We start from the raw sequence: 57671 nt of genomic DNA, 5'->3' as shown, positions 1-57671 counted from the left end.
CGTCCCGATGATCCTTCAGGAGATCTACGAGGCGAACGTCGGCAAGTGGGTTCCGCAGTCGTGACCGCCGGAGGCAAGAAGAACGTCCTCGGTGTGCTGGTCGACGCGACCGACTACGACACTGCGACCGCTCAGATCATCGAGGCCGCCCGTGAACGCCGGCACTACGCGGTCACCGCGCTGGCCGTGCACGGCGTCATGACAGGCGTGCAGGACAAGGCGCACAACGCGCGGCTGAACTCCTTCGACCTCGTCACCCCCGACGGTCAGCCGGTTCGCGGCGCGCTCAACCTGCTGCACCACGCGGGTCTCACCGACCGCGTCTACGGCCCCGAGCTCACCCTGCGCGTCCTGCGCCAGGCCGCGGCCGAGGGCCTCCCCGTCTACCTGTACGGGTCCACGGAGCCCACCCTCGAAAAGCTGGTCCCGGCGCTGGAGCGGATGTTCCCCGCACTGAAGCTGGCCGGTGTCGAGGCGTCGAAGTTCCGCAAGAGCCACCCGGGTGAGCCGGCGGAGATCGCGGAACGCATCAAGGCCTCGGGTGCCCGGATCGTGCTGGTCGGCCTGGGCTGCCCCCGGCAGGAGATCTGGGCCTACGCCATGCGCCCGCTGCTCGACATGCCGCTGCTCGCCGTCGGTGCGGCCTTCGACTACCACGCCGGCCTGCTCAAGAACCCGCCCGCCTGGATGCAGAAGTACGCCCTCGAGTGGCTGTGGCGTCTCGGGCTGGAGCCCAAGCGGCTCTGGAAGCGGTACATCCTGCTGAACCCGGCGTACCTGTCCCGGCTGGCGTTGCAGAAGGCCGGCATCTGGAAGGCAACACCTCCGGCACCGACCTCGGAGCCGGTCACCGACTTCGCCGTCTGACCGGCGGTGTGGGTGCCGGGGACCCGGCCGCGTCGCCGCCGGGACCCCGGCCGACCTCCCCAGGTCGAGCCCTCGACGCCGAACGATGCATTTTCGACGTCTGGCACCCGACACTAGGACACGCGTCACCGTCACAACAGGGGCGATTGTCCACTTCGCCCATTGGGATGAGCGCCCTGCGTAATTAGTCCGATACGCGCAGTGGTGTTCCGACCCCTACGGGTACCCGGTCCGGGCATATCCCGGTTTTGCTCCTTGCGCCACGGGTGAAGTCTGTCGATGTGAACACCGTTACGGACCTCATCCTGATCGGCGCACTCGCCGCGGTCTGGCTCACGGCCGGACTGGTCGCCGACACGCTGCCGAGCGCCCGCACCGCCCGCGAGCTGCGCCGCCGTGCCCGTGCACTGTCCATGCTGGTCGGTGGTGGCGTTGCGGTGTTCATCGCCGTGCCCCTGCTCACCGGGATGCTGCCCGGTTCCTCCGCCGCACCGGCGGCTGCACTGCTCCCCGCCGTCCCCGCTCTGGTGGTGACGCTGGTGACCGCGCGGCGCCTCACCCAGATCCGGCACGGCGCGAGTGCGTTCGCCACCGCCCCGTTGACCCCCGCGCCGCCGGCCCTGCGTGCCGCGGCCGCTCACCCGCTCGTCGCGACGCCGCTGCAGGTGACCGGTCTGGCCGCCCTGGCCGGCGTACCGATCGCCGCCGGTGTGATCGAGCTGCCCGGAGCCGGGGTGGCCGGGATCGTGCTCACCGCGGTCGGCGTCGTGGTCCTGGTCCTGGGCATCAGGCACGCCATCCGGCACAGCCGGCTGAACGTCTCGGTGCTCGCCCCGATCGGCCGGGGCAGCCTCCGCGCCCTGCCGTCGATGCGCACGTCGACGCCGGCGGAGGCCTACACCGCACTGCCCGAGGAGCGTCACGTGGCGGTCACCGCCGCACCCGCGGGCCGCGCCGCCTGACACTGCCCTACTTGCGCTTGGCTTCCTGGACGTAGAGCAGCTCGAGGATCGAGCGGGCCGCCTCGAACCAGCGGTCCAGCCAGCCGGACTCCGGCATCGTGCCGCGGGCCGGGAGTTCCAGGAGCAGTCCGCGCAGCAGCGGGTGGTCCGCCATCGACTGGGAGCTGCTCGCGTCGACCCAGCCGTGCGAGGGGAAGACCGGCTCGGTGAGGCCCTGCAGGTCCAGGGACGGCAGCTTCGCCGCCCGGTCCAGGGCACTGGTCGGTTCGATGGGTGTCCGGGTGGGCAGGCCCGAGGACAGGCCGGCTCCGCTGTTGCCACGCGAGACGAGCTCGCCGTCGCCGTTCTCGGCGGCCAGCGCCGCGTCACGCCGGGTCTGCCTGTACGCGCTCACGCCACCGCTGAAACGGTCCTGCGCGGTCGAGGAACCGTTGCTGAGGTTGTCGGAACCAATCGTCATCTGCTCGCCTTGCCTCGCTCGTAATGATGGCCTGCCCGCACCGTCACGCGAGGGGGACGGTCAGCCGTACGGGCCGACGGCGGTTCGGGGCGCGCGGTCCGGTCCGCGCTTAGAGCGTTCAACGAGGCGATCCGCGCAGGGCGACGGTGCAAATGGGGCAAAATGCAACGACCGCCCCCACGCTCGCGGCGGGGGCGGCCCTCGGTGCCGTTCCTTACAGGTCGAACTCGCCGTCCTTGGCGCCCCCCACGAAGGCATCCCACTCGGCGGCGGTGAAGATCAGAGCGGGTCCGGCCGGGTTCTTGGAGTCCCGGACGGCAATGGCCTCGTCCACGAAGGCCACCTCCACACAGTTGTCACAGTTCGGGCCGCTGCGCGTGCTCTTGAACCACTGCGCACGGTTCAGATCGACCCGGAAACCCTTGGTCTCAACTTCCACAATGGCTCCTCTGCCAGCAAAACGATCATGTTTCTGGACTCCTCGGGAGAGAGGGCCGTCGCCCGGATGGTCTCGAAGATGGAGTTGTACTTACGAAGCTCATCGCTCTTCTCCAGAAACAGCCCGCCGGTCGCGTTCTCGGCGAACACCACATTGGGATCTTCGGCATCAGGGAAGTCGAGGATCGAAAATGTGCCGTCCATGCCGGCGTGGGCTCCTGCCGCGAACGGCAGGATCTGCAGAGTGACGTTCGGCAACAGGCTCATTTCGACCAATCGGAGCATTTGATCTCGCATGACCTCGTCGCCGCCGACGGGGCGACTCACCACCGCTTCATCGAGCACCACCTGAAGATCGATCGGATCGTCCTGAATCAATAACGCTTGGCGAGCCATCCGGACGCGTACCCGTTGCTCTATTTCTTGGTCGCTGTCACTCGGTCGGGCGGCACGGATCATCGCTATTGCGTACTTATCGGTCTGCAGCAAACCCGGCACGACCTGCTGTTCGTACGCCCTCACCGTCTTGGCGGCGGCCTCCATCCCGACAAAGGCGCCGGAGAGCACCGTGCTGAACGGATGCCACCATCCTTTTTGGCGGGCCTCGCGCGATATCTGAACCAATTCGTCCGATTCCACCCCGTCCACGCCGTAAATGTCCAACATGTCCTTTACGTCGCGCGGGGTGGCGCTCGTGTGGCCGGTCTCGATTCTGGACACCTTGGACGGTGAACAGCCGAGGCGCTCGGCCACCACGTCGATCGTCACGCCGGCGGCATCCCGGTATCTGCGGAGTTCAGCGCCGAGTCGGCGGCGGCGGATAGTGGGGCTGCGGCGCGGATTCACGCTCACCTCCGAGCTGCGTGGCATCGTGCGGCGAAGCGACAGCAGAAGTCCGCCGTACGGTGTTTGTCGGACTCAGTCTCTCTGTTGATCTCTTGATCCTTCAAGCGTCCACAGTGATCGTTAGGTCACTTTCGGCTGAACTGCAACTTGCATCGATTCCACTCGTGGTGCAATCTTTGCCTATGGCGCGCGTCACTCAGTGTTTTCACAAGATCGCCGAGAGACACCGCCGAGCCCGACGCACCACAGCAAAAGCGACACCCGAGTGTCCTTCGTGGACCTTTTGGGAGTCGCAATGCGTTACCGCACCGTTGTGATGATTGGCATCATCGCAACCTTGCAAACACGCACGAGCCGGGCACACTGGACCATCTGTGTTCACTATGCGGCAAAGTGATGTTTGCCCTCTGGGTTCAGGACAGGAGATGACGTGCTTCCTCGGTCCGGCGATGTCATACATGTGACGAAGGCGGCGAGTGTCCAATTCGCGGCGCCGATGCTTTTCCGGGTCATCCGGGTGCACGACTGGCCGACCTACGACGGCTGGATCTGGCTGGATGGCTACGAGCTCAACGGATCCGGTGACGCGGTCGAGCGCCGCTCGATCTTTGTGCAGGTCAACGGTCTGCGCCAGGTCGGCAAGGCACCGGACCCCCGGACCCGCAACGGCCGTCAGCCCGGGCTGACGACGGGCTCGATCCCGGCCCGCGCCATGCGCGCCAACCGCTGACCCGGCCGCTCACTCACCCTCGGGCTGCTCCCCGGGGTCCGTGGTCGCCGGTGTCTCCGTGGGTGTGGCCGGTGTGGTCGGCGCAGCCGCGATGATCAGTGCGACGACCGTGTCCGCCGGCACCTGCTGGCCCTCGGCCGGGTCGCTGTCGATCACGGTGCCGGCCGGGGATTCGCTGGTCACATAGCGCAGGCGATAACTCAGGCCCTTACGGTCGAGCGCACCCCGAGCCTCGTCGAGCGACAGGCCGCGCAGCGCCGGCACGGTCACATCCGTCGGCGACGGCGCCGGTGAACTCGTCGGCTCGGTGGTCGTCGGCGCCGTCGACGGCGGTGTGGTCGTGGGCTCGGTGGCCGCCGGTGGCGGCGCGGCCGGAGCGGTCACGGCCGGCGTGGTGTCCGTGGTGTCCCCGGAGGACTGTGCGATCAGGTAGATCCCCCAGCCCAGCAGGCCCAGCAGGATGAGACCCACGATGCCGACGACGATCGGCATCCACCACTTGCCCCGCGGCTCATCCGCCGGGACCGTGGCCCAGTCCGTCTCCTCGTCGCCGTACCCGGGGCGCTGCGGGCGTACGCCGGCACGACCGGACCACACCGGGTCGCCGTCGTCGGCCCAGTTGTCGGTGCTGCGATAGTCACTCAGCGTGCGCGTACCGTCATCGGTTGCGGGAGGGAGCACCGAGGTGGAGTCGTCGTCCGGGAAAGGGGCACGAGGCATCTGCTCGGTGCGGTCGCCGAACGTGTCCTCCTTTCGGGGACCATCGTTCGGGCGGTTTTCGCCCTCTTCGCCGAACGGAAAGTACTCGTTCGTCTCGTCCTGGCGGCGGGGTTCCCTGTCGTCGGACATCGCCGGTCCCTCTCCCCTCGTCCGCCTTCTGACGCCAACCTAACCAATCTTGAGGCATCACCTCATTGATTCGCAGGCATCGTCACCGACGGCTACAGTGCCCGGCATGGCCGACAAGGGCTGGACAGCGCAGGTGGCAGCCGCGGCCGGAGTGGCCGCGGGGACGGGCGCCGCCCAGCTCGGCCTGGGCTACGGACTGGGCGTGGTCGTGTGGCCCACGGTGGCGACCACGGACGACAGTGTGTGGCTGGGCAGCCTCGGCTGGGCGACCTGGATCGCCGCGAGCGCCACCGTCTTCGGCGCGGTGATCGCGGGGCGGCTCGGCCGTCAGGCCGGCGGTCCCTGGCGCTTCACCCTGGCGGCCTCGGCGGCGGTCGGCGCCCTGCTCACGGTCGCGCTCATCGCCCTCCCGGCCCGGGCAGCCGTACGCACGGACACGTTCTCCCCCCAGACGATCGCCGGCGGGTACGCGGTTGTCGGCGTGCTGCTGGGCTTGCTGATCGCCTACTGGGCAGTGGTGTCGAGGCCGGTCGCGGCCAACCTGATCGCCACCGCGGCCTGGCTCTGGTCCCTGGCCGTGGCCGCAGTCGTGGTCTCGATCTTCTGGCACCGCCCGTCCGCGACCTACCTGTCGAGCTGGCAGTTCGCCGCTCCCGACTCGCTCGACGACCGCTACGGCACCATCTACTGGCCGAGCACCCTGCTGACCCTGCTCGCCGCGTTTGTCATCGGCGTGATCGGCGCCCTGCCCGCCGTCCGCCGCGGTGACCTGGGCATCGGCGCCGCCGCCTCCGGAGCCGTCGGCCCCCTGCTGGTCGCGGGCGCCTTTTTTGTCCTGGCACCGCAGCTGACCGGCGCCCTGGGCCCCCTCGAATCGGCCTACCTGATCGCCCCCTACAGCGTCCTCACCGGCCTGGCCGGCTCCGCCTTGACCGTCGCGCTGGCCCAGCGCCGCGCCACCCGGCGCCCCTCGGCACCAGCCCGAAGCCCCCGAGCCATCAGCTCCACCCCAGAAAAGCGCGACGTCGCAGCGGTCCCGGCCCCCCGCCCCGCCCCCTCGAGCCGCCCCCCGCACTCCCCAAAAGCACCGAACACCCCCCAAGCGCCGAACACTGTGCAAGGGCCGAACACCGCGAAAACCGCGAACACCCAGCGGTCGTCGGCCTCACCGCAGACGCCGAGCAACCAGCAGCCGCAGGGATCCCCCCAGGCGGCGGGTGACTCTCAGGCGAGCGGGACCACGTCCGGCCGAGCGCGTCCCTCCCTGCTGGGCCGCCTTCGCCGAAGCAAAGCAGCCCATCCCGACCCGACCGACCGCCCGGCCGTGATCACCGGCCGAGCGAAGGCCCCCACCTCCGACGGTGACCAGACCACCGCCCCACGCCCCCGTGCAGCCGAGCAGGCCCCCACCGCCGGTAACGATGCGCGTCAGAGCCCAGCGGCAACACCACCGAGCGTGAGCCCGCCGACACCAACCCGCAGCAAGCCCACAGCCAAGCCCGCTGCCTCGGCCCGCCCGAGAGTGGCCTCAGTGGACGGCAGCGCCCGACCGACCGCCACCCCCACCCCAGGCAGGTCGGACAGCCGCTCAACGGTCGCCCCACCCCCGGCCGCCCCCCAGGTCGCAAAGATCAACCCGCCCCGATCGGATGAATCCCCCGCACCACGGAAATCCCCGAGCCCGCAGAAATCGGCCCCCAAACCGACGCCCGGCCGCGCGGATGCCGCCACTTCCGATAAACCGACCCCGTCACCCAAGACCCCCGCGAACCGCCCCAAGCAACCCGCAACCCCGACCACGCCGACAAAGGCCGCGCCAAAAACCGCAACTGAGGCGCCCACGTCAGGCACGCAAGCCTCCCCGTCTCCAGTGTGGGTAGAGGACACGGCTGAACTCCCAGCCCAAAAGCCCCAAAAAAGAAGCCCCCGCCGCCCCACCACCGACGACCCCGCAACCTAAATCCCCCAAGCCCCACCCCCAAAAACCTCACTCCCCAGGCCAAAGATGAACAGGACAGTTCAAAGCCTGAAGAGAGCGATATCGAAGCAACATCGCATGCAAAGCCGCATCCCGCGAAAGCCCCCGCCCCTCCCCCCGCCGAACAGCCCCGACCTGCCACCAAGCCCCATTCCGCCCACTGCCACACCGCCCCTCGATCACCCCGAGCAGCCGGTCCCGCAGCCCCGGATCAACCCCGAACCGATCGAGCCCCGCGTACGCCTTGGGCAGCAGCACGTCCAGCACGAGCCGTGTCACCGGAACGGTTCCGAGCCCTGGCCACGCGAGTGACGCTTCGATCCCGCGCCGTGCAGCAGCGTGGAAGTTGTCCTCCGCGTCCGTGAACGGCAGCGTCTCCCAGATCGGCCGGTCCTCTTCGGCGAGCTCCCGGATCATGCCGAAGTAGAACGCCGCGTTGGCGAGCATGTCGACGACGGTCGGCCCCGCCGGCAGCACCCGGTTTTCCACTCGCAGATGCGGCAGCCCGTTCATCACGTCGTAGACGGGGCGGTTCCAGCGGTAGACCGTGCCGTTGTGCAGCCGCAGCTCGCCCAGCCGCGGCACCCCACCGGCTTCGAGCACCGCGAGCGGGTCTTCGTCGTCGATGATCGGGAGCAGTGGCGGGAAGTACCGCGCGTTCTCCTCGAACAGGTCGGTCACCGAGGTGATCCAGCGTTCCCCGAACCACACCCTCGGGCGTACGCCCTGGGCTTTGAGCTCGTCCGTACGGGTGTCCGTGGCCTGCTCGAACAGCGCGATCCGCGTCTCGGCCCACAGCTCACGGCCGTGGAGGTACGGGGAGTTCGCCCCGATCGCCACCTGAACGCCGGCCACGGCCTGTGACGCGTTCCAGTACGCGGCGAACCGGTCCGGCGGCACCTGCAGGTGGCACTGCACGCTGGTGCACGCCGCCTCGGGCGCGATCGAGTCGTTGGTCGTCTGCAGCCGTTCGACGCCGTTGATGTCGACGCTGAACTGTTCGCCGCGGGCGCCGACGATTTGGTCGTTGAGGGCTCGGTACCGCTCGTTCGCGGAGAGGTTGGCCAGGACCAGGTGCGCCGGTCGCAGGGTGGGGAGGCTGCCGATCAGCACGATGGTGCTGTCCGATTTTTTCGCGCGGTCCTCGACCCGGGCGAGGCTGTCGAGGATGTCGTCCTCGTAGTCGGCGAACCCGTTTCCGCTGATCAGCCTGGGCCGGGCGTTCAGTTCGAGGTTGAACTGGCCGAGTTCGGGCTGGAAGGTCGGGTCGGCCAGGTTGGCCAGGATCTCGGCGTTCCGCATGGCCGGTTCGGCGTCCGCGTCCATCAGGTTGAGTTCGATCTCGAGCCCGGTCGTGGGGCTGTCGGCGTCGAAGGCGGAGTTGCCGAGCATCGAGGAGAGCACCTCGAGGCAGCGACGCACCTTGTGCCGATAGTGGACCCGATCGTCCTGAGCGATGACGACCCCTGAGAGGTCCTTACCCATCGTTCCTCCTGGCACGTTCGCGTGACGCTCTCACGTTATGTGGGCCCGATAACCGTGGCCAGGGACGAAACGGACACAGATTGCGCTCGGTGAGCAAGTGGCGGCGCAGGGTCTACCTTCGCACTCCCCCGTCGATGCCGCCAGCAGAGGAGCGGACACAGCGAGAGCGCCGCCCGAACGGACGGCGCTCTCGCTGAAAGGTGGAGGTCAGGCCTGGCGGATGGCCTCGCCCTCGATCTCGATCTTGACCTTCTTGCCGATCATGACGCCGCCGGACTCGAGGGCCATGTTGTAGGTCAGGCCCCAGTCCTCACGGTCGATCTCGGTGGTGGCGCTGAAACCGAAGACGGCCTGCCCGTACGGGCTGGTGGTCGCACCTTCGAACTCGACGACCAGCTCGACCGGCTTGGTGACGTCCTTGATGGTCAGCTCGCCGTCGAGGACGAACTCGGCGCCCGCGTGGGACTTGATGCCCGTGCTGCGGAACGTCATGACCGGGTACTTCTCGGCCTCGAAGAAGTCGCCCGTGCGCAGGTGGTTGTCACGGTCGACGGTGCCGGTCTGCACGCTGGCGGTGGTGATCGTCGCGGTGACGGAGGACTGCAGCGGGTCCTCGGCGATGATGATGGTGGCGTCGGCCTCGGAGAAGTTGCCGCGCACCTTGCTCACCATGAGGTGACGCACCACGAAGCCGACCCGCTTGTGCGCGGCGTCCAGCTGGTAGGTGCCGGCGGCGGGGATCTGGAGACCCTCGAACTCGCGAGTGCTGACGACGGAGTCGGTCATGACACGTTCCTTTCACGGGGCAGAGCCAAAGTTGTTGTCTGACGGAGCAACTATATGCCAAGCAATATTCCTCGTGTCAAGGGATCGCTGATAAGCTCGGCGGGTGGGTACCAACTTTGACGACTCCCGCCTGACCGCCATCGGCCTGTTCGCCGAGGCGTTCGCGGGGCTGACCAACCGTTTCGCCGCCCAGTTCGACGAGCACCGGGTGTCCCCGGTCGAGTTCGAGGTGCTGATGCGCCTCGCCCGCTCGCCGAAGAACCGTCTGCGGATGACCGACCTCGCCGGGCAGACCTCGCTGTCCACCAGCGGTGTGACCAGGGTGGTCGACCGCATGGACCGCGGCGGCCTGATCCGCCGCGAGGCCTGTCCGAGCGACCGCCGCAGCTCGTACGCCGTGATCACCGATGCCGGGCTCGCGCGGCTCGAGGAGATCCTGCCCGGCCATCTGGCCCTGGTGCAGCAGTGGTTCATCGGCCAGCTCGAGCCCGCCCAGCTCTCCCAGATGATGGATTCGCTGCGCACCATCCGGGACGCCGTGAATCCCTGCGCGACCGCGGGCAGCGTCAGCGACGGCGTTACCGAGACGGCCGCGTAGCCCTCTGTATCGATGGGTCGGCACCGGCGGGGATCAACCGGCAGAACTACCGGCAGAACCGCCGCTCGCCCGGGTCGAAACCCGCCTATCTGCACAAATCGGCAGCTACGCCCCGCTAGGGTGATCTCCGCAAGGGGGACGCGGCGCGGCCGAGGCCGAGGCGGGGCAAACGGGGGTGCCTTCGTTCTCGCCGCGTTACCGGGGCGTTGTGACGACCGGCGTGTGGGGGGCCACATGAAGCGCCGGTCGTCCACGCCCCGACAGGCCGGCTCACTCCTCCGCCTCGATCTCGCGGGTCACGTCGGCGCCGAGCAGCGTCCGCTCGCGGGGCAGCAGCGTGATTCCTCCGCTTCGGCACAGCTCGCGCAGACGAGCGACCGCTTCCCGCCGGCGTTCCTGATCCGGGGTGCTGCGCACGAGCCCGACGAGCGCCTCCACCGTGTCGCGCGGATCGTGCCCACCGTCGTAGGCCTCGGCAGCCGCCGCGAAGCACTCCGCCGCGCGTTTTTCTTCGCCCCGCCACAGCGACACCGCTGCTTCGACGATGGCCGCCGGCCCGTCGCCGTGACCCGACATCCCGGCCGGCCCGTCGGCGTGGCCCATCGTTCCGGCCGGTCGCAGCTCGGCCAGCACCGCCGCCGCCTCCTCCAGCCGCCCGCCGTCGGCCAGGGCGAGCCCGACCGTTGCCAGCACCCGGCGCCGGTGCCCCGGGTCGCCGACCTCCTCGAGCTCGACGATGGCGTCGCGACCCAGACGTGCGGCCTCGTCAAAACGGCCGTCGAGGCGTTCCACCTCGGCGAGGTTCGCCACCGCGACGGCCCGTAACCGGTGCTCACCGCACCGGCTGGCCAGCCGGTCGACCTGGGCGAGCCGCACCCGGGCGGCGGCGAGATCCCCCTGGCGGATCTCGTGCCAGGTCAGGTTGTTCTCGGCCACGGCCATGTCACGGATCCGGCCGCTGGTGCGGGCCAGCTCGAGCGCGGCGGCGCCATGCTGCCGCGCCCGGTCGTAACCGCGGTTGGTCATCCACAGCGCGGCCAGCTGGGTGTGCGCGGTGAGCTGCCCGGACACCTCGTCGAGCTTCTCAAAATCGGCCAGGGCCGCCTCGGCCGAGCCGATCTCCTCGGCGCCGGATCCGTGCTCCAGCGCCAGCTGGGCCAGACCGACCTTGGCCCAAGCGCGTACGCCCGGATCCGCGTCAGCCGTCCGCGGGTCGGCCAGCAGCCGCCGCAACCACTGCCGACCGGTGACGTCCCGCCCGCGGAACCGCCACCACCGCGGCAGAGCAGCGGCGATACGCAGGGCAGTGTGCGGCTCCTCGCGGGCGGCAAAAGTCAGCGCGGCACCGAGGTCACCGGCGACGTCGTCGAGCCGCGCAGCAGCCTCGGCCAGATGTGCGCCTTTCAACTCGGGCGCTGTCCCCTGGGCCAGGTCGGCCATGACCTCGGCGTGCCGGCGACGCGCGGCCTGCAGGTCACCACCGGCGGCGGCACGTTCGAGTGCGTAGTCGCCGACCACGTCGAGCAGGCGGAAGCGGAACGCCCGCGCGCCCCGGGCGCTGAGCAGGCCCAGCTCCAGCAGGCGGTCCAGCAGGTGAACCGCGTCGGTCGACAGCCCGTCGCCGATGACCGCCTCCGCGAGGTCCAGCGACCAGCGGTTCCGGAAGGTGGCGAGCCGGTGCAGGGCACGCTGCTCGTCGACCGGCAGCAGGCGGTAGCTGGCGGCGACCGCGTCGCGCACCGAGACGACACCTCCCGGGGCGGGGCGGCCGGAGAGGTCGAGGACGCGGTCGCCGTACCGGTCGAGGATCTCGGCGACGGTGAGCACGCGCCCGCGGGCTGCGGCCAGCTCCAGGGCGATGGGCAGGCCACCGAGCCGGCGGACCAGTGCGGACAACGGTGCCACCTCGTCGGGTTCGACGGGCGTATCGCGTACGCGGGCCAGGCGGTCGAGAAAGAGGGCGACGGCCGGGTAACCGGCAACGTCCGCGAGGGTCGGACCCGCCTCGGCGGGCGGCGCGACCAGCGGCGCGACCGGCCATACCCGCTCGGTGGGCAGGCCGACCGGGTGCCGGCCGGTCGCCAGGAAACGCAGGGTCGGGTGCTGACCGAGCAGGCGGCTCAGGGCCTCGGCCACCGCCTCGGAGGCGCGTTCGACCGCGTCGAGCAGCAGCAACGCGGAACGACCGGCAAACCGCGGTGCCAGATCGTCCGGGCGGCCGACCCCGAACACGGCGGCCACACCGCCGAGCACCTCACCGGCGGTCGAGCCGTCGGTGACCACGATCCCCGCCACACCACCCGGGTACGCCGGAGCAACACGATGCGCCACAGTCAGGGCGAGGCTGGTCTTACCCACACCGGCGAGACCCACGAGTGTGATGCCGCGCGGACCGTCGTCGCGCGGCTGCGAGAGCCGGGCGTGCAGCTCGGCGACGTCCCCGTCACGGCCGATCAGGTCGCCGGCGGGAGGCAGGCGCACGTAGCGTGCCGGGGCAGCGATCCCGGACTGCTGCCCGCGTGCCGCGGCGAGGAACGCCAGCCGATCGGCCCCGGCCAGCCCCAGCGCGGCGGCGAGCAACTCGACCGTGGTGCGCTGCGGGCGGGAGGCGCGGCCGCGCTCGAGGTCACGGACCGTGCGGACACCGACCCCGGCGCGGGCGGCCAGCTCGTCCTGCGTGAGCTTCGCCCGCAGCCGGTAGCTGCGCAGCACGGCGTCGAATCCCGGACCATCGTGGTCCGCCCCGTGATCGGACGTCATGACTTGAACCTAGGCACCTGTGTCGATGGATGCCGAGCTCAACCGGCTGATTGTCGAGTAACCGACGCTTGGGCCGTCGGATTTGCCGCAGAAACCGACCCCGAGTCCAAGATCTACAGGCCGAGGCCCCGAGCGATGATCATTCGCTGCACTTCGGACGTACCCTCGCCGATCTCCAGAATCTTGGCGTCACGGTAGAAGCGGCCCACAGCCGACTCGTTCATGAAGCCGTAGCCACCGTGCACCTGCGTCGCGAAGCGGGCGTTGTCCATGGCCGCCTCGCTCGCGTAGAGCTTGGCCAGAGCGGCCTGGTGCTTGAAGTCCTCGCCGGCGAGCATCCGCGCCGCGGCGTCGTAGTAGGCGACCCGGGCCGTGTGCGCCCGCATCTCCATGTCGGCGATCATGAACTGGACGGCCTGGTAGTTGCCGATCGGCTGCCCGAACGCCACCCGGTCCTTGGCGTACTTGACCGACTCGTCGACACATCCCTGCGCCAGGCCGACGGAGAGCGCCGCGATGGCGATCCGGCCCTCGTCGAGGATCCGGAGGAACTGCGCAAAACCGCGGCCACGCTCACCGAGCAGGTTGGCCGCCGGCACACGGACGTCGTCGAAGGCCAGCTCATGGGTGTCGGACGCGCACCAGCCGACCTTGGAGTATCCCGGTGCGACAGTGAAGCCCGGGGTGCCGGACGGGACGATGATGGTCGACAGCTCCTTGCTGCCGTCGTCCTTCACACCCGTCACCGCCATGACCGTGACCAGGCACGTGATGTCCGTACCGGAGTTGGTGATGAACGCCTTCGAGCCGTTGATGACCCACTCGTTCGTCGTCTCGTCCAGGACAGCGCGGGTGGTGGTGGCACCGGCGTCCGACCCCGTGCCCGGCTCGGTCAGGCCGAAGGCTGCGAGGGCATCACCGCTGGTCAGCCTGGGTAGCCACTCGGCTTTTTGTGCGGGCGTACCGAATCGGTAGATCGGCATGGCACCCAGCGAGACGCCCGCCTCGAGGGTGATCGCCACGCTGCTGTCGATGCGGGCGAGCTCCTCCAGCGCCAGGCAGAGCGTGAAGTAGTCGCCACCCATCCCGCCGTGCTCCTCCGCGAACGGCAGCCCGAACAGCCCCATCTTGCCCATCTGCCGGACCAGGTCGTACGGGAAGGTCTTGCGCTCGTAGTGATCCGCGATCACCGGCGCGACCTGCTCGCGGGCGAACTCCCGCACGCTGGCGACAAGCGCCTCCTGCTCCTCGCCGAGCCGGAAGTCGACCATGGTGGGGTCCTCTCTAGACCGGTGTGACGCCGTGGCGGCGCCGGGAGAAGCCGCGGTCCTTGCCGCGGGCGGCCGCAAAACGGCGGATGAGCTCGCTGCGCAGGTCGGCCGGCTCGATGATCGTGTCGATCACCAGCTCGCCGGCCAGGCGCATGATGTCGATGTCGCGCTCGTACTCGGCGCGGCGCTCGGCCACGAAGGCCTCACGCTCGTCCTCGGGCAGAGCAGCGATCTTGTTGGCGTAGACGGCATTCACGGCCGCTTCGGCGCCCATCACCGCGATCTTGGCGGTGGGCAGGGCGATCGTCGCCTCGGGGTCGAAGCCGGGACCGGCCATCGCGTACAGGCCGGCGCCGTAGGCCTTGCGGACCACCACGCAGATCTTCGGGACGGTGGCCTCGGAGACCGCACTGATCATCTTGGCGCCGTGCCGGATGATGCCCTGTTTCTCGACAGCGCTGCCGACCATGAAGCCGGGCACGTCGGACAGGAAGATCAGCGGGACGTTGAACGCGTCGCAGAGCTGCACGAACCGGCTCGCCTTGTCGGCCGAGTCGACGAAGAGCACGCCGCCCTTGAACATCGAGTTGTTGCCGACAACACCGACGACCTCGCCGTCGAGCCGGGCAAAACCGACCGTCAGCTCCCGCGCCCACAGCGCATGGATCTCGAAGAACGAGCCCTCGTCGACGATGCCCTTCACGTACCGGCGCATGTCGAAAGCCTGCCGCTCGCTGACCGGGACCAGAGCAGCAAGATCCACTTTGGCCGGTTCGGCCGCGTCGGCGGCCGGCGGTCGCTGCTCGAAGTTCGACGGCAGGTAGGAGAGGTAGGAGCGGACGACGTCGAGGGCGTCCTGCTCGGTCTTGCAGAGGAAGTGCCCGACGCCGGACTCCGCGCAGTGCACGCGCGCGCCACCCATCGCCTCGAGGGTCGTCTTCTCCCCCGTGACCATCTCGACCATGCGGTCGGAGCCGAGATACATGCTCGCGTTGCCCTCGACCATCGCGACGACGTCGCAGAAGGCGGGGATGTAGGCGCCGCCGGCCGCGGACGGCCCGAAGAGGGCACAGACCTGCGGGATCGAGCCCGAGGCGCGCACCTGGGTGTGGAAGATCTTGCCGGCGCCGCGCGGCCCGGGGAACAGGTCGACCTGGTCGGTGATCCGCGCGCCCGCGGAATCCACCAGATAAACCATCGGTACGCCCGTCGCATAGGCCCGCTCGATGATGCGGATGATCTTCTCGACCGTGCGGGCGCCCCAGGACCCGGCCTTGACGGTCGAGTCGTTCGCCATCACGCACACGTCGCGACCGTCGATGAGGGCATTTCCGGTGATCACACCGTCTGCGGGCAGTCCGTCGGCCAGGCTGTTGGCAAAGAGGCCGTCCTCGACGAACGTCCCGTCGTCGACGAGCAGGCTGATGCGCTCGCGGGCGAAGAGCTTGCCCTTCGCGGCATTCGCGGCGTGGTAGCGCTCGGCACCGCCGGCCACCGCCCGCTTCCGTGCCTGCGCGAGCGCCTCTGAGTCGAATGCCACCTGGCCCCCTTCGTTCCGCCCTGAACGATCGTTAGGCTAGCGCATTCCGCTGACCGGGGCCAGAGACGCCGGAACGGGAGCCCCCGCGTGAGCGAGGACTCCCGTCCGTGTGGTGCTACCGGCGCTGTGGAGGAGCGCCGGTTTACTGCCCGACGCCCAGGGGCGTCGCTCGGGTCACGCCCGGGACCGGCGTGACCCGGGCCTCGACGGATCAGCTCACTACTTGGTGAGGGTGTCCATCACGTTCAGGCCACCGACGTTCAGGCCACCCGCGTTGCTGAGGTTCTGGGTGAGACCGTCGATGCCGGCCGCCTCGGTGGTGGCCTTCTTGCCGTGGGCCTTGCGGGGCGCGTCGCCGTACTTGTCGCCGTTGTCGGCAGCGTTGCCGTCGCCGTAGCCGTCGCCCTTGTTGCCGCCGTCACCGTCGACGTCGTTGTCGTCGCCGTAGCCCTTGTCGTCACCGTCGCCGGCGTAGTCACCGTCGCCGTTGTCGCCACCGTTGTTGTGACCGCCGTGGCCACCGTTGTTGTGACCACCGTGGCCACCGTTGCCCTTGTTGCCGCCGTCGCCGTCAACGTCGTTGCCGCAGGCGGCAGCGCTGTTGGCGAGACCCAGGACGGCGAGCGAGTTGCCGCACACGTTGACCGGGATGCTGATCGGCGCCGCGAGCTGCGTGCCGTTCAGGATGCCGACGTTGCGCGACGAGTCCTGGGAGAAGCCACCCGGCTTGCCGGACTCGTTCTTGGCGACGGCGGCCGAGTTGGCCTCACCGGCGACACCGATCGAGTTGCCGGCGATGTTCAGCGGCGCGGAGATCGGGGCGTAGACCTGGGTGCCGTTGGCGATCCCGTAGTTGCTGCTCGAGTCCTGGGAGACGGACTCGGTGCGGTGGCCGCCACCGTTGACACAAGCGGCCTGCGACTGGGCCAGGCCCAGGATGCTGAGCGCGTTGCCGCACAGGTTGATCGGGACGTCGATCGGCGCGTAGACCTGCGCGCCGTTCAGAACGCCGTAGTTGCCCGACGTGTCCTGGTCGGCGCCGCGGCGACGCTCGGTGACCTTGCCGCTCTCGACGTGGTTGACACCGGCGCCGGAAGCGTTGGCCAGGCCCAGGATCGCGGCCGAGTTGCCGACCACGTTCACCGGCACGGAGACCGGCAGGTACGCCTGGGTCCCGTTCAGGACGCCGAAGTTGCCGTACGAGTTCTGGGAGACGTTCTTGCCACCGCGGTGACGACGGTCGCCCTTGTTGCCCTTGTTGCCCTTGTTCTGCTGGCCGCTCTCGACCCAGTTGATGCCCTGGCCCGCCGAGTTGGCCTCGCCGGCCACGCCGATCGAGTTGCCGACGACGTTCAGCGGCACGGCGATCGGTGCGAACACCTGCGTGCCGTTGAGGATGCCGACGTTCTGCGACGAGTCCTGGGAGACGTCGGCCTGCGCGGCACCGGGGGCGAACAGGAGGGCACCAGCGGCCAGGACACCGACGCTGAGAGTCTTACGAACCCAAGTCTTCATGGAAAAAAGAAGCCTTTCAGAATTGTCAGAGAATGGTGAGACGCGTATTCAATTGATCGGTGCATTCGGGCGCAGCGGTGCCCTGGCGTTAATTCGACTGCCCTGACTCCGCTTGTCGACGCGCGCCCCTTGCTCATGGCGCCTTCGGTGCGGTGACGTGCTGACCCTGGGCCGCGAGATGATTCGCCGCTTGTTCGCAAGCGGTTCGGGAATCGGGCCCGTGGTGCGGGCGCACCGACCCGCCGGTGATCAGCGGATCCGTGGTGCGCCGGCCGGTGCCGGCACTAGTCAGGTGAGACGGTCGGTGCCTCGGCGTCGTGCCGCCGGACCTCGACATCTGTCGCGATGGGCAACCGGTGGAACGCCACCGTGCTGTCCGCGACCTTGGCCGGAAGGAAGGCTGCAGAGCCACCATCCGTCGCAGTTCCCGGCCCGGAAGCCGGGACGCCGTTCGCTGCCCCGAGGTGTACCCGCAGAGGCGCGGGTGCGTCACCGCCGGGTGTGTCGCTGACCATCACCGGCTCGGCCTCCACAACGGCTGCCCGATGCCTGTCGGCGGCAAGTGAATGCTGCCGGGTGACGGTCTTTCCCACCGTGTTCCGCCGGTCGAGCACAGGCTCGGCCGCCGGGAGCTCCTCGTCCCTGACCACTGCACTGCTGACCTGGTCAGCAACGGTCTCGTCGGCAACCGCCGCCCGGGTGTCGTCCACCTGCGCCACGGCTTGCTTCGCCGGCTCCTCCGGAGCTGCCACGTCGTCCACCAGGACCTCGTCCTGTGGCAGTTCGGTGACCGGGGCGAGCTTGCGGGTGTCCACCGCTTCGCCGGCAGGGCGAAGTGGAGCGGTCAACTCCCTGACAACGCCGTCGACCCCGCCCAGGGCGGAATCCGCGTCGCTCTTGCTGTGTGTGACCTTGCTGTGTGTGGCCTCGTGCAGCGTTCCCACAACCATGTTCGGGAGCGCCACCGCGGACCCGAGACCTCGGTGGCCGGGGTCCAGCGGCGTGGTGGCCGCCTTCAGGACCCGGTTGACCACCGGCCCGCTGCGGTCGTCGCCGTGCACCACCGAACCGATGAGCGACGAACCGAGGGAAAGTCCCTCGCCCGCCGGATCACGGTCCGCGGCGTGCGCGGCAGCGCCGGTGAGCAGCCAGGCCGCGCCGGCCAGACCGCCGATGACCAGTGTCCGCAGGGCCCACCGGGAACCGGTGCGTCCTGGGCGGTGCTCGCGGCGCCGCTCCGCCCCCTGGCTGTGGGGCGGCATGAGCGCGGAGACACCGGCGGACGGAACGGACGAAGGAAGGAACGCCGTGCGCTGAAAACGCTCGACCCCCGACCCTGTCATTGGTCCCGCCCCTCGCCGTCGACTCGTGACCGGCGACCGACTGCCCGTCGAAAGAACGAGGCGATATCGGCCACTCGGTATTGGTAACGAAGCGACACAGCCGGGGTCACGCGGACATTCAGGAAAAAAGATCGCACCGAACACCCGCGAATCCGATCAGGAAAGCGGAGACCAATCAGACCAATCTGGTACGCGGTCCGGCCCGAAGAACACCCGACGGGAGTGTGCGCCCGAGCAGCCCTTCGGCCAGCTCGGCGACAGCAATGAGCTTCTCCAGGTCGATTCCCGTGCTGATGCCCATGTCCTCGAGCATGTGCACGACCTCTTCCGTCGCGATGTTGCCGGAGGCCCCCGGGGCGTACGGGCAGCCGCCGATTCCGCCCACGCTCGCGTCGAACTCCGTCACACCCAGCTCCAGCGCCGTCAGGACGTTCGCCAGCCCCGTACCCCTGGTGTTGTGGAAGTGGAGCAGGTCCGGGCGTACCCCGGAAAGAAGATCACGCACCCGGCGGGGAGTCGCCATGCCGGTGGTGTCACCGAACGCGATGCGGTCGGCGCCGTCGGCGCGGACCCGCTCCACGATGGAGGCCACCCGCTTCGGGTCGATGTCACCCTCGAAGGGGCAGCCGAAACTCGTCGCGACGATCACCTCGAGGGTGGCGCCGGCGGCATGGATCAGCGGGATCAGACCGGTGATGTCATCGAGCGACTCGTCGGTCGAGCGGTTGAGATTGCGGCGGTTGTGGGTGTCACTCGCCGACACCACCACCTCGATCTCCCGGAAGCCCGCCCGGATCGCCCGCTCGGCGCCACGGGTGTTGGGGATCAGCGCGGAATAACGGACGTCGGGGTTGTGCCAGGACCGCGCCCAGACCTCGTCCGCGTCCGCCATCTGCGGAATCGCCTTCGGATGGACGAACGACACGGCCTCGATCCGCTGGACTCCGGTACGGGAGAGCGCGTCGATCAACCGGACCTTGTGGTCGGTCGCGATCGGCTCCTCGTTCTGCAGGCCGTCCCGGGGGGCGACCTCGCGGATCGAGACGGTGTCCGTCATGTCATCACGCCTTCGGCTTCTTGGGCTTCTCTCGCATGCGTCCGACGATGCCGGTGTCGTAGTCACCGGACAGGAACTCGGCGTTCTCCAGCAACTCGGTGAAGAACGGCAGATTGTTCTTGGGGCCGACGATCTCAAAACCGGCCACCGCCGTACGCGCCCGCGCGATCGCCTCCGCCCGGTCCGCACCCGTGATGATCAACTTCGCCATCAGCGAGTCGTAGAACGGCGTGACGGTCGTGTCCGGGGCGTACCCGGAGTCGACCCGGACGCCCTCACCCCTCGGCTCGACCCAGGTCGTCACCACCCCGGGACCCGGCATGAATCGCTTCGGATCCTCGGCATTGATCCGCAGCTCGATCGCGTGCCCGGTGGTCGGGTGGATCGTGGCGGGATCAAACGTCGGCGCCTCGCCGGACGCGATCCGCAGCTGCTCCTCGACCAGATCGATCCCGTGGATCAGCTCGGTGATCGGATGCTCGACCTGCAACCGGGTGTTCATCTCCAGGAAGAAGAACTCGCCGGTCGCCGGATCCAGCAGACACTCGACGGTGCCCGCGTTGCGGTAGCCGACCGCCTCACCGGCCTTGACCGCCGCCGCCAGGAAACGTTCCCGCAGCTCAGGGCCCACGGCCGGTGACGGCGCCTCCTCGACCAGCTTCTGGTTGCGGCGCTGCACCGAGCACTCCCGCTCGCTCAATGCGATCACCCGGCCGTCGGCCAGACCGAGGATCTGCACCTCGACGTGGCGCACCCGCGGGAAGTACCGCTCGATCAGCACCGAACCGTCACCGAACATCCGCTCGGCGAACGCGCGGACCTTGTCGTACTCGGCGCGCAGCCCGTCCTCGTCGTCCGCCACGGCCATGCCCATGCCACCACCACCGGCGGCGGCCTTGACCATCACCGGATAACCGATGGTCGCGGCAGCCTCGATCGCCGCCTCGACCGTCGCCGCCGGGTCGTGCGTGCCGGGCGCGACCGGCACGCCGGCCTCCGCCATCAGATTCCGAGCATTGATCTTGTCGCCCATCGCCGTGATCGCCTCGGCGGCGGGTCCGACCCACACCAGCCCGGCAGCCTCGACGGTACGGGCGAAGTCGGCGTTCTCGCTCAGGAAGCCGTACCCGGGGTGAATGGCCTGCGCACCGCTCGACTTCGCGGCGTCGAGGATCGCCTCGGTGTTGCGGTAGCTCAGCGCCGGGTTCGCCGGGCCCACACAGACCGCTTCGTCGGCCTCGGCCACGAACGGCAGGCCGGCATCGGCCTCGGAGTACACCGCGATCGACCGGATCCCGAGCCGCTTGGCGGTCCGGATGATCCGGCGGGCGATCTCGCCCCGGTTGGCGATGAGCAGCGACTCGATCATTTCGACCTTCCCACTCGTACTGCCTGCACTTCGAGGTTCAGCGGCCGCGTTCCGGGGTCGGCGGTCGCGTTCCCGGGTTCAGCGGCTGCGCTTCGGGGTCCGGCGCAGCTTTCCGGGGTCCTTGCTCTGGAGTTCGGTGCCGCTTTCCGGGAGTTCGGCGGCTGCGCTCTGGAGTTCGGCGGGTTTGTTTCGGAGGGTCAGCGGCCGATGAGGGCGTGGACCGTGGCCTCGCGGAGCAGGACTGCCCGGCGGCGGCGGTCGACCTCGCCGCCCAGGAAGGGCGTCGAGTTCATGAGGCCGAACGCGGAGTGCGCCAGGACGCGGGCCTCGCCCGCCTCGAGCTCGGGGCGCAGCATGGCCAGCACGCCCACCCACTCCTCCACGTACAGACGCTGCAGTCGGCGGATCTGCCTCTTCGGCTCCTCGGGCAGCCGGTCGAGCTCGTGCAGGTGCAGGGCGATGACCGCGGGGTTGGCCAGCGCAAACTCGACGTGGAACTCGATCAGGTCGGTCAGCGCGGCCTGCGCGTCGTCGGGGTGGCGTTCCACGCGCTCCTTGCCACCGTGCAGCAGGCCCTCGCTGACGGGGATGAGCGCGGCCACGAGCATGGCCTCTTTACCGGCGAAGTGGTGATAGAGCGCCGGTCCGGTCACACCGGCGGCGGAGCCGATGTCGTCCATCGACACACCGTGATAGCCGCGGGCGGCGAAGAGGCCGACCGCGATCTCGAGGATCTCGTCCCGGCGCGAGCGCCGACGGGGGGCCGGCGGGCCCGGACGCTGCTGCTGATCTACCGTCACCTCGTCACTCTAACCCGCTGTCAAGCCCGCGCCTTAACGGGCGTTCAGTCGATTACTCCTCCTCCACACCTTCTGTCCTTCGCAGCCTCGCTGCCTGCTCATCCGCGCCCCGAGCCTCCAGCGCCTCGGCCAGCACACGGGCCGTGACCTGACGCGACGGCGCGTCCTGAGCCATCTCGCCGAGCACGGGCCACAGCAGGTCCTCGGCCTCCTGCGGGCGGTCGGACCGCAGCAGCGCCTCCCCGAGCATCGCCGAGACCTGCTCGGCCTCACTCCGGGCACCGATCGTCCGCAGTCGCTCCGGCATACCGGTGACATACGGCACAGCCTCGGCGGCTCGCCCGCGCGCCAGCAGCAACCGGCTCATCTCGAACCCGAGCATCGCCCGCTCCCAGACAGCGTCCGGCTGCTGAGCAGCCTCGGCCGTCATGCCGGCGTGCTTACGGTCGGCCTGCTGAAAGGTCTCCTCGGCAGCGGGCACATCATCGGCCCAGTGCAGCGCCATCACCCGCCGCCGCAGCAGCCGCAGCTCGCCCACCGGATCTCCCGCAACCCGCAGATCTTCGGCGCCGGCACCGAACCACTCGGCCGCCACGGCATCACGGTCCAGCCGGAAGAGCAGGTCACCGCCGTTTTCCCGGATCTGCCCCCGACCGGCCGGGTTGTCACCCAGCCGCTCGACCAACGTCTCGTAGAACGCCAGCGAACCGGTGTTGTCACCGAGCTCCCGATAGAGACCGGCCAGCAGGAACCGCGTGTTGTCGGCAGCCTCGTCGTGCCCGAGACGTTCCAGACCGGCGAGGGCCTCCTCACCGACCTCGGCGGCCTCCACGATCCGGCCCGCCTGCCGGTAGGCGTCCGCCAGCTCCTGCCGGACAAAGGCACCACCCTCGTCGAGATCTTGCTCGGCGCAGAGCGCGACGGCCTCGACCAGGTCATCGACGGCTTCCTCGAACCGTTCCAGGTGAACCAGTGCACGGCCACGACCGAGCCGGGCAGTCAGCGCACTTTCGGGATTTCCGGCCGCCAGCACCTCCCCGAACGCGGCCACCGCCGCTTCCGCATCCTGGGTGAGCTGCCCGAACAGCACCGACGCGTCGGCCAGCCGTTCAGCCGAGCCGTGCTCCAGGAAGTAGGCGCGGGCCTCGGTCGCCGCTTCGAGAGCCTCCTCGTTACGACCGGCCGCCGCCCTGTTCGACGCCCGCCGCGCCAGATAGAACGCCATGAGCCGGGCATCACCCGTCTCGACCGCAGCCTGCTCCGCCTTGTCGTGCGCCTCGTTGGCCTCCTCGGGCCGATCCTCGACGAGGTTGATCAGTGAAAGCCGTGACCAGGCGGCCGCCCGCTTCCGAGCATCACCGTGTTCCTGCTGGTACGCGGTGTCCGGCTCGACCAGTTTCCGGCCCTCCTCGGGCCGACCGGCCAACGCCATCGACACCCCGAGCCGCCCCCGCGCCACCGAGGCGTCGATCTCACTGCCGGCCGCGATGAACAGGTCGATCGCCCGCCGCCAGGCCGCGGCCGTGCCCTCCTGATCGTCAGCCCGCCACAGCTGCCCGCCGAGCAGCATCGCCCGCCGAGCCTGCCGAATGGCCTCGACCGTCCCCAAGCCCTCGAGGTCCGCAGCGGGCGGGGTGGGGGTGCCGAAGCGGGCGTCGTAGATGGCGAGGATTGCGTCCGTTGCGTCTTCGCGGTCGGCGTTCTCGTGCTCTTCGGCGAGGTCGAGGAGGGTGTCCGCGTCGGCGTCGGCCGGGACGTCGACCGGCTCCACCGGCCTGGGCCGGGGCTCGGCGTTCGGCCGGCGGCGCGTGGACGGGGAGAGCGGGAGCACCACGTCGAACGGTTCGGCGGAGATCTCGTCCGCGATCTGCCGGCTCTGGGTTGTCGTGCCGTTGCGGGCGTCGAAGCGCAGCGCCAGCTCAGTCGCGTAGGTCGCGAGCTCGTCGCCCAGCGCCGCGGCGGTGATGTCGCCCTTTTCGCGGCGGTGCACGACCGTGTCGCCGTGGCCGAGGGCTGCCAGCCGGCGCAGCAGGAGTGCTGAGGATGCTGCGAAGTTCATGCCCGCAGCCGGTGAGGGCGCGCGTTCGAGCCAGTCGATGTGGCGCTGGAGGATTTCCAGGCCGCGGTGCTCGTTGCCGGTGCGGGCGCAGAACGCGATGTGGTCGCCGATGTCCCACAGGTCGGCGAGGTTGCCGCGCATCAACCGGTAGGACCGTCGGTGCGCGTCCGCGGCCTGGTCCAGCCGGCCCGTCCGGAGATAGGGCACCATCAGTCCACGAAGGATCGTCTGCGGCTGCTCGTTGCAGGTGAGCTGACCGGCCAGCACCGGCTCGGCGAGTGCGACCGCCTCCTCGTCCCGTCCCCGCTGCGACAGGTAGGTAACCTGCGACGACGGGTCGCAGCCCGCGCAGTCGGAGAGATCGTCGCGGGGCGTGGTGTTCCACCGCTCGTAGAGCGCGTCGGCCTCGTCCTCGAGCCCGACGTGGTTGGCCACCACATACCGGTGCTTGTGCACGGCCTGCAGGCTGTGGCCCGCCTCGCGGTACCGGCGCTCCATGTCGTCGAGCACCGCGTGAGTGCGGGCGAGCGGCACCTCCGGGAACTTCGTCAGCGCCGACACCATGTATTTGAAGTGCCAGAACAGCGTGTGCTGACTGCGGGCGTGGAACGGCGCTGGGTTCCGGTCGAAGTCGCTCAGACACCAGGAGAACGTCACGAACGACTTCGCGACCTCACCGCCGTACGTGTAAGCGGTGGTCGCGAGGATGCGTGCCTGATAGCCGAGCTCCCGGTCACCGAGCGCGTCCGCATGCCGCATGACCTGCTCGACCAGGGCGATCTGCGCGGCGCCGTACGGCATCCGGTGAGCCTCGCGGAGCAGCCCCCACAGCTCTTCGCTGGACTTGCTCACCGGTCCTCCCCCGGGACGGCCCGGCCCAGCAGGCCGAGGAACGACGTGTTGAGCAGCGCCGCGTCCGCGGGCCTGATCGGGTGATATCCCAGCAGCAGCGCCTGGCCGTAGAGCGCCTCGACGGCGAGCGCGGTCAGATCGGGATCGCCCAGGGCGGTCACCCGGCGCACCAGCGGGTTGCGGTGGTTGAGCACCAGCTGGGGGCGCTCGGGCGCCTCGGTGTCGGCCAGCGCGTCCAGCACGCCACCCCACAGGTCGTCGGCCTTTTCGCGGGTGGCGGTGAACTCCTCGTGGAAGTGCGCCGCCCGGCTGACCAGGTAGAGAGCCGACAGGTTGGCCGGCTCGAAGGTGCGCACGACAACCTCGCAGCCCAGCCGGTCGAGCCTGCGCTGCGCCGCCGACAGGAACGGCCGCAACCGCAGCTCGGTGGCCGCGTCCAGCGCCTCGAAACGGGTCGCAAGATCGGTGGGCTCCAGCCGCTCGACCTTGATCTCCCGGTCCAGCTGCGGCAGCCGCTCGATGATCTCCGCGTCGTACGTGTAGCCGCCGTTGATCAGCCCGATGTCCTGCGCCGCCGCAACCGCTGCGAGCTGCCGGAACTCGTCGGTCGTGGCGGCGTACCGAAGGAGGCCGTGACGGGCCCGGAACTCGGCGAGGGTGGTCTGACCGGTGTTGGTCTCCATCGGCCACCACTGCTCGACCAGGCGCAGCATCTCGTCGTCGTGCAGGGCGAGCGCCTTCACACCGAGGTGGTGGATGCGCAGGAACTCGGCGAGCCGGCGCGGGTCGGAGGACGACAGCCGGACCAGCCAGCCCCGGAGCTGATCGGCGATGGCCTCACGGGTGGCCTCGAGCAGGCTGTCGTCGTAGAGCGCCTCACGGCTGGCGGTCGGCCGCAGCTCGGTGCTGTCGACGACACACCGCGCGAAGAACGCCCACTCGGGCAGCAGACCTTCGACGGCCTCGGCGAGCAGCATCCGCTTGAGGTAGACGCGGTGACCGCCGCGCGTGGCCGGGTTGACCGGCGTCGGCAGCACGTAGGCCGCGCCGGTCAGTCCGGCCTCGGGCACGTTCAGCTCGATGACGTCGAACGGGGTGAAGCCGAGGGTCTGCTCCGCGTAGGCGATGGAGGCCCGGCGTCCCGCGGCCCAGGGGACCTCGCCGGCGGTGACCTTCGCACCGTCGACGGTGACCTCGACGGGCAGCAGCGAGCCGTAGAGGGTGGCGAGCTGGTTGACGGTCGCACCGACCAGGAACATCTCGGCGCCGCGGCGGGGCACCAGCGTGACGGAGGTGCCGGGCTCGCGCTCCGGGCCGGGCTTCACGTCATAGCGGCCGTCCGCGTAACCGGTCCACAGCACGGCCGGCGAGCCGGCGCGGCGGGTGTGCACGCGGATCTCGTCGGCGACGAGGAAGCAGGAGAGCAGCCCGATGCCGAACTGGCCGAGGAACTCGTGCCGGGCGAAGCCGAGCTCGTCACGCTTGGAGCTGCGCCCGATCGTGGCCAGCAGCTCGTGAACCTGCTCCTCGGTGAGACCGATCCCGTTGTCGGCGATGCGCAGGCTGCCGTCGCCGGTCGTGTCCGACGACTCGATGCTGACGTGTCCGGCGGTGGCCTGCTCGTCGTGCTGCACCGCGGTGATCGCATCCACGGCGTTCTGCAGCAGCTCGCGCACGTAGACCCGCGGGCTCGCGTAGAGATGGTGGCTGAGCAGGTCGACGATGCCCCGAAGATCGACCTGGAAGGTGTTGCTCACGTAGGTTTCTCGCCCTCCCCGTCGGCGTTGAGGTCGCTCACGCTACAGGGAGGCTCCGACGTTTTGGGGCCGCTCTCCCCGCGGCCCACCACGGCCGGGTCAGAGCGGCGGCGAGCACGGCGCCGATGGTGTTGATCAGCACGTCGTCGATGCTGGAGACCCGTCCGATCGCCAGCACCCATTGCAAGGTCTCGATGAGAACGGCGGAGCTGACGGCGAGCGCGAGGATCCGCGGCAGCGAGGCAAGAACGGCAAAGCGGACCGGCAGGAAACCGAAGCCGGCGAGCACCAGGAGGTTGCCGACGATCTGTGCGAGCGCCGTTCCCGGATCACCCGAGAACCACGACGGCAGGTCGTGCAGCGGGACAAGATCGATCGACCGTGGTGAGGGCTGCGGCGTGAACAGCATGCCGAGGAACGGCAGGGTGATCGCGAAGAACCCGATCTCCGCGACCGCCTCGCGCGAGCTCACAGTCCGGCGTCGCCACAGGTAGACCACCGCACCGCCGATCGGCAGCACCACCAGCGCGATGAGGATCGTCGTGCTGTGGTCCCGCCATGCCGCCCCCATGCCTGGCGAATCTAGGCTTTCGGAGCAACCGGTCCGGCCCTGCGCAGCGGCCACACTTCGCGGTTCGCCGCGAACAGCACCGAAACCAGGATGGGCAATGCCCACAGCCAGTATTCGTGGACGCCCGACCAGTGCCTGCTCTCCGGCAGCGGCCACGGCGAATACTTGCCGGTGAGAAAGAGGGTCGCCAGCAGCATGGTGCCCTGAACGGCGGGCCCGGCCAGTGCGGTGGTCGCGGAGTGACCCACCCGTGCCGCCACCGCAGCCGCGACGAGGCCACCGAGGAAGCAGACGGCTGCCTCGGTCGCCAGCTCCCGGAACGGCAGCGCAACCGGAGTCGAGGCGTTGGCCAGCAGATACAGCGTCAGCCACACGACGGTCGCCGGGACCACCGCGATCGCCGTTCTCAGCCACTGCTGCAGCCAGCGGGGGGCCGGGGTCATCGTCAGCGGTGCCATCAGATCGACCAGCGCAAAGCTGGCACCGGCCCCCAGGAGGACGGCGGCGATCCGGAGGGCCCAGATCTGTGCATCCGGGGCGGCCGCGCCGAACGTCGCCGGCAGCATCGCGGCCACGGACAGACCCGTCGCGGCGACAAGCGGCACCCACGGCACCGCCCGCGCCAACGGCCTGATCAATAGGAGGGCCTGCCGCCCGAGAACCGTCACGGACACGCCGCCTCACCACCACCGGTCGATCCTGGGAGATCAGCGATGCCGAACGGCAGTGCCCGCGCCGCCACCGGCGACCGGACCGCGGCCCAGTTGTCGGAGAGCCATGCTGTGACCTGCTGCGGCGGCACATCGAGCAACTGGGCAGCGGCTGCACGCTCCGGTGCACCGAACTGCATCTGGCCGATCTCCACGCGGTCGTCACCACCGAGCAGCCAGCTGCCGTCCGGGGCGGCCTGGGCGACCAGATAGAGCGCCACCACGGTCCGCAATTGCCCCGCCCCCGAGCACTGAGGGCCCCGTCCGAGCGTCTCTTCGCCGGCTGGCGAAGTTCCACCATTCTGCTCGGGCAGGACGCCCGACTCCCGGTCCGGCAACCCCATGAGCGCCCGGACGTACTCCTGCCGCAGGCCGATCCGGCTGTCCTCCGCCCACCCGCCGCGCCGTGACCAACGCAGACCCACCGAGGCACTGGTCGCTGTTCCTTCACCCTGTCGCACCTCGGGCAACTCACCGGCGGCCGCCGGGACGGCACGGACAACAGGCTCGATCGCTTCACGCCAGTGCGGCACCCAGCCGTCGTACCCGCGCAGCGGGCAGTAGCTGACTCGCCCGTGCCGCTCGCAGCGCTGTGCCGCCGGAGCCAGCAATGCCGCAACAGCTGCCTCGGTGGCTGGACCGGCAGGAAGCCGGCCGTCCACCTGCCGCTGCACCGCAATCGTCCCCGGCACCAGCGCCAGGATCACAACGAGCGCCGGAACCGCGCGCCGATGGCGCAGCAGGGCACCGGCCACCGCCAACACCACCAGGGCGAACAGGTAGAGGAAGTGCCATCCCGTCGGCCGGGGCAGTCCGGGCGCAGAGCTCTCGACCAGCACCACGGGAAAGAGCAACCAGGTCAGGGCATCGGCGGCATGTCCGAAGACCGGCATCATCGCCAGCACAGCCGTACCGGCGAACAGCGACAACGGTCCGGCGGCCGTCGCCGGCAGCCACCGCCCGACGGCGACGCCAACTGCTGCGCCGATCATCGGCAGCACGACCGTGACGAGCGCATTCCACGGGTCGAACAGGCCGGCCGGCCACGACGGAAGCAGAGCGATCAACTCGATCCCGAAGGTCACCAGGCCGATCACCCCGGCGGTCGGCACCAGCGCCAGCAAGGCCAGTGTGCGGCGTTCGGGTGTGGCGGGCAGCGTCGAGGACGCCTCCTTGGCGCCGTGCCGATGGTCCCGCGAGGCGGCGAGGTGGGCGAGCAACCACACGACACCCGTCAGCACCAGTGCGGCCATGCCGGCGTTGGTGGTGAACATGTCCCAGGTCGGCTCGGCCGTCCAGCCCCAGGTGGTGCACAGTCCCGCCGTGATCGCGACGCCTGCCCCGAGGGCCGGGCTGCGAAGGAACATCCGGATCTCGGCCCGGGCCAGGGCCGCGGCTGCCTGCCGGTGCGCCGTCGGTGTGGCCGGTGGCACCGGTGTCAGGGTCATCGTCATCGGGCTGCCGCCGCGACCTCGGGACCGAGCAGCATCAGGTAACCGTCCTCGAGGGACGGCTTGGCCGCCTCGGCCTGCGGTGGCTGAGGCCCCAGCGTGCGGTAGTCACCGTCGGAGGTCCGCCAGTACATCTGGTGGGCCGGCGGGGGCTCCGTGGAGAGCCAGACCTGCCCCTGAGCCAGGCCGGACAGTGCGCGTGGTGTGCCGTCGAAGATCGCACTGCCGCGACGCATCACCACGACGCGTTCGCACAGGGCGCCGACGTCCTCGGTCTGATGGGTCGACAACAGCACCGTCCGGGTTTCACCGAGCCGGGAGATCAGGGCTCGGAACCCCATCCGCTGCTCCGGGTCGAGACCCACTGTCGGCTCGTCCAGGATCAGCAGACTCGGGTCGCCGAGCAGCGCCTGGGCCAGGCCGAGCCGCTGCCGCATGCCGCCCGAGAGCTTGCGGACCCTGGTCTTCGCGCGGTCGGTCAGACCCACCTCCTCCAGCACCCGGCGAACCTCCGCGCGGCGCTGCGGGCCGTCGACGATCTCCTTGAGCACGGCCACGTAATCGAGCAGCGCCGCCGCGGTGAAGTTCGGATAGAGGCCCGGATTTTGCGGCAGATATCCGAGACGGCGGCGCAGCTCGGTCCGCTGGATCGCAACGGCCGGGTCGAGACCGAACGCCTCGATGCGGCCGGTGTCGGGTGCGAGCGCCGTGGCGAGGCACCGGAGCAGCGTCGACTTACCGGCGCCGTTGGGCCCGAGCAGGCCGGTGACTCCGGTGCCGATCTCGAGACTGAGGTCGTCCAGTGCGGTGGTCGCGGCGTACCGCTTGCCGAGGCCGGTGATGCGTACCGTGGTCATCGCGTCTCTCCAGGGTCGAGGCGGCGACGCCGCCGGATCAGGACGGCGACGGCCGCGGTCGCGGCCAACAGATATCCGGTCTGTGTCACCGGGCCGAAGACGGCGGACTGCACCGCACCGCCGGTGCCGGCGACGGCTCCGATCGCCGTCAGCCAGATCACGCCCAGCACTCCGGCGGCTAACGGCAACGCCAGGACCGTGGCCAGGGCGAGGCTGCTCACGCAGAGCAGGAACGCCGGGAGCAGCCAGGCGGCGGCGAGCCAGCCCGGACCGGGAAGCAGCAGAGCCGCGACGACGCCCATGGCCATCGAGACCCCGACAACCGCGGTGGCACGCCACAACACCAGCGTGGGCCCGGCAGCCGGCGTGGTCGCCGTGACCTCGTGCATCGGGTCGACGGGTGGCCCGTAGGCGGTGGCGACCGCCAGAACCGGCAGGATCGGTGCGAACGTCAGGAACAGCAGCTGGGTCGTGCCACCCTCGTCGGCGTAGGCCGCGATCACGGCAAACGCGAGCACGGCCGCCGTCGCCACCAGCCAGGACCAGCGCAACGCGGGTGTCGCCGTGAGCAGCCGGAGCCGGTGGCCGGGCAGTCCGAGCCGCTCGGCCGTCCGCTCGATGCGGCTCGGCTGCGGGGTGTGGATCGACTCGTAGATCACCGTCCAGCTGCGGTCGAGCCAGACCATGTCGAGCGGCACGACCCCGCGGCAGCGCGCGCACGCCTGCAGGTGAGCATCGACCGCCATGACCCGGCTGGGGTCGAGCCCACCCGAGTCGTACGCCTCCAGCAGCTCCGCATCCACGTGCCAGGCCATCGCTTCTCCTCGCGTCGTCATGCCAGCAGCTCCCGCAGCCGTGCCCGGGCCCGCATCAGCCGGGTCTTCGCCGTGCCCTCCGGTACGCCGAGCAGGCGCGCCGCCTCCTTGACCGTCAATCCGTCGACGGCTGTCGCCTGGATGACTGCACGCAGCTCGGGTGAGAGCCGGTCGAGCGCGGCCCCGAGATCACCGTGCTCGACCCGGAGCAGGACCAGGTCTTCGGCGGACGGAGTGGTCGCGTCCTTGTCGGGGATCAGGCCCCCGCCCAGCCAGCGATTGGCCGGACCGCGCAGCGTGGAGACAAGACGACGCATCGCGATGGTCCAGATCCAGCCCGCCGGGTCTGCTCCGACGTCGCGGTAACGGTGGGCATCGCGCCAGACGGCGAGGAACGTGTCCTGGATCGCGGCGTCGACGACGTCGGGGTCGGCGCAGCGGCGGGTCAGCCGGGCCTTCAGCCAGGGCGCGTGCCGCTGGTGCAGCAGCTTGAGCGCCTCGAGCTGCTCACCGGCCACGGCGCGCAGCAGCTCATGGTCGCTGCTGAGCTCGGTGACCGGCTCTGCTCGTGGTGTCTTCTTCCGCCGCACACAAGGACTATCGCGGACGGTGGGCCGGATGGTTCATAGACGAAGGTGCCGTCCGGCAATCGCCGGACGGCACCTGGAAAAGCAGAGATCAGGAGAGCCCGCCGGGCTCCGAACCCTTGGCGATCGGCGCCCGGACGAGGTTGCCCCACTCGGTCCAGGAGCCGTCGTAGTTGCGGACCTGCGGATAGCCGAGCAGGTGCTGCAGGACGAACCAGGTGTGGCTCGACCGCTCGCCGATCCGGCAGTAGGCGATGACGTCGTCGCCGGTCTCGAGCCCGAGCTCGTCGCGGTAGATCTTCGTCAGCTCGTCGGCCGGCTTGAACGTGCCGTCCTCGTTGGCGGCCGACTTCCACGGCTTGCTGACCGCGCCGGGGATGTGCCCACCCCGCAGCGCACCCTCCTGCGGGTAGGCCGCCATGTGCGTCAGCTCACCGGTGTATTCCTGCGGCGACCGCACGTCGACCAGCGGCCGGCCACTGGCGATGTGACCCATGACCTGGTCGCGGAAGGCACGGATCTGACCGTCCTCGCGGACCGGCACCGGGTAACTCGCCTTCGGGCGCTCGGTGCGGTCGCGGGTCAGCTCGCGGCCCTCGGCGGCCCACTTCTGCCGGCCGCCGTCGAGCAGGCGCACGTCGCGGTGCCCGAAAAGACTGAAGACCCAGAGCGCGTACGCCGCCCACCAGTTGAAGTTGTCGCCGTAGAAGACGATCGTGTCGTCGCGGCCGATGCCCTTGGCCTCGCACAGGGCGGCGAAGCCCTCGGGGTCCAGGTAGTCGCGGGTGAGCTGATCGTTCAGCTCGAGGTGCCAGTCGACCTTCACCGCGCCGGGGATGTGACCGCTCTCGTAGAGCAGAACGTCCTCGTCCGACTCGACGACCACCAGACCGGGGGTGTCGAGATGCGCGGCGAGCCACTCGGTGGTGACCAGCTTGTCGGGATGGGCGTACGCCTGCAGTGACGGCGCCGGGTCGTTCTCAACTGACATGTCTCTCACGCTATCGCGTCGATGGGGCCGAGCTCGGGACGCTTCGCCGTCACCAGATGACCCGAGGAGTCGCCGACGATCCGCCGCTTGATCCAGGGCGCGAGGTGCAGACCGGCCCAGCGCAGGTCGGCGCCGCGGGCCAGCAGCCAGGGGGTCGGCGCGGGCTCTGGCGGCACCAGCATCCAGTCCTCGGCGACCCCGACACCGAGCGCGTTCAGAACGTGAGCAGCGACACGGCAATGCCCGGCCGGCGACAGGTGCAGGCGATCGTCGCTCCAGAGCAGCGGGTGGTGGAAGGCGTCGTCGGCGAAGAGGTCGATGAGGATGGCGCCGTGCCGGTCGGCCAGCTGACGGGTGCCGTCGTTGAGGGCGGCCGCGCGCGGTCCGACGATGCGCTGACCGGGCAGGTGGGAGGTCACGTCGGCGAAGCGGAAGAGGATGACGTCGGCGCCGGCGGCCCGCAGTTGTGCGATGGCCGCGTCGATCCTGTGCACGAGACCGAAGGGGTCGACCTTGCGGCGCAGCACGTCGTTGCCGCCCGCCGCGAAGCTCACCAGGCTCGGCTGCATCGCCAGCGCCGGCTCGAGCTGCTCGGTGAGCACCTCGTCCAGGAGCTTTCCGCGTACGGCCAGGTTGGCGTACCCGAAATGCGGGCCGGCCTCGACGGCCAGGCGGGCCGCGACCAGGTCTGCCCACCCGCGGTAGGTGCCGTCCGGGTAGGCGTCGTTCATGCCCTCGGTGAAGCTGTCCCCCATCGCCACGAAGTTGGTCCAGGTCATGGCCACCTCCCTTAACGCTCCCTCACTTGCAGGTTCAACGTCAGCCTGCCACCGCCGGGGCCAGGAGGGCAGGGTGACGCTGGCGACACCGGGATAACCGGATGTTTCTGTCGGAGGGGGTCCCTAGGCTGCGGAGCATGCTGTTGCGAATGTCCACGATGCTGCTCAGGACCCTGCGCGAGGATCCGGCCGACGCGGAGGTGCCGAGCCATCGGCTGCTGCTCCGGGCCGGTTACATCCGGCGCGCGGCACCGGGCGGATACGCGTGGCTCCCGCTCGGCAAGCTCGTCCTCGACCGGGTGAGCCGGATCATCCGGGAGGAGATGTCCGCGATCGGTGGCCAGGAGGTCGCGTTCCCGGCCCTCCTACCCCGCGATCCGTACGACGTGAGTGGCCGCTGGACCGAGTACGGCGACGACATCTTCACGCTGAAGGACAGGCGCGGTGCCGAGTTCCTGCTGGCGCCGACGCACGAGGAGATGTTCACGCTGCTCGTGCAGGACATGACAAGTTCCTACCGGGATTTCCCGCTGACCCTGTTCCAGATCCAGACGAAGTTCCGCGACGAGGCGCGTCCCCGGGCCGGGCTGCTCCGCGGTCGCGAGTTCCTGATGAAGGACGCCTACTCGTTCGACCTCTCCGACGCCGGCCTGGCCGAGGCCTACGACCGGCATCGCGCCGCCTACCAGCGCATCTTCGACCGGCTCGGCCTGGAGCACACGATCGTCTCCGCCATGTCCGGCGCGATGGGCGGCTCCGCGTCCGAGGAGTTCCTGGCGAGCGCGGACGTGGGCGAGGACACCTTTGTCGGGTGCACCGCCTGCGACTACGCGGCCAATACCGAGGCGGTCGTCACGCCTGTTCCCATGGTTGCCGCCCGGGAGCAGGCCGCGCTGACGGTCCACGACACCCCGGACACCCCGACCATCGCCTCGCTGGTCGACCTGGCCAACGATCGGGCTCTGGAAGGCCGCACGGACTGGACCGCCGCCGACACCCTGAAGAACGTCGTTGTCACCGTGCACCACCCCGGCCGCGAGGACGAGGTGCTGGCGATCGGCCTGCCCGGTGACCGCGAGGTCGACCTGAAACGCCTGGAGGCAGCGCTCAGCCCGGCCACCGTCACCATGTTCGACGACTTCGCGGCTCATCCCGACCTGGTCAAGGGCTACATCGGCCCGCAGGACCTCAAGATCCGCTACCTGGCCGACCCGCGAGTGGCGACCGGCACCGCCTGGCTCACCGGGGCAAACCAGCCCGGCCGGCACGCCACCTCGGTCGTCGCGGGCCGCGACTTCACCCCCGACGGGACGATCGAGGCCGCGGAGGTGCGTGCCGGCGACCCGTGCCCGGCGTGCGGCACGGGACAGCTGACCATCCGGCGCGGCATCGAGATCGCCCACATCTTCCAGCTCGGCCGGCGGTACACCGACGTCTTCAAGGTCGACGTGCTCGGCGCCGACGGCAAGCCCGTACGCCCGACCATGGGCTGTTACGGCATCGGTGTCTCGCGCGCCGTCGCCTCGATCGCCGAACAGCACCACGACGAGCGCGGTCTGCTCTGGCCGGACGAGGTGGCGCCCGCCGACGTGCAGGTGATCGCGGCCGGCAAGGACGGCCAGGTCGACGCCGCTCTCGCCCTGGCCGCAACGCTGGTCGAGCAGGGTCTGCGGGTGCTGGTCGACGACCGCCCGCAGCTGTCGGCCGGAGTGAAGTTCACCGACGCCGAACTCCTCGGCATTCGCCGCATCGTCGTTGTCGGCCGCCGCCTGGCCGAGGGCATTGCCGAGGTCCGAGACCGGCGTACGGGTGAACGGCGTGATGTCCCCCTCTCGGACGTCCCACGTGTAATGACCGAAGTCGCCGGGTAACGGGCCGATAACGGGTGCGGAAGAGGCGGGAGGTCACCATGGCGAGAACTGCGGTCGCTGACGTGATGACCCGGCGGGTGGTCTACCTGTCGGGCGACACCATGCTGGACGAGGCCGCCCAGGCGATGCGCGACCAGGCCATCGGCGACATCGTGATCACCAACGGTCCCACCCTCGCCGGGCTGGTGACCGACCGCGACATCGTCGTCCGCGCCCTCGCCGAAGGACTGCCACCCCGGACGACCACCCTCGCCTCGATCGCGTCCCGTGAGCTGATCATGATCGAGCAGTCGGCCACAGTGGAAGAGGCCGTCCAGGCCATGCGTGACCGCGAGGTCCGCCGCCTGCTGGTGTGCGACGCCGACCGCAACCTGGTCGGCATCCTCAGCCTGAGTGACGTGGCCCTCGTGCCGACCTCGGCCCCGGCCTGACCAAGTCGACGTAGGGTCACAACCGTGAGCGACATGCCTCCCAAGCTGGCCGAGATCGTCGACGAGTTCGCCTCCGCACCGCGCGAGGTCGTGCTGGAGATGATGCTGGAGTTCTCCGACGCCGTGCAGCCCTTGCCCGAGGCTCTCCGAGGCCACGAGGGCATGGAACAGGTCCCGGAGTGCCAAACGCAGTTCTTCCTGCGTGCGGAGGTGCAGCCCGACAGGACCGTCCGCACCTACTTCGACTGCCCGCCGGAAGCGCCGACAACGCGCGCCTTCGCCGGCATCCTCGCGGAGGGTCTCGAGGGTGCGACAGCCGACGAGATCCTGGCCGTGCCGGACGACCTCTACAACCGGATGGGCCTGGCGACGGCGATCAGCCCGCTGCGGATCCGCGGCGGCACGGCGATCCTCGGACGCCTCAAGCGCCAGATCCGCGAGCAGTCATGAACATCGAGGTCTGGTCGGACGTCGTCTGCCCGTGGTGCTACCTCGGCAAGCGCCGCCTGGAAGCTGCACTCCAGGGCTTCGGCAGCGACGTCACGATGACCTTCCGGGCCTACCAGCTGGACCCGTCCCCGGTCCCGCAGGCCCTGCCGATCAAGCTGGCCATGGCGGCCAAGGTCGGCGGCCCGGACCGCGTCAACGAAATGTTCGACCACGTCACCACGGTTGCGGCAGGCGACGGCCTCGTCCTCGACTACGACCGGGCGATCGCGGCCAACACCTTCGACGCCCACCGCCTGATCGCCTGGGCCGCCACCCAGGACCTCCAGCTCAGCATGATCGAGGCCCTGCAGCGAGCGCACTTCGCGGACGGCGTCGACCTCGGATCCCACACCGAGCTCGCCCGGCTGGCCGGCTCCATCGGTCTCGACGAGCAGGCCGCCCTCGCCTATCTGGCGACCCCGGCGGGCACCGACGCGGTCAACGCCGACCTGGCCGAAGCCCGCGAGCTCGGCATCACCAGCGTCCCGACCTTCGTGGTCGACCGGAAGTTCGCCATCCAGGGCGCCCAGGAGACGGCCGTCCTCCGCTCGGCCCTGGACGAGATCGCGCGACGCGAGGCCGTCGACGCTCCTCGATGATGTTCCACGTGAAACGTCATCGATGAAGCCGAGTGGGTCGCCGCATAGCGATCCGCTCTGCGGGATCCAGCCCGTGCGCCGCCTCCTGGACCATCAGCTGTGTCAGCTCCGGCCCGCGCTCCTCCGCCGCCAGCGTGACAAACCCGATCCGCTGGTAGTACGGCCCGTTCCACGGCACGCCGCGGAAGGTCGTCAAGGTCAACGCGGCCATGCCCTGCTCCACGGCCCAGGCATCCACGTGATCGATCAGCCGTCGCCCGAGTCCCTGCCGCGCATACGCCGGCGAGACACTGACCTGCTCGACGTGCGCAAGCCCGTCAACGATCATCACCAGCACAAACGCGATTGGCTGATCGTCGTCGTCAACGGTGACCCAGCTGCGATCAGCCTCCTGAAACGCCGCGAGCGCCTCGATGGTGGGAAGGGGGTTGTCGGCGATGTCAGGCATGCCTACATCCCGGAAGAGCGCCCCGGCGGCCAGCTCGATCTGCTGAAGGACAACCAGATCGCTGTGTCGTGTCGGCCTGATGGAATTCACGGCCTAGACGCAACCAGCCCCAACCGAATCAGTCCACACATTTAGCCGCGGCCACTAGCCCGCCCAGTGGAGGAACAGACCCTCGGCGGCGCACGCACCTGCCGTCAGGCTTCGCGGGCCAGCCCTTCGATCACCTCTGCCCCAGGCAGCGCCCCCAGCGCCGGCCCGGCGATCGCGATCTTGCTGTGCCGAACCCCGGATCCGATGATCACGTGCGGCATGGCCACCACGCGCGAGTCGACCAGCACCGGCCAGGACTTCGGCAGGCCGATCGGGGTGATGCCGCCGTACTCCATCCCCGTCAGCTGCACCGCGTCGTCCATCGGCGCGAAGCTCGCCTTGCGCGCGTCCAGCAGCTTGCGCACCACACCGTTCACATCGGCGCGGGTTGTCGCGAGGACGACGCAGGCCGCGTACCTGGTGACCTCACCGCGGCGACCGGCCACGATGACACAGTTGGCCGACTCGGCGAGGCTCACGCCGTACGCATCGCAGAAGGCCGCGGTGTCGGCCAGGCCGGCGTCGATCGGGGCGACCAGGATCTGGTCGCCGTCGATGGGCGCTTCGGCGGGCCAGACCTCGAGCGCGGCCGCGACGGGCGCGCCGAGCAGGTCGAGGCGGGAGATCGCGGGTTCGAGCTTCAGGGTTCCGATCACGCCGTAATCCTCCCCCGCACGGCCGCCGCTAACCAGTCAGGTCACCCCGTTCCTCAGACCGGGCGCGATCTTGCCGACTGTCAGTTGATGTGGAGGAGAGACGCAGTGCGCGGGTCGGGACCGTCAGCGGTCTCGCTCTGCTCGCCGGTGGAACGGCCGTCGCGGCCGTGGCCGGCGGCACCCATTCGATCTTCGCCACGATCCTGCTCGGCATGCTCGCGGTCGGCATGGGCCACGCGCTCCTGACCGAGATCCGGCGGCAGGCCCGCCGCCGCTCGCTCGGCGGCTGGGCCGCCGAGGACACCGCCAACACGGTCCTCCTCGCCAGCTGGGCGGCGGGCGCGCTGATCGTCACCACCCTGGCCGTGGCCCCGACAATGGTCCGAGCCGTCGGCGTCATGCTCACCTTCGGGTACGCCGTGAGCTGCATCTACTTCGTCCGCGAGCGCCGCCGCACGATCTCCACCCCGGCCCCCGATCCAGCCACGGTCCCCGCTGAAACCGCCTGACCCCGGCCCACTTCGCGCCCCACCAGGCGTGATCTAGTCCAGGGGCAGCGCGACGATCATCGGGGGGATCGGGACGCCGGGGCCGTCCGGGTGGACCGCCGGCAGCGGGACCCAGTCCAGGCCGACCGGCAGCGGCCCGTCGACATGCGGGCCCAGCTGCGGCTCGCCGTCCGCGACCGTGACCGCGAAGATCGACGTCATGCCCGACGGGTACGGGGTGTCCAGCAGGTAGCGCGCCTCCTTCACCACCAGGCCGACCTCTTCCAGCACCTCCCGGCGGACCGCGTCTTCCGGGGTCTCGCCGGGGTCGATGCCGCCGCCGGGCAGCGTCCACCACTCGCGGTTGCCGTCGCGCAGGCTCCGCTCGTGCACCATCAGTACCCGGCCGTCCCGCACGATGATGGCCGCGGCTCGTTTCCGTCCACTCACGAGTGAAGGCTAACTGTCAGACCGTGGCCATATGGTCACGGGGAACCGACTGCGACGTCGACAAAAGGTGCACGGATGACCTCCGGTCTCACAGGTGCCCAGTTCACCCGGCCAGTGCCAGGAATTGGTGACTCGTTGCACACACTTCAGGCGAGCCAGCCGGCGCGGGTGGCAGGCATGTCGCTGGTCCCGTCGCGGTGGTCCTTGACGGCCAGGATCTGGTTGACACCGATGCGCCCGTGTTCGAAGGCCAGCGCGGAGGCCGCCATGTAGAGCCGCCACACCCGTGCCCGGCCGGCGCTGGTCAGGCCGACCGCCGTCGACCATTCCGATTCGAGGTTGGTGACCCAGGCCCGGAGTGTCCGGGCGTAGTGCTCGCGCAGTGTCTGCACGTCGCGGACCTCGAAGCCGGCGTCCTCCAGCAGCGACACGGTCGTGCCGAGTGGCGCCAGCTCCCCGTCCGGGAAGACGTAGGCGTCGATGAAGGACCGTTCGGCGGTCCGCGGTGCCGGGTGGATGGCAGCGATCTGGTGGTTCAGGAGGCGTCCGCCTGCTTTGAGCTGCCGAAACAGGATCGCCGCATATTCCGCGTAGGGCGCTGTGCCGACGTGTTCGGCCATCCCGACGCTGGAGATGGCGTCGAAGGGGCCGTCGTCCAGGTCCCGGTAGTCCTGGATCCGGATCTCCACGTGCGCGGTCAGGCCGGCTTCGGCGATCTGCTTGCGGGCGTAGTCGGCCTGTTCGGTCGAGAGGGTGATGCCGACGACGTCGACGCCGTATTCGCGGGCCGCGTGCAGGGCGAGGCTGCCCCAGCCGCAGCCGACGTCGAGCAGCCGCATGCCCGGTTTCAGTTCGAGCTTCCGGCAGATCAGGTCGAGCTTGTCGCGTTGAGCGTCGGCGAGGCCGTATCCGCTGTCCCCGGGCAACGTCCAGTAGGCGCAGGAGTAGACCATGCTCTCGCCGAGCACGATCCGGTAGAAGTCGTTCCCCACGTCGTAGTGGTGGCTGATCGCCTGCCGGTCGCGGTGACGGGTGTGGCGGCTGCCCCGCATGGCGATCTCTTCCGGCGGCGGTTTCGGCTGGGGACCGAGCAGGCCGAAAACACCGACCTTGAGAAGGTCCCCGGCGACCGCGCGCATCGGGAGACCCCGAGCGTCCGCGCCGCGGAAGATCAGCGCTGCGAGCCGCTCGAGCGCCTCGTAGAGGTCACCCTCCACATCAAGGTCGCCTGAGACGTACGCCCGGGCCAGGCCGAGTTCGTTGGGCTGCCACATCAGTCTGCGCAGCGCACGGCGGTTGCGGAGGATGAGGAGCGGCGCGTCGGCCGGTCCCGCCTCGGAGCCGTCCCACGCCTGCAGGCGTACGGGCAGGGGTGATTGGAGAAGGTTTTCCAGCAGGCCACGCAGCTGTGTGGCGGTGGAAGAAGGCATCAGAACCTCCCGAGGGGTTCCCGCACCGAATACTTAGTCGGGCTAACTATCCACCCGGCAACGGCTGATGCATAAGCGCCTTCTATAAGTTTGTGATGCACAACTCCTCAAACGCTGCGCAGCACCCGCTCGAACTTCTCAGGCCGCATCGGACGGGCCTGATCGTGACGACTCTCCACGAATGCCGCCAGGACCTTCTCGCGTTCCTCTTCCGCGAGGATGCCCGCGAAGGGTGAGGTCCCCCGGAGCTCGACCGCGTAGGCCGCCGACGAGGTCAGCGCGTCGAGCACCGCCTCGGGTCCCTGGTCGAGCACGGCGTCCCACCGGTCGAGCCAGTCCCAGGACCGGCCCTCCGGGTGCATCCGTCGCAGCCGGCGCAGGTTGATCGCCGCCGCGGCCATCACGGCGCGGGGGTCGCGGACGAACCGCCCGGCCACCGCACGGTGCAGCCACAAAGTCTCGAGCTGCTCACGGGTCATCCCGGGCTGGATCAACGCCTCGACGTCGCAGCGGCGGATGCGCCGCTGCTGGTTCATCGTGACGTACGGCAGCAGCCCCCGCAGGCAGAGGTCGACCACGTGCGCCCGCGACGAGCGCAGCAGCACCGCGGCCTCGCCGGTCGTCAGTAATTCTCGATTGCGCATCGCCACAGGTGAATATTGGCGTCAGCCCATCCGTCTCGCAACAACCGAACGGCCATTGACTCTTTCACCGTCACAGCGCACCGTGGATCTTCGATTCGGCGTACCGTCCAGCACATGGCCAAGCCGTGGAGGTGCCGGCTGGGCCGGCACAAGTGGGTCCGCCGTTCCACCGAGGACGGCCAGCTGTTCCAGCAGTGCTCCCAGTGCGGGAAAGACAACGACCAGAACAAATTGCCACCGTCCAGCGCCCTCGGCATGTGATGGAGCGCCCGGCATCTAGGGTCGCGGGGTGACCAGACTCGAGCGCCTCGACGAGCGCCACGCGGATGAGCTGCTGCGCTTCGAACGCGAGAACAGAGCCTTTTTCGCCCGCTCGATCCCCGATCGCGGGGACGACTACTTTGTGTCCTTTGCCGAGCGTCACGCCGCGTTGCTCACCGAACAGGCCAGCGGTGTCATCCAGTTCCACGTCATGGTCGACGACAACGGGGCCGTGCTGGGCCGCTTCAACCTGATCGACCTCGTCGACGGTCAGGCTGAGCTGGGCTTCCGGGTTGCCGAGCACGCCACCGGGCGCGGGCTGGCGACTGCCGGCGTACAGGAGATCCTGGTCCTGGCCCGTGACGACTACGGTCTGGACCGGCTGGAAGCTTCGGCCACCCTGGGCAACGCCGGTTCGCTGGGTGTGCTCCGCCGCACGGGTTTTGTCGCGGTCGGCGAGGTGGTCCTGAACGGACTGCCCGGCCTGCGCCATGTCCGTGACCTCGAGGAGAGGTGACCGCGACCTGCCCCGAACGTCGAGGGCGGTTTTGTCTTCGCCCGTCGCTGAGACCAGATCTTGTGGAGCCCAGGGGACTTGAACCCCTAACCCCCGCCTTGCAAAGGCGGTGCTCTGCCAGTTGAGCTAGGGCCCCCGGTAGGTGGCTAGCGCAGGTCGGGAGCCGTGGTGGCCTCGTGCCAGAGCGCGCGCTCGTCGCTGGAGGCCTTGACCTTCTTGACGACCAGGGCGGTCGCGCCGACGAGACCCGCGACGATCAGGAGCTTCTTCAGCATGGCTGGATCCCCTTTACATCTGCGGCGGGAGGACGTGCTTGGTGGGGCTAGATGGAATCGAACCATCGACCTCAGAGTTATCAGCTCTGCGCTCTAACCGACTGAGCTATAGCCCCGTGACAGCGACACGAAGATTACCGTACCCGTTGCGCTCCCCCAAATTGGGGGCGGCCGCCGTGTCCGACACGGCGGCCGCAACCAAGATTTACCGAGGTCAGTCGCGCTCGGCGAGCGTCAGCTCGACGCCGCCGACCAGGTCGGCACAGACGTTGTAGATGAACGCGCCCAGCGTCGCCAGCGCGGTGAAGAGCACCACGTTGACCGCGCCGATGAGCATCGACGTGCCGATGACGCCCCACGCCGTGATGCGGAAGCCGGTGCCGCCGGCAGCAGCCGCGTCCGTGCCGCCGCTCGCGTTCACGAGGCTCTGCAGGCTGGTGTTGACCTCCTGCCAGACGCCCATGGCGTCCAGCGAGAGATAGAGCACCGACGTGGCGACCACCACGACGATGAACAGGACGACGGAGACGGCGAAGGCGAACTTCATGACGGACCAGGGGTCGATCCGCTTGAGGTTCAGCCGGGCACGGCGCGGCCCGCGGGCCGCGGCCGACGAGACCGTCGAGCGCGCGGAGCGGACAGCCTCCGAGACCCGTGCGGCGCCGACAGCGGCCGAGCCGCTTGCCGCACCACCGGACGGCCGTTTCGGAGCCTCTCCGGGACGCTGAGGGGCGGTTGCGGGCTTGGCCGGGGGTGGCATGACCCCCGTACGCCCGGACTGCGCTCCCTGGCCCGGAGCGGCGGACCCGCCACTCTTGCCCTTCGTGACGATCGGCACAGTCGCGGACCCCTTCGCCACGGAGGGGCCGGCGGCCGGCCTCTTCTGCTCGGCCTGACCGTCACTGTCGGCGGGCGGCTCACCCGGCGGCGGGGCCATGCCCGGCGCACGGGTGAACTTCGGCTGGGACGGGGCATCGGCGGGAACCGCCGCACGCCCGGCCGCCTCGCGTCCGGACGAAGCGGTGCCGTCCTTCTTCGGCTCCTCTTCGACCGGAGTTGCCGAGGATCCCGGGCCCCCCGACTTCGCCTGTGTCTCCGGCATCAACTAGTCCTGTTCGTCAGGCTCGTCGGCATTGCGAGCAAGCGCCACGATGGTTACACCTTCTGGGAGGTCCATCAGCTTGACCCCCATTGTGTTCCGATCCCGCGTGCGCCGTACAGGCTTCACGGGAGTCCGGATGACACCACCATTGCTGGTGATGGCAAATAGTTCATCCTCAGGGTCGATCACGAGCGCTCCGACGAGCCCGCCACGACGCTCTGTGATCTTGGCAGTCAGTACGCCCTTGCCTCCCCGGCCCTGCACCGGATACTCCTCGATCGGCGTCCGTTTCGCATACCCGCCGTTGGTGGCGACCAAAACGTCCAGACCCTCACGAACCACCTCCATCGCGAGGAGTTCGTCGGCCTCACCGAAGCGCATGCCGATCACACCGGAGGTCGCCCGTCCCATCGGCCGCAGCGCCTCGTCAGTGGCGTTGAAGCGGATCGCCTGGGCCTTCTTCGACACCAGGAGCAGGTCGTTCTCCGGCGCGGCCAGCGTCGCGCCCACCAACTCGTCATCCTCCCGCAGGTTGATGGCGATGATGCCACCGCTGCGGTTGGAGTCAAATTCCTCGAGCCGGGTCTTCTTCACGAGGCCATTCTTCGTGGCGAGCACAAGGTAGGGCTCGACCTGGTAATCCGGGATCTGGATGACCTGGGCGATGTGCTCGTCGGGAAGGAAGGCGAGCAGGTTGGCGACGTGCTGACCCTTCGCCACCCGGTTGGCCTCGGGCAGCTCGTAGGCCTTCGCGCGGTAGACCCGGCCCTTGTTCGTGAAGAACAGGATCCACGAGTGGGTCGAGATGACGAAGAAGTGGCTGACGATGTCGTCCTGGCGCAAGGATGCGCCGCTCACGCCCTTGCCGCCGCGCTTCTGCGACCGGTAGAGGTCGACCTTCGTGCGCTTGGCGTAACCAGTTCGTGTGATGGTCACCACAACGTCCTCGCGCGTGATGAGGTCCTCCATGGAGACCTCACCGTCGAACGGGATGATCTGGGTCTTCCGGTCGTCGCCGAAACGGGCCACGATCTCGGCCAGCTCCTCGGAGACGATCGCCCGCTGCCGCTCCGGCTTCGCGAGGATGTCCTTGAGGTCGGCGATCTCGATCTCGATCCGGGCGAGCTCGTCGACGATCTTCTGCCGCTCCAGCGCCGCCAGGCGCCGCAGCTGCATGTCGAGGATCGCGGTGGCCTGGATCTCGTCGACGTCGAGCAGCTGCATCAGGCCCTGGCGCGAGTCCTCGACCGTGGGCGAGCGCCGGATCAGGGCGATCACCTCGTCGAGCATGTCCAGCGCCTTGACCAGGCCGCGCAGGATGTGCGCGCGCTCCTCGGCCTTGCGCAGGCGGTAGGCGGTGCGCCGGCGGATGACCTCGATCTGGTGATCGACGTAGTGCCGGATGAACTGCGCGAGGTTGAGCGTGCGCGGCACGCCGTCGACCAGCGCCAGCATGTTGGCGCCGAACGTCTCCTGCAGCTGGGTGTGCTTGTAGAGGTTGTTCAGCACGACCTTGGCGACCGCGTCACGCTTCAGGACCAGGATCAACCGCATGCCCGTACGCCCGGACGACTCGTCCCGGATGTCGGCGATGCCGGTGAGCTTGCCCTCCTTGACCAGCTCCGCGACCCGCTCGGCGAGGTTGTCGGGGTTGACCTGGTACGGCAGCTCGGTGACGACGAGGCACGGACGGCCCCGGGCGTCCTCCTCGACCTCGACGACCGCGCGCATCCGGATCGAGCCACGACCGGTGCGGTAGGCGTCCTGGATCGCCTGCTGGCCGACGATCAGGCCGCGGGTGGGGAAGTCGGGCCCCTTGACGATCTCCAGGGTGGCTTCGAGGGTGGTGGCCTCGTCGGCCTCCGGGTTGTCGAGGTACCACTGGACGGCGCCGGCGATCTCGCGCAGGTTGTGCGGCGGGATCTTGGTGGCCATGCCGACGGCGATGCCCTCGGAACCGTTGACGAGCAGGTTGGGGAACCGCGCCGGCAGGATCGTGGGCTCCTTGGCCCGGCCGTCGTAGTTGTCCTGCATGTCGACGGTGTCCTCGTCGATGTCACGCAGCATCTCCATCGCGAGCGGGGAGAGCTTCGACTCGGTGTACCGCATGGCGGCCGGCGGGTCGTTACCCGGGGAGCCGAAGTTGCCGTTGCCGTCGATCAGCGGGTAGCGCAGCGACCACGGCTGACCCATCCGCACGAGGGCGTCGTAGATCGAGGAGTCGCCGTGCGGGTGGTAGTTGCCCATGACGTCACCGACGACGCGAGCGCACTTGACGTAGCCGCGGTCGGGCCGGAAACCGGCGTCGTACATCGCGTAGAGGATCTTGCGGTGCACCGGCTTGAGGCCGTCGCGGACGTCGGGCAGGGCGCGGCCGACGATCACGCTCATGGCGTAGTCGAGGTACGACCGCTGCATTTCGACCTCGAGGCCGACCGGCTCGACGCGCTGGCTCACTCCGCCGCCGACGGGCTCGTTCTGGGGTTCCTCGGCGGGGGTCTCGGGAGTATCCGTCACAGTTAACCCTTACTTGCTCTCAAACCCGACAAACGGCGTCAGGCTACGCATTTCGCTGTGGATAACACTGTGGAAAGCGATGAAACGCTGTGCATAACCCGAGGTGAGCGGCGTCGAGTGACGCCGCTCACCCGCGGTCAGATGTCCAGGAAGCGGACGTCCTTGGCGTTGCGCTGGATGAACGAACGCCGGGCCTCGACGTCCTCACCCATCAGGACGCTGAAGAGCTCGTCCGCGGTTGCGGCGTCGTCCAGGGTCACCTGCTTGAGCGTGCGCGCACCCGGGTCCATGGTCGTGTCCCACAGCTCACGGAAGTTCATCTCGCCGAGACCCTTGAACCGCTGGATGTCGTCGGGCTTCGCGTTCGCCTTCTTCTGCTGGCGCAGCTCGATCAGGCCGTCGCGCTCACGGTCGGAGTACGCGTACTGAGCGTCGTCACCGCGCTTGTTCCACTTGATCTTGTAGAGCGGCGGGGCGGCCAGGTAGACGTGACCCAGCTCGACCAGCGGCCGCATGAAGCGGAACAGCAGGGTGAGCAGCAGCGTCTGGATGTGCTGGCCGTCGACGTCGGCGTCCGCCATCAGCACCACCTTGTGGTAGCGCAGCTTGGCGACGTCGAACTCCTCGTGGATGCCCGTGCCCAGCGCCGTGATCAGCGACTGGACCTCGTTGTTCTTCAGCACCCGGTCGATCCGGGCCTTCTCCACGTTGAGGATCTTGCCGCGGATCGGCAGGATCGCCTGGATCTGGCTGTCGCGGCCCTGCTTGGCCGAGCCGCCGGCCGAGTCACCCTCGACGATGAACAGCTCGGAGACCCGCGGGTCGGTCGACTGGCAGTCGGCCAGCTTGCCCGGCATCGAGCCGGACTCCAGCAGCGACTTGCGCCGGGCCAGCTTGCGGGCCTGCTGCGCCGCGATCCGGGCCCGGGCCGCCTGCGACGCCTTGGTGATGATCTGCTTCGCGTCGGCCGGGTTGCGGTCGAACCAGTCCGCGATCTGCTCGTTGGCGACCTTCTGGACGAAGCTCTTCATGGCCGTGTTGCCGAGCTTGGTCTTCGTCTGACCCTCGAACTGCGGGTTGGTCAGCTTCACCGAGATGATCGCGGCCAGACCCTCACGGATGTCCTCACCCGAGAGCTTCTCGTCGCCCTTGAGGAACTTCTTCTCGGCGCCGTAACGGTTGACGATGCTCGTCAGCGCGGACCGGAAGCCCTCCTCGTGCGTGCCGCCCTCGTGGGTGTTGATCCGGTTGGCGAACGTGTAGATCGACTCGCCGTAGGACTCGTTCCACTGCATGGCGATCTCGAGGCCCATGCCCTCTTCGGCCGACTCGGCCTCGAACTCGATCACCGTCTTGTGGATCGGGGTCTTGGTCTGGTTGAGGTGACGCACGAAGTCGGCGATGCCGTTCTCGTACATGAAGGTCACCGCACGCGGCTTGCCGTCCTCGTCCGCGTGCTCCGGACGCAGGTCGCTGAGGCTGATCGTCACGGCCTTGTTCAGGAACGCGTACTCCTGGATGCGGCGGTAGATCGTCTGCCAGTCGAACTCGATGGTCTCGAAGATCGTCGGGTCGGGCCAGAACTGGACCATCGAGCCGGTCCGGTCGGTGGCCTCACCCTTCTCCAGCGGGCTCGGCTTCGACATCGAGTAGTGCTGCCGGTAGACGTTGCCCGACTTGTGGATCTCCACGAACATCCTGGTGGAGAGCGCGTTCACGACGGAGACACCGACGCCGTGCAGACCACCCGAGACGGCGTACGCCTTGCCGTCGAACTTGCCACCGGCGTGCAGGACGGTCAGCGCGACCTCGACGCCCGGCTTCTTCAGCTTGGGGTGCAGGTCGACCGGGAATCCCCGGCCGTTGTCGGTGACGGAGACGCCACCGTCGGCCAGCAGGACGACGTCGATCGTGTCGCAGTAGCCCGCGAGAGCCTCGTCGACCGCGTTGTCCACGACCTCCCAGACCAGGTGGTGCAGGCCCCGCTCGCCCGTGGTGCCGATGTACATACCCGGACGCTTGCGAACCGCCTCGAGACCCTCGAGCACGGTGATGGAACCGGCACCGTATTCCTGCGTGTTCTCTGCCACCCTCGGCCACTTTCTCGCGCCCGCCCGCGTACGGGCTGGTCACGGGGTTGGCGGGCAGTCGCCGGCGATCAGCGGGCAGGGCGGGCCACAGGCGACGAGCCGCGGAATGGAGGCGGACCACCGGTGGAGCCGAGCGCGCCGGTCGCCGCGGTCAACCCGCGGATCGTGATCGGCTGGGAAAATCGCGTAGCGTGACGGAACGCCACTGGCTGTTCGTCACGGGCAGGACTTTCCCGGTCTCTGTCGATTCTACTCCGTCCGAGCGAGTTGTAGAGGGTCCGGCACCCTCGTCCGGGTACCTCAGATTGCCGTAGCGCGACTGAAGACCTCTCCCACGAGTCCCCCTACACGGATTGGGAGCTCCCCGCAACGGCGAACCGTTCGACGCCCGGGCCGTGAGGCGCGCCTGCGAGCGGGCGGGGCCACGCGCTGCGACACTGCCTCACGACGGTGGGCGGCGGTGTCGTAACCTCGCCCGCGCGGGCCGGTACACGGCCGGACGGGCCCGCTGACGGCAGCTCGAGGAGAGGTGGGCCCCCATGGCACTGGACAAGGGGCTGGACAACGTCGCCGTGCAGTGGCCGCGGACGAACAGGTTCTACGACCCGGTCGCCCCTGCCGAGTTCGTCGACTTCGGCGCCGTCGCTGACGCGCCGGACATCGCCGCGCCCACCGGTGCGCTCGCGCTCCACATCGCCAAGACCGGCACGGTACGCGCAACCGCGTACACCGAACTGGTGGATCTGCTGCTCGGGCTAGAAGGTGTTCTCTACGCGACCGACGCGGCGGCCGAGGACGAGGACCCGGTCATCGACCCGGACGGCTGCGCGTGGATCGCCGGCGGGCTGGAACGTTTCGTCGAGGGTCACCAGGAGTACGGCGACCTGGTCACCTTCGACAGCGTGGCGAACGTGATGCGGGCCGCCGTCGCCGGCGGGCGCCTGGCCGAGCAGCAGCAGCGGTGGCTGGACCATCGGCTCGCGGCTCTGCGCGACGACGCCGGGAACGCCCCGCACTGGAGCTTCGCCCGTACCGAATTGGCGGTCTTGTCGGGCTTCTACCGGCGCTGCGCCGAGCGGGGTTTTGCGGTCTTCGCCGACTACTGAGCTCGACCTACCGAGATCGGCGCCGGCGGCGGAGCAGGATCAGCGCCGCCACGATCGTGGCACCGGAACCGAGGGCCCACCACAGCACCTGTGGCGGGCCTTCGGGCTCCCGGCCGGCAAAGGCGAGGCGCTCGTTGCCGGCGCACGACGTCGTGGCGCCGCCGTTCGCGTAGACGCGATAGCGGTAGCCCTCCTCGAACTCGTACCCGCATGCCGTGCCCTGCGAGTGCGTCCTGAGCTGGACCTCGTCGCCCGCCGTGCCCCGCTCGACCGACTCGACTCGCAGGCGGACCTCGAGGTCGTCGCTGGTGAAGGGCTTGCGGACCGACTCGGCAACGCCGACGACCACCAGGTCGCCGGCGCCCCGCGGCTCACCGCACGAACACGCCCATGCAGGCGCGGAAGGCGTGAGAACCAGCCCGAAGAGGATGAAAACCAGGACGGCAAGAAGTCGGCGCACCATCGCGGTCGGACGTCGGCCGCGCGGCAACGGTTCCTCAGCCGTACGTGTCGCGCGGGCCGCGACCCTGCACCCGGCGCGGGCCCTTGTTCCAGGAGGGCGCGGCGGGGCCGTGGATGTTGAGCTTGGTGACCACGTTGTGGCCGACCTCGGCGGCGATGCTCTTGAGCAGCTTGCCGGCGAGCATCCGCAGCTGGGTCGCCCACGCCGTCGACTCGGCCTCGACGGTCAGCACACCGGCGTCGAGCTTGATCGGGCGGCTGTGCTTGGCGATGTCCTCGCCGACGACCTTCTCCCACGCCCCGAAAACGGTGGCCTCGGCCTTCGGCTTCTGCCAGCCGCGCTGCTTCATGATCCGCTCGAGCACCGCACCGAACAGCTGCGGATCGCGGGGATCGGGGCCCGGCCCGGAGTAACCGCGCAGACGCCGGCCGGTGCCGTCACCGCCCTCGCCGCGCGGGCGTGGCCGCTGCTGCGTGGCCCGTCGCTTCGCCAGAGCCGCATCAAGCACCGCGCGGGCCAGCTCGGGACCCGCCGGATCTTGCTTTTCGCCGCCCGAGGACGCCGCTGGGGGCTTTTCCGCCGGTTTCTCAGCCACGGGTCACCGTTCCTGGTCCGACGTCGTAGCGGGCTCCTCGCAGGGCCGCGGGGACATCCTCCGGCACCGCGCAGGTGACGAGCAACTGCGTCGCGTCCGAGACCAGCGCCGCAAGCCGCTCCCGACGGCCCGAATCCAGCTCGGCGAAGACGTCGTCGAGGACCAGCACCGGCTCGATGCCGTCCGCGCGCAACAGGTCGTAGGCCGCCAGCCGCAGGGCCAGCGCGAACGACCAGCTCTCGCCGTGGCTCGCGTACCCCTTGGCGGGCAGCTCCCCCAGCGTCAGCGCAAGATCGTCCCGATGCGGGCCGACCAGGGTGACGCCGCGTTCGATCTCGTTCTGCCGGCGCTCGGCCAGCGACGCCAGCAGGGCCTCCTCCAGCTGCGGGCGATCAGGAACGAGTGACTCGCCGAGCCGGGACGCGTACACGATGGAGGCCGACGACCGACCGGCCGCCACCGCGTCGTAAGCCTTGGTCAGATGCGGCCCGAGGGCCGCGACCAGCTCCAGCCGGCCGGCGAGCAGCTCGGCGCCGTGCTGGGCCAGATGCTGATCCCAGACCGCGAGCGTCGAAAGATCCTGCCCCCGGGTACCCCCGACCTTGCGGGTCAGGTACGCCGTACGCAGCAGAGCGTTGCGTTGTTTGACGACCCGGTCGTAGTCGGCGCGCACCCCGGCGAACCGGGGCAGACGCGCCACCAGCAGGTCGTCGAGATAGCGGCGGCGCTCGGCTGGATCACCACGCACCAGCTCGAGATCCTCCGGCGCGAACAGCACCATGCGCAACGCGCCGAGAACCTCCCGCGAGCGGCGCACCGGTGATCTGTTCAGCCGGGCACGGTTGGCCCGGCCCGGCACGATCTCCAGCTCGACCAGCAGCTCACGACCATCGTGGACGATGTCGCAGCGGATCACGGCCGACGTCGCACCGGCCCTGACCAGCGGCGCGTCGGTGGCCACCCGATGACTGTCCAGAGTGGCCACGTACCCGAGGGCCTCGATGAGGTTCGTCTTGCCCATACCGTTCTGGCCGACCAGGACCGCGACGCCGGGGTCGAAGTCGACCGCCACCCGCTCGTACGAACGGAAGTCGGTCAACTCGACCCGGCGCACGTACATACGTCAGCGGCGCACGGCGTGGCCGCCGAACTGGTTGCGCAGCGCGGCGACAGCCTTCATCGCCGGCGAGTCCTCCTGGCGGGACCCGAAGCGCACGAAGAGCGAAGCGGCGAGCACATTGGCCGGCACGGCCAGCCGGACCGCCTCGTCGATGGTCCACCGGCCCTCGCCGGTGTCGTCGACGTAGCCCTTGAGGTTGGCCAGCTGCGGGTCCTCGTCGAGGGCCCGGTCCAGCAGGTCGAGCAGCCAGGACTTGACGACACTGCCCTCGCGCCAGCTCTTGATGATCGCCGGCACGTTCTCGACGATCTCGGCAGCCGTGAGGATCTCGTAACCCTCGGCGTAGGCCTGCATCATGCCGTACTCGATGCCGTTGTGGATCATCTTGGCGTAGTGGCCGGCGCCGTGCGTGCCGGCGTGCGCGAAGCCGAACTCACCGGCCGGCTTGAGCGCGTCGAAGATCGGCTGGCAGTGCGCCACCGTCGCCGCGTCGCCGCCGACCATCAGGGCATACCCGTTGGTGATGCCCCAGATGCCGCCCGAGACGCCACAGTCGATGTAGCTGATGCCCTTGGGCTTCAGCCGCTCCGCCCGCGGGGCGTCGTCGGTGAACTTCGAGTTGCCGCCGTCGATGATGATGTCGCCGTCGGACATCAGCTCCGCGAGCTCGTCGATGGTGCTCTCGGTGATCTGACCGGCGGGAACCATCGTCCAGATGACACGCGGCGCAGCGAGCTTTTCCACCAGCTCGGCGAGGCTGGCGACGTCGGTGGTCTCCTTGTGGTGGTCATAGCCGACGACCTCGTGCCCGGCAGCGCGCAACCGGTCACGCATGTTGCCGCCCATCCGGCCGAGACCGATAAGGCCGAGCTGCATGGTGTTCCCCCTAGGTGTGTGGCTCTTCAGCTCAGTATCAGCGTGTTACCCGGATAGGCATGATCAGATAGCGGTATCCGGGCACGATTTCGCCGTCTTCTGCTGCGGGGGAGATCACAGCCGGCTTGAAGGCGTCGACGAACGAGAGTACGGCGGTCTGGGCGCCGAGGTTCTGCAATCCGTCGATGAGGTACTGCGGGTTGAAGCCGATCGTCAGCGGCTCACCGGTGAAGGTGGCCTCCATGGCCTCGCTGGCGCGGGCCTCCTCGGTGCCACCGGCCTCGACCACCAGACCGTCCTCACCGAAGCTCAGCAGGACCGGCGTGGTGCGCTCGGCGACCAGGGCGACACGACGGACGACCTCGACGAGCGAGGAGACGCTCACCCGGGCCTCGGCGTTGTGCGCCGCGGGGAAGAGCGACCGCACCGGCGGGTAGTTGGCCCCGTCGAGCAGACGGCTCGTCGTGCGGCGCGTGCCACCGGCAAAACCGATCATGCCCTCACCGGCGGCGCCCTGCGCCAGAGCGAGGGTGACCTCACCACCGAGCGGCCCCATGGTCTTGGCGGTGTCGTTCAGCGTCTTCGCCGGCACCAGAGCGTTCAGGCTGATGTCCGGGTCGTCGGGGCTCCACTCGAGCTCGCGCATCGCCAGGCGGTAGCGGTCGGTGGCCAGCATCGCCATCGACGTGCCGTTCAGCTCGATCCGCACACCGGTCATCATCGGCAGCGTCTCGTCACGACCCGCGGCGATCGCGACCTGAGCCACCGCGGCGGCGAAGGTCTGCGCGCTGACCGTGCCCGCGCTCGACGGCATGTCCGGCAGCGTCGGATAGTCCTCGACTGGCATCGTCGGCAGCGTGAAGCGGGCGCTCCCGCAGACGAGCTCGAGATGTGAACCGACAGCGGCGATGTCAGCCGGCTTGTTCGGCAGTGCCTTGGTGATCTCAGCGAGCAGGCGGCCGGAGACCAGGGCGGCGCCGTCGGCGTCGGCCTGCACTTCCACACTCACCTGACTCGAGACCTCGTAGTCGAAGCCCGAAACGTGCAGCCTGCCGTCGGTCACGCGCAGCATGACGCCGGCGAGCACCGGCACCGACGGGCGGCTCGGCAAACTCTTTGCCGTCCACGCCACGGCGTCGGCGAGTGCGTCTCGCTCCACCCGGAACTTCATGCCATGCCCTCCGCGTCACTTTTTCCTCGACGAACCAGCTTTGGATGTGCTGATGGCGCGCCCACTGAACTCTATGGCGCGGGTCGCTGCTGTGTGCGCCCGACCCCGGTGCTGCGAAGTAGGCATGAGGAGCTTCGGGCCCGCAGCGGGCTCATCCACACCTTCCACAACGCAGATCATTGATTTTTGTTGTCTCCAGAGAAAGAACAGTCGTAATCATCGGTCCTGTGCATAGTGTGGGTAACTCTTGTTTGCGCAGGTCACGAGGTTATCCACCGGTGATTCACAGGTGGATAACCAGGGTACAAACTCCGGGCTGCGTCCACAGTCGCCGACCCGACGGCGGTTGTCCACCGTTGTCCACCGGCTATCCACCGGTTATCCACCGGGTTCGTGCCCAGGCCTGGGGATAACGCCGCAACGCTACCGGCTCGTCGTCCCCAGAACCTTCAACAGGAAATCCACAGTCGTCCACAGGCTGTGGGGACAGCGGTGACGTTCTGTGTTTGTCCACATCGATTTCCCCAGGCCTCATCCACATCTGTGGGGAACGGCGGTGGAGGTTGTCCACCGCTGGGGATAACTACCTGTGAACGCCTGTGGATTCTTGTGGATAACGTTGGCACGATCCCGTTCCGTCCTGACGTTGACAATCGCCCTGTGGGGATAAGTTGAGCCGCGATCGTCCTGGAGAGATCCCGGTCCGGCTTCGGCGAGGGTGATCCGGGTTGGCGGCGGGCGGTGGTCGCAGGGCGGGCCGGCCTGTGGGGACAGCTGGGGATAACTTTGTCCAATGCCTGGTCAGGGGGTTGTTGGCCGGGCCATTGTGGTGCTTGCGCTTGTGGACGAGTGGCTTTCTGGTGCGCTTTGCCGGAGTTTGGGCTCGGCGGGCTGCAGCGCGGCTTGGGTGTGCCTGGCAGGCGGTTCTCGGGGCGGGCGGGGGTTCGTTCAGGGCTTTTGTCCCTCCGCGGCCGAGGGAATGCTGCATCGAGATCGGGGCTTCCCCCGTTGGCTCGGTGCCGCGTCGTAGCCAGGTCGATGCTGAACGCTGCTGGCGGGCGGTGGCGGGATCGCGGTCCGCGGGCGTCGGACCAGCGCCCGGCCGTAGCCACTGGATCGAGCCGGTTGAGGTGCGGCGGGATTGGCCCGTAGCCAGGTCGGAGTCTGTCGAGACTTGGCCGATCCTGGCTCGCGGCTCGACCAGCCGGTCACATGGGCGCGTTCTTTCCGGCGGATGCCGCGGGCCAAGGCGGGGCGCGCGGGCTGTCGTGCAGATCGAGGACTGGATGACGGTGGTCATGGCCCGGCTGGCCTCGAGGATGTTCCGCCTGGTTGTCGTGGACGGACGCGAGCTCCTATGCGATCGCGGATGACCAAGTCGGCACGCACCTGAGCCTGCTGGAGTAGGTGGGGTCGATGGACAGGACTACAGCAACGCCGCGATCCGCGATATCCATGCAACGTCAGACCCAGCGCCAGGCCGATTCCCAACAAGCATCGGGCTCGGCCTCGGTCGACTTCACTCGGGCCTTTGGCCTGCGCTTCAGTCCAACCTAGGCTCGGCTTCGTCCCGACTCCCGCTTGACTTGGTTCGGTTCCCGTCGACGTCGGTTCGGCTTGGTTCGACCTCCACCTGGCTTGGCCCGGCTTCCATCAACCGCGGCCGTGCTCGGCTGACTCCCCGCCTGGCGCAGTCCGGCTCTTGCCAAGCCCAGCACAGCTAGGCCGTCTCTCACCTCGCTGGCCAATCTCCCGCCAACCCCGGATCACATTCGGCCCGGCATTCACCTGGCTTGGCCGGGCTTTGTGAACCTGGCTCGACTTGTCCGGGCTTCGGTCTCGCTTGGCCGGCTCCCACCAAGCCCGGGTTGACTCGGGTCCGACTTTGGCCGGATCCCAACCTGGCCGGTTACCGCCCGACCTCGGCGCAGCTCCTACGCCATCCCAGACTCGAGGATTGGCGTCGCCGCCTCCAGCGGGTGGCCTCGGACCTGTCCTGCAAGCGCGGCTCGGTGAAGTCGGCTCGATCAGGACAGCCATCGTTCCAACTCCCACCGAGTCTTGGCCGACTTCCGCCGACTCCCCGGGGGACTTCCGTCCGGCATCGGCCCGACTTCCGCCCGGCTCGCGCTTGACTACGCTCGCTCGCGCTTGACGACGCCTGGCTCGCGCTTGACTACGTTCGCTCGCACTTGACGACGCCTGGCTCGGGCCTGACTTACGCCCGATTTCCGCCTGACCGCCGGGCTTTCGCTTGAACTCCCGCCGGGTTTTGACCCGCTTGCGTTCAACTGGCTGGTCAGCGCCTGGGGAAGGGCAGTGAGCAGCGCGGACGACGGCCAGCGCGAGGGCCACACCGGGGTGGCAGCGCCGGACAGCGCGCCGGACATGGGTCAGCAAGCCCTCGCGCGGCGGGAGCTCCTCGTCGACCGTCCGGGTTCGATGTCGCTGGCTGCTGTAGTGGGGACTCGTGCGGGTGGTCGGCACACACATCGCGGGGCTTCCGTCGCGTGGGCGGGCCGGATCGGTTCGTCAGGAACGGTTGTGGTGAGGATTTTCGGGAGGCTGGAAAGTCCGCATGGTGGACACGACAGCCTCGTGGATCTTGGCGAGAAGCGCTGCTGATGGTTGTGTCATCTGCTCGGCCGGGCGCAGACACCTGCCCGAAGATCTGCCTGCGCGCACCTCATCACCGACAACAAATCATCGGCTGGGCTGATGTTCCACTCGTTGGAGTGCGCCCGGGCCGGCGGATTGACCTCATCGGCATGGCTGGTTGGTCTGGTGAGGATGAGTGCGCCGACGACACCCGGCGGGACAGGACCTGAGCGAGCCGGCTGAGCTGCGCCGTGCATGTGCAGCCCCGGCCACTCAAGGATGTTCTGCGCCCCTCGCGGGAGTGGGCAGGTCAGCCCGGCGGCTGATGCCGGAAGCGGGACCGGCCGCGGCCTCAAAAGCTGAGGTGCCACGGCCGGTGCTGCTTTTGTGGACGCCTGTGGGCGTACCGGGGAAAGGAACTCAGGTGTTTTGTTTGATGCGGTTGGTGAGTTCGGCGATCTGGTTGTAGAGGGAGCGGCGCTCGGCCATGTGCTGGCGGATTTTGCGGTCGGCGTGCATGACCGTGGTGTGGTCGCGGCCGCCGAAGGCTTGGCCGATGCGGGGAAGGGACAGTTCGGTGAGTTCGCGGCAGAGGTACATGGCGACCTGGCGGGCGTTGACCAGGACGCGGGAGCGGGAATGGCCGCGGAGGTCTTCGAGGCTGACGCCGAAATAGTCGGCTGTCGACACCATGATCTGGTCGGCGGTGATTTCCGGGCCGGCGCCGTCGGGCATGAAGTCGCGGAGGACTTCTTCGGCGAGGGACAGCTGGACCGATGACCGGGTCAGGCTGGCGAATGCGGTGACGCGGATGAGGGCGCCTTCGAGTTCGCGGATGGAGTTCGAGACGCGGGACGCGATGAATTCCAGGACGTCGTCGGGGGCGTACATGCGTTCCTGAGCTGCTTTTTTCTGCAGGATCGCGATGCGGGTCTCGAGGTCGGGCGGCTGGATGTCGGCGAGGAGGCCCCATTCGAACCGGGTGCGCATCCGGTCTTCGAGGGTGGCCAGCTGGCGCGGGGAACGGTCCGAGCTGATGACGATCTGCTTGTTGGCGTTGTGCAGGGTGTTGAAGGTGTGGAAGAACTCTTCCTGCGTGCGCTCGCGGTTTTCCAGGAACTGGATGTCGTCGATCAGGAGGATGTCGACGTCGCGGTAGCGGCGCTGGAAGGCCTGCGTTTTGTCGTCGCGCAGGGAGTTGATGAAGTCGTTGGTGAATTCCTCGGTGGATACGTAACGGACCGATCGGGCGTGGCCGAGGGTCGTCGCGTAATGACCGATCGCGTGGAGCAGGTGGGTTTTGCCCAGGCCGGAGCTGCCGTAGATGAACAGCGGGTTGTAGGCCTTTGCGGGTGATTCGGCGACGGCGACGGAAGCGGCGTGGGCGAATCGGTTCGAGGAGCCGATGACGAAGGTCTCGAACATGTATTTCGGGTTGAGCCGGTTGCCGTCGTTGCCGCCGGGGCGGCGGTCGCCGGACTGGCCGCGCATGTCCATCGGGGCGCGGCCGGGACCGTTGTCGCCGCCGTGGCGCATCTGCAGGGTGTCGTCGCGGCGATCCTGGCCGTGCATCGGCGGGCGGTCGTCGGGGCGGCGCTGGTTGTCACGGAGCTGCGACTGGTCGCCGGCCATGCGGTGGCCGCCCGGGTCGTTCGACGGGTCCGCGAAGTGGGACATCTGCCGGGGCGCCTCCCGGCGCTGAGGTTCGGCGTCCGTCCGCGTAGCGACCTCTTTTTGCTCCGGTGCGGAGGATTTCGAGTCCGGCTGCTGCTGCGGCATGGGCGCCGCGAAGAGGGCGTCCTGGCCGTCGCGGGCGACCGGGACCGGGCGGGCGAACGGCGCCTGGGCGGAACCGGTCGGGCCCTCGTTCTCGTACTGATCGTCGAACGTCTGCGGGTGCCCGAACGAAGGGCCCTGCTGGTAGTGGTCCTGGTACGCCGGCTGCTGGTGCTGCTGCTGATCCGCATAGTGCGCGGGCGGCTGCGTCGGCGGCTCGGGCGGCGGCGTTCCGTAGACGGTGCCCGGGCGGCCCGAGCCGTCCTCCGGCGGGCGCACCGTGACGGCGACCTGGATCGGACGGCCCAGCCGACGCGACAGAGCTTCGGTGATCGCCAGCCGTAACCGGGACTCGATCACGTCGCGGGTGTACGTGTCCGGCACGGACAGGAGCGCTGTGTCCTCCACTATGGCGCGCAGCCGGGTGAGACGCAGGTACGCACGCTGCTGAGCGGACGCGATCTCGTCCGCCAGCTCGTCCGTCGCCGCGGTCCACACCCCGCCAAGGTCGACCGTATCGGCCAC

The 57671-nt window shown here is 69.1% G+C and carries 53 protein-coding genes and 2 tRNA genes (1 of these 55 running past the window's edge); 14 read left to right on the top strand and 41 right to left on the bottom strand.

The annotated features are described in order from the left end of the window. The 3 genes from AFR_RS00265 to AFR_RS00255 all read left to right on the top strand — a co-directional run. Positions 1 to 64 carry the end of an NAD-dependent epimerase/dehydratase family protein gene (locus AFR_RS00265; RefSeq protein ID WP_023357285.1) on the top strand. 1010 nt of this gene lie to the left of the window's left edge, so only the last 64 of its 1074 coding nucleotides appear in the window; its start codon lies beyond the left edge, outside the window; it ends in the stop codon at positions 62 to 64. Beyond that, positions 46 to 867, top strand: a complete 822-nt coding sequence (locus tag AFR_RS00260; protein WP_023357284.1) for a WecB/TagA/CpsF family glycosyltransferase — start codon at positions 46 to 48, stop codon at positions 865 to 867. Before AFR_RS00265 ends, AFR_RS00260 begins: the two co-directional genes overlap by 19 nt. Positions 868 to 1148: 281 nt before the next feature. Further along, positions 1149 to 1829 (top strand): hypothetical protein, encoded by a 681-nt coding sequence (locus AFR_RS00255; RefSeq protein ID WP_023357283.1) that lies wholly within the window; start codon positions 1149 to 1151, stop codon positions 1827 to 1829. A gap of 7 nt (positions 1830 to 1836) precedes the next feature. On the opposite strand, the gene AFR_RS00250 is transcribed toward AFR_RS00255, so the two are convergent. The 3 genes from AFR_RS00250 to AFR_RS00240 form a co-directional block, all read right to left on the bottom strand. After that, positions 1837 to 2289, bottom strand: a complete 453-nt coding sequence (locus tag AFR_RS00250) for a hypothetical protein (protein ID WP_023357282.1) — start codon at positions 2287 to 2289, stop codon at positions 1837 to 1839. Positions 2290 to 2503: 214 nt separating this feature from the next. Then, positions 2504 to 2728 carry a DUF397 domain-containing protein gene (locus tag AFR_RS00245; protein ID WP_023357281.1) on the bottom strand — a complete coding sequence of 75 codons (225 nt, stop codon included), beginning with the start codon at positions 2726 to 2728 and terminating at the stop codon, positions 2504 to 2506. Then, on the bottom strand, positions 2692 to 3573 hold the full coding sequence (locus tag AFR_RS00240) for a helix-turn-helix domain-containing protein (protein WP_148308241.1): 882 nt from the start codon (positions 3571 to 3573) through the stop codon (positions 2692 to 2694). Before AFR_RS00240 ends, AFR_RS00245 begins: the two co-directional genes overlap by 37 nt. Before the next feature lie 430 nt (positions 3574 to 4003). On the opposite strand from AFR_RS00240, the gene AFR_RS00235 reads away from it, so the two are divergent. After that, positions 4004 to 4303 carry a hypothetical protein gene (locus tag AFR_RS00235; RefSeq protein ID WP_041840473.1) on the top strand — a complete coding sequence of 100 codons (300 nt, stop codon included), beginning with the start codon at positions 4004 to 4006 and terminating at the stop codon, positions 4301 to 4303. A 9-nt stretch (positions 4304 to 4312) separates the two neighbouring features. Here the strand turns inward: AFR_RS00235 and AFR_RS00230 are convergent, their stop codons facing one another. Beyond that, positions 4313 to 5152 carry a PASTA domain-containing protein gene (locus AFR_RS00230; RefSeq protein ID WP_023357278.1) on the bottom strand — a complete coding sequence of 280 codons (840 nt, stop codon included), beginning with the start codon at positions 5150 to 5152 and terminating at the stop codon, positions 4313 to 4315. A gap of 106 nt (positions 5153 to 5258) precedes the next feature. On the opposite strand from AFR_RS00230, the gene AFR_RS48320 reads away from it, so the two are divergent. Further along, positions 5259 to 7112 (top strand): DUF2339 domain-containing protein, encoded by a 1854-nt coding sequence (locus AFR_RS48320; RefSeq protein WP_023357277.1) that lies wholly within the window; start codon positions 5259 to 5261, stop codon positions 7110 to 7112. 27 nt (positions 7113 to 7139) lie between these two features. On the opposite strand, the gene AFR_RS00220 is transcribed toward AFR_RS48320, so the two are convergent. Then, positions 7140 to 8615, bottom strand: a complete 1476-nt coding sequence (locus tag AFR_RS00220; RefSeq protein ID WP_023357276.1) for a glutamate-cysteine ligase family protein — start codon at positions 8613 to 8615, stop codon at positions 7140 to 7142. 207 nt (positions 8616 to 8822) lie between these two features. Beyond that, positions 8823 to 9401, bottom strand: a complete 579-nt coding sequence (locus tag AFR_RS00215; protein WP_023357275.1) for a YceI family protein — start codon at positions 9399 to 9401, stop codon at positions 8823 to 8825. A 103-nt stretch (positions 9402 to 9504) separates the two neighbouring features. Between AFR_RS00215 and AFR_RS00210 the strand changes: the two genes are divergently transcribed. Further along, on the top strand, positions 9505 to 9999 hold the full coding sequence (locus tag AFR_RS00210) for a MarR family winged helix-turn-helix transcriptional regulator (protein WP_023357274.1): 495 nt from the start codon (positions 9505 to 9507) through the stop codon (positions 9997 to 9999). 270 nt (positions 10000 to 10269) lie between these two features. On the opposite strand, the gene AFR_RS00205 is transcribed toward AFR_RS00210, so the two are convergent. From AFR_RS00205 to AFR_RS00120, 18 genes are all read right to left on the bottom strand, one after another. Continuing rightward, positions 10270 to 12759: an ATP-binding protein gene (locus AFR_RS00205; protein ID WP_023357273.1), complete on the bottom strand. Its 2490-nt coding sequence runs from the start codon at positions 12757 to 12759 to the stop codon at positions 10270 to 10272. A 113-nt stretch (positions 12760 to 12872) separates the two neighbouring features. Then, positions 12873 to 14030, bottom strand: coding sequence for an acyl-CoA dehydrogenase family protein (locus AFR_RS00200; RefSeq protein WP_023357272.1), 1158 nt, complete (start codon positions 14028 to 14030; stop codon positions 12873 to 12875). A gap of 13 nt (positions 14031 to 14043) precedes the next feature. Next, positions 14044 to 15570, bottom strand: coding sequence for an acyl-CoA carboxylase subunit beta (locus tag AFR_RS00195; protein WP_023357271.1), 1527 nt, complete (start codon positions 15568 to 15570; stop codon positions 14044 to 14046). A gap of 219 nt (positions 15571 to 15789) precedes the next feature. Continuing rightward, entirely contained in the window at positions 15790 to 17085 is a 1296-nt protein-coding gene (locus tag AFR_RS00190) for a chaplin family protein (protein WP_023357270.1), read from the bottom strand. A 284-nt stretch (positions 17086 to 17369) separates the two neighbouring features. Continuing rightward, entirely contained in the window at positions 17370 to 18347 is a 978-nt protein-coding gene (locus tag AFR_RS00185) for a hypothetical protein (protein WP_148307826.1), read from the bottom strand. A 256-nt stretch (positions 18348 to 18603) separates the two neighbouring features. Beyond that, a complete protein-coding gene (locus AFR_RS00180) occupies positions 18604 to 19485 on the bottom strand; it encodes a hydroxymethylglutaryl-CoA lyase (protein WP_023357268.1) in 882 nt (293 codons plus the stop codon). Between the two features lie 4 nt (positions 19486 to 19489). After that, complete coding sequence (locus tag AFR_RS00175; protein WP_023357267.1) at positions 19490 to 20854, bottom strand: acetyl-CoA carboxylase biotin carboxylase subunit; 1365 nt, start codon at positions 20852 to 20854, stop codon at positions 19490 to 19492. Between the two features lie 197 nt (positions 20855 to 21051). After that, complete coding sequence (locus AFR_RS00170) at positions 21052 to 21654, bottom strand: TetR/AcrR family transcriptional regulator (RefSeq protein ID WP_023357266.1); 603 nt, start codon at positions 21652 to 21654, stop codon at positions 21052 to 21054. 52 nt (positions 21655 to 21706) lie between these two features. Beyond that, complete coding sequence (locus tag AFR_RS00165; RefSeq protein WP_023357265.1) at positions 21707 to 24565, bottom strand: tetratricopeptide repeat protein; 2859 nt, start codon at positions 24563 to 24565, stop codon at positions 21707 to 21709. Further along, positions 24562 to 26322: an HSP90 family protein gene (locus AFR_RS00160; RefSeq protein ID WP_023357264.1), complete on the bottom strand. Its 1761-nt coding sequence runs from the start codon at positions 26320 to 26322 to the stop codon at positions 24562 to 24564. The genes AFR_RS00165 and AFR_RS00160 overlap by 4 nt, the downstream gene beginning before the upstream one ends. 37 nt (positions 26323 to 26359) lie before the next feature. Continuing rightward, positions 26360 to 26893 carry a VanZ family protein gene (locus AFR_RS45745; RefSeq protein WP_023357263.1) on the bottom strand — a complete coding sequence of 178 codons (534 nt, stop codon included), beginning with the start codon at positions 26891 to 26893 and terminating at the stop codon, positions 26360 to 26362. Positions 26894 to 26904: 11 nt separating this feature from the next. Continuing rightward, complete coding sequence (locus AFR_RS45740; RefSeq protein ID WP_148307825.1) at positions 26905 to 27498, bottom strand: hypothetical protein; 594 nt, start codon at positions 27496 to 27498, stop codon at positions 26905 to 26907. 59 nt (positions 27499 to 27557) lie between these two features. Further along, positions 27558 to 29057: a hypothetical protein gene (locus AFR_RS45735; protein WP_023357261.1), complete on the bottom strand. Its 1500-nt coding sequence runs from the start codon at positions 29055 to 29057 to the stop codon at positions 27558 to 27560. Further along, entirely contained in the window at positions 29054 to 29911 is an 858-nt protein-coding gene (locus AFR_RS00140; protein WP_023357260.1) for an ABC transporter ATP-binding protein, read from the bottom strand. Before AFR_RS00140 ends, AFR_RS45735 begins: the two co-directional genes overlap by 4 nt. Further along, positions 29908 to 30747: a zf-HC2 domain-containing protein gene (locus AFR_RS00135; protein WP_084297864.1), complete on the bottom strand. Its 840-nt coding sequence runs from the start codon at positions 30745 to 30747 to the stop codon at positions 29908 to 29910. Before AFR_RS00135 ends, AFR_RS00140 begins: the two co-directional genes overlap by 4 nt. Next, positions 30744 to 31316: an RNA polymerase sigma factor gene (locus tag AFR_RS00130; protein WP_023357258.1), complete on the bottom strand. Its 573-nt coding sequence runs from the start codon at positions 31314 to 31316 to the stop codon at positions 30744 to 30746. The genes AFR_RS00135 and AFR_RS00130 overlap by 4 nt, the downstream gene beginning before the upstream one ends. A gap of 88 nt (positions 31317 to 31404) precedes the next feature. Next, positions 31405 to 32304, bottom strand: a complete 900-nt coding sequence (locus AFR_RS00125; RefSeq protein ID WP_023357257.1) for a sulfurtransferase — start codon at positions 32302 to 32304, stop codon at positions 31405 to 31407. A gap of 5 nt (positions 32305 to 32309) precedes the next feature. Further along, positions 32310 to 33083 carry an SGNH/GDSL hydrolase family protein gene (locus tag AFR_RS00120; protein ID WP_023357256.1) on the bottom strand — a complete coding sequence of 258 codons (774 nt, stop codon included), beginning with the start codon at positions 33081 to 33083 and terminating at the stop codon, positions 32310 to 32312. A 137-nt stretch (positions 33084 to 33220) separates the two neighbouring features. On the opposite strand from AFR_RS00120, the gene AFR_RS00115 reads away from it, so the two are divergent. The 4 genes from AFR_RS00115 to AFR_RS00100 are packed head-to-tail and all read left to right on the top strand — an operon-like array spanning position 33221 to position 36473. Next, entirely contained in the window at positions 33221 to 34954 is a 1734-nt protein-coding gene (locus AFR_RS00115; protein WP_041840470.1) for a proline--tRNA ligase, read from the top strand. 38 nt (positions 34955 to 34992) lie between these two features. Then, on the top strand, positions 34993 to 35385 hold the full coding sequence (locus AFR_RS00110) for a CBS domain-containing protein (RefSeq protein WP_041840469.1): 393 nt from the start codon (positions 34993 to 34995) through the stop codon (positions 35383 to 35385). A gap of 24 nt (positions 35386 to 35409) precedes the next feature. Beyond that, positions 35410 to 35835 carry a SufE family protein gene (locus AFR_RS00105; protein WP_041840468.1) on the top strand — a complete coding sequence of 142 codons (426 nt, stop codon included), beginning with the start codon at positions 35410 to 35412 and terminating at the stop codon, positions 35833 to 35835. After that, positions 35832 to 36473, top strand: coding sequence for a DsbA family oxidoreductase (locus AFR_RS00100; RefSeq protein WP_023357252.1), 642 nt, complete (start codon positions 35832 to 35834; stop codon positions 36471 to 36473). Before AFR_RS00105 ends, AFR_RS00100 begins: the two co-directional genes overlap by 4 nt. A gap of 16 nt (positions 36474 to 36489) precedes the next feature. On the opposite strand, the gene AFR_RS00095 is transcribed toward AFR_RS00100, so the two are convergent. Further along, entirely contained in the window at positions 36490 to 37011 is a 522-nt protein-coding gene (locus tag AFR_RS00095) for a GNAT family N-acetyltransferase (protein WP_023357251.1), read from the bottom strand. Positions 37012 to 37115: 104 nt separating this feature from the next. Further along, positions 37116 to 37664, bottom strand: a complete 549-nt coding sequence (locus tag AFR_RS00090; protein WP_041841615.1) for a YbaK/EbsC family protein — start codon at positions 37662 to 37664, stop codon at positions 37116 to 37118. 92 nt (positions 37665 to 37756) lie between these two features. On the opposite strand from AFR_RS00090, the gene AFR_RS00085 reads away from it, so the two are divergent. After that, positions 37757 to 38176 (top strand): hypothetical protein, encoded by a 420-nt coding sequence (locus AFR_RS00085; RefSeq protein ID WP_023357249.1) that lies wholly within the window; start codon positions 37757 to 37759, stop codon positions 38174 to 38176. 33 nt (positions 38177 to 38209) lie between these two features. Here AFR_RS00085 and AFR_RS00080 read toward each other — a convergent pair whose 3' ends face one another. The 3 genes from AFR_RS00080 to AFR_RS00070 form a co-directional block, all read right to left on the bottom strand. Next, the gene (locus tag AFR_RS00080; protein ID WP_041840467.1) at positions 38210 to 38605 is read right to left on the bottom strand and encodes an NUDIX domain-containing protein; all 396 of its coding nucleotides are present in this window, start codon (positions 38603 to 38605) and stop codon (positions 38210 to 38212) included. Positions 38606 to 38751: 146 nt separating this feature from the next. Further along, positions 38752 to 40035, bottom strand: coding sequence for a class I SAM-dependent methyltransferase (locus AFR_RS00075; RefSeq protein ID WP_023357247.1), 1284 nt, complete (start codon positions 40033 to 40035; stop codon positions 38752 to 38754). A 107-nt stretch (positions 40036 to 40142) separates the two neighbouring features. Next, complete coding sequence (locus tag AFR_RS00070; protein WP_041840465.1) at positions 40143 to 40679, bottom strand: helix-turn-helix domain-containing protein; 537 nt, start codon at positions 40677 to 40679, stop codon at positions 40143 to 40145. 114 nt (positions 40680 to 40793) lie between these two features. On the opposite strand from AFR_RS00070, the gene AFR_RS46605 reads away from it, so the two are divergent. Next, a complete protein-coding gene (locus tag AFR_RS46605) occupies positions 40794 to 40940 on the top strand; it encodes a hypothetical protein (RefSeq protein WP_158510499.1) in 147 nt (48 codons plus the stop codon). Positions 40941 to 40968: 28 nt separating this feature from the next. Next, entirely contained in the window at positions 40969 to 41457 is a 489-nt protein-coding gene (locus tag AFR_RS00065; protein WP_023357245.1) for a GNAT family N-acetyltransferase, read from the top strand. 63 nt (positions 41458 to 41520) lie between these two features. Here AFR_RS00065 and AFR_RS00060 read toward each other — a convergent pair. The 6 genes from AFR_RS00060 to gyrB all read right to left on the bottom strand — a co-directional run bounded on the left by AFR_RS00060 (position 41521) and on the right by gyrB (position 47441). After that, positions 41521 to 41593: transfer RNA gene (locus tag AFR_RS00060), tRNA-Ala, on the bottom strand. Between the two features lie 10 nt (positions 41594 to 41603). After that, positions 41604 to 41732, bottom strand: a complete 129-nt coding sequence (locus AFR_RS47560) for a DLW-39 family protein (protein WP_023357244.1) — start codon at positions 41730 to 41732, stop codon at positions 41604 to 41606. Between the two features lie 39 nt (positions 41733 to 41771). Next, a tRNA-Ile gene (locus tag AFR_RS00055) sits at positions 41772 to 41848 on the bottom strand. 98 nt (positions 41849 to 41946) lie between these two features. Then, a complete protein-coding gene (locus AFR_RS00050; RefSeq protein ID WP_023357243.1) occupies positions 41947 to 42834 on the bottom strand; it encodes a DUF3566 domain-containing protein in 888 nt (295 codons plus the stop codon). Positions 42835 to 42837: 3 nt separating this feature from the next. Further along, positions 42838 to 45351: a DNA gyrase subunit A gene (gyrA, locus tag AFR_RS00045; protein ID WP_041840464.1), complete on the bottom strand. Its 2514-nt coding sequence runs from the start codon at positions 45349 to 45351 to the stop codon at positions 42838 to 42840. A gap of 137 nt (positions 45352 to 45488) precedes the next feature. Further along, complete coding sequence (gene gyrB, locus AFR_RS00040; protein WP_023357241.1) at positions 45489 to 47441, bottom strand: DNA topoisomerase (ATP-hydrolyzing) subunit B; 1953 nt, start codon at positions 47439 to 47441, stop codon at positions 45489 to 45491. 539 nt (positions 47442 to 47980) lie between these two features. On the opposite strand from gyrB, the gene AFR_RS00035 reads away from it, so the two are divergent. Further along, positions 47981 to 48547 carry a hypothetical protein gene (locus AFR_RS00035; RefSeq protein WP_023357240.1) on the top strand — a complete coding sequence of 189 codons (567 nt, stop codon included), beginning with the start codon at positions 47981 to 47983 and terminating at the stop codon, positions 48545 to 48547. A 7-nt stretch (positions 48548 to 48554) separates the two neighbouring features. Here AFR_RS00035 and AFR_RS00030 read toward each other — a convergent pair whose 3' ends face one another. The 6 genes from AFR_RS00030 to dnaA form a co-directional block, all read right to left on the bottom strand. Continuing rightward, on the bottom strand, positions 48555 to 49010 hold the full coding sequence (locus AFR_RS00030) for a hypothetical protein (protein ID WP_041840463.1): 456 nt from the start codon (positions 49008 to 49010) through the stop codon (positions 48555 to 48557). A gap of 34 nt (positions 49011 to 49044) precedes the next feature. Beyond that, positions 49045 to 49605, bottom strand: a complete 561-nt coding sequence (locus AFR_RS00025; protein WP_023357238.1) for a DciA family protein — start codon at positions 49603 to 49605, stop codon at positions 49045 to 49047. Further along, positions 49598 to 50725 (bottom strand): DNA replication/repair protein RecF, encoded by a 1128-nt coding sequence (gene recF / locus AFR_RS00020; protein WP_023357237.1) that lies wholly within the window; start codon positions 50723 to 50725, stop codon positions 49598 to 49600. Before recF ends, AFR_RS00025 begins: the two co-directional genes overlap by 8 nt. 3 nt (positions 50726 to 50728) lie before the next feature. Next, entirely contained in the window at positions 50729 to 51601 is an 873-nt protein-coding gene (gnd, locus tag AFR_RS00015) for a phosphogluconate dehydrogenase (NAD(+)-dependent, decarboxylating) (RefSeq protein ID WP_023357236.1), read from the bottom strand. A gap of 37 nt (positions 51602 to 51638) precedes the next feature. Next, positions 51639 to 52772, bottom strand: a complete 1134-nt coding sequence (gene dnaN, locus AFR_RS00010; protein WP_023357235.1) for a DNA polymerase III subunit beta — start codon at positions 52770 to 52772, stop codon at positions 51639 to 51641. Between the two features lie 3018 nt (positions 52773 to 55790). Beyond that, complete coding sequence (gene dnaA, locus AFR_RS00005) at positions 55791 to 57671, bottom strand: chromosomal replication initiator protein DnaA (protein ID WP_023357234.1); 1881 nt, start codon at positions 57669 to 57671, stop codon at positions 55791 to 55793.

It is taken from the genome of Amorphoplanes friuliensis DSM 7358, from assembly GCF_000494755.1.
GTDB lineage: Bacteria > Actinomycetota > Actinomycetes > Mycobacteriales > Micromonosporaceae > Actinoplanes > Actinoplanes friuliensis.
Note: the sequence above shows the minus strand (reverse complement) of the source record. Positions and strands in the feature narration are given on the sequence as shown.

What these genes read in the sequence shown, in the direction of transcription:
- AFR_RS00250 (WP_023357282.1), bottom strand. Translation starts at nt 2,289, where the DNA reads ATGACGATTGGTTCCGACAACCTCAGCAACGGTTCCTCGACCGCGCAG.
- AFR_RS00230 (WP_023357278.1), bottom strand. Translation starts at nt 5,152, where the DNA reads ATGTCCGACGACAGGGAACCCCGCCGCCAGGACGAGACGAACGAGTAC.
- AFR_RS48320 (WP_023357277.1), top strand. Translation starts at nt 5,259, where the DNA reads ATGGCCGACAAGGGCTGGACAGCGCAGGTGGCAGCCGCGGCCGGAGTG.
- AFR_RS00220 (WP_023357276.1), bottom strand. Translation starts at nt 8,615, where the DNA reads ATGGGTAAGGACCTCTCAGGGGTCGTCATCGCTCAGGACGATCGGGTC.
- AFR_RS00215 (WP_023357275.1), bottom strand. Translation starts at nt 9,401, where the DNA reads ATGACCGACTCCGTCGTCAGCACTCGCGAGTTCGAGGGTCTCCAGATC.
- AFR_RS00205 (WP_023357273.1), bottom strand. Translation starts at nt 12,759, where the DNA reads ATGACGTCCGATCACGGGGCGGACCACGATGGTCCGGGATTCGACGCC.
- AFR_RS00200 (WP_023357272.1), bottom strand. Translation starts at nt 14,030, where the DNA reads ATGGTCGACTTCCGGCTCGGCGAGGAGCAGGAGGCGCTTGTCGCCAGC.
- AFR_RS00190 (WP_023357270.1), bottom strand. Translation starts at nt 17,085, where the DNA reads ATGAAGACTTGGGTTCGTAAGACTCTCAGCGTCGGTGTCCTGGCCGCT.
- AFR_RS00185 (WP_148307826.1), bottom strand. Translation starts at nt 18,347, where the DNA reads ATGCCGCCCCACAGCCAGGGGGCGGAGCGGCGCCGCGAGCACCGCCCA.
- AFR_RS00180 (WP_023357268.1), bottom strand. Translation starts at nt 19,485, where the DNA reads ATGACGGACACCGTCTCGATCCGCGAGGTCGCCCCCCGGGACGGCCTG.
- AFR_RS00175 (WP_023357267.1), bottom strand. Translation starts at nt 20,854, where the DNA reads ATGATCGAGTCGCTGCTCATCGCCAACCGGGGCGAGATCGCCCGCCGG.
- AFR_RS45745 (WP_023357263.1), bottom strand. Translation starts at nt 26,893, where the DNA reads ATGGGGGCGGCATGGCGGGACCACAGCACGACGATCCTCATCGCGCTG.
- AFR_RS45735 (WP_023357261.1), bottom strand. Translation starts at nt 29,057, where the DNA reads ATGACGATGACCCTGACACCGGTGCCACCGGCCACACCGACGGCGCAC.
- AFR_RS00140 (WP_023357260.1), bottom strand. Translation starts at nt 29,911, where the DNA reads ATGACCACGGTACGCATCACCGGCCTCGGCAAGCGGTACGCCGCGACC.
- AFR_RS00135 (WP_084297864.1), bottom strand. Translation starts at nt 30,747, where the DNA reads ATGACGACGCGAGGAGAAGCGATGGCCTGGCACGTGGATGCGGAGCTG.
- AFR_RS00125 (WP_023357257.1), bottom strand. Translation starts at nt 32,304, where the DNA reads ATGTCAGTTGAGAACGACCCGGCGCCGTCACTGCAGGCGTACGCCCAT.
- AFR_RS00120 (WP_023357256.1), bottom strand. Translation starts at nt 33,083, where the DNA reads ATGACCTGGACCAACTTCGTGGCGATGGGGGACAGCTTCACCGAGGGC.
- AFR_RS00115 (WP_041840470.1), top strand. Translation starts at nt 33,221, where the DNA reads ATGCTGTTGCGAATGTCCACGATGCTGCTCAGGACCCTGCGCGAGGAT.
- AFR_RS00110 (WP_041840469.1), top strand. Translation starts at nt 34,993, where the DNA reads ATGGCGAGAACTGCGGTCGCTGACGTGATGACCCGGCGGGTGGTCTAC.
- AFR_RS00100 (WP_023357252.1), top strand. Translation starts at nt 35,832, where the DNA reads ATGAACATCGAGGTCTGGTCGGACGTCGTCTGCCCGTGGTGCTACCTC.
- AFR_RS00075 (WP_023357247.1), bottom strand. Translation starts at nt 40,035, where the DNA reads ATGCCTTCTTCCACCGCCACACAGCTGCGTGGCCTGCTGGAAAACCTT.
- AFR_RS00070 (WP_041840465.1), bottom strand. Translation starts at nt 40,679, where the DNA reads ATGCGCAATCGAGAATTACTGACGACCGGCGAGGCCGCGGTGCTGCTG.
- AFR_RS46605 (WP_158510499.1), top strand. Translation starts at nt 40,794, where the DNA reads ATGGCCAAGCCGTGGAGGTGCCGGCTGGGCCGGCACAAGTGGGTCCGC.
- AFR_RS47560 (WP_023357244.1), bottom strand. Translation starts at nt 41,732, where the DNA reads ATGCTGAAGAAGCTCCTGATCGTCGCGGGTCTCGTCGGCGCGACCGCC.
- AFR_RS00050 (WP_023357243.1), bottom strand. Translation starts at nt 42,834, where the DNA reads ATGCCGGAGACACAGGCGAAGTCGGGGGGCCCGGGATCCTCGGCAACT.
- AFR_RS00035 (WP_023357240.1), top strand. Translation starts at nt 47,981, where the DNA reads ATGGCACTGGACAAGGGGCTGGACAACGTCGCCGTGCAGTGGCCGCGG.
- AFR_RS00030 (WP_041840463.1), bottom strand. Translation starts at nt 49,010, where the DNA reads ATGGTGCGCCGACTTCTTGCCGTCCTGGTTTTCATCCTCTTCGGGCTG.
- recF (WP_023357237.1), bottom strand. Translation starts at nt 50,725, where the DNA reads ATGTACGTGCGCCGGGTCGAGTTGACCGACTTCCGTTCGTACGAGCGG.
- gnd (WP_023357236.1), bottom strand. Translation starts at nt 51,601, where the DNA reads ATGCAGCTCGGCCTTATCGGTCTCGGCCGGATGGGCGGCAACATGCGT.
- dnaN (WP_023357235.1), bottom strand. Translation starts at nt 52,772, where the DNA reads ATGAAGTTCCGGGTGGAGCGAGACGCACTCGCCGACGCCGTGGCGTGG.